The 56731-nt window shown below is 71.7% G+C and carries 51 protein-coding genes and 1 pseudogene; 28 read left to right on the forward strand and 24 right to left on the reverse strand.

The features are described 5' to 3' along the window. The first annotated feature begins 102 nt into the window (after positions 1-102). On the forward strand, positions 103-2910 hold the full coding sequence (locus tag LE548_RS13760; RefSeq protein WP_225097081.1) for a glycoside hydrolase family 3 protein: 2808 nt from the start codon (positions 103-105) through the stop codon (positions 2908-2910). Between the two features lie 280 nt (positions 2911-3190). Next, positions 3191-4174, forward strand: coding sequence for a LacI family DNA-binding transcriptional regulator (locus LE548_RS13765; protein ID WP_225097082.1), 984 nt, complete (start codon positions 3191-3193; stop codon positions 4172-4174). A gap of 332 nt (positions 4175-4506) precedes the next feature. Here the strand turns inward: LE548_RS13765 and LE548_RS13770 are convergent, their stop codons facing one another. Continuing rightward, positions 4507-4686 carry a hypothetical protein gene (locus LE548_RS13770; RefSeq protein ID WP_225097083.1) on the reverse strand — a complete coding sequence of 60 codons (180 nt, stop codon included), beginning with the start codon at positions 4684-4686 and terminating at the stop codon, positions 4507-4509. Positions 4687-4879: 193 nt separating this feature from the next. Here LE548_RS13770 and LE548_RS13775 point away from each other — a divergent pair, with 193 nt between their 5' ends. Further along, a complete protein-coding gene (locus LE548_RS13775) occupies positions 4880-5365 on the forward strand; it encodes a hypothetical protein (RefSeq protein ID WP_225097084.1) in 486 nt (161 codons plus the stop codon). Between the two features lie 296 nt (positions 5366-5661). Further along, positions 5662-7251 carry a S8 family serine peptidase gene (locus LE548_RS13780; RefSeq protein ID WP_225097085.1) on the forward strand — a complete coding sequence of 530 codons (1590 nt, stop codon included), beginning with the start codon at positions 5662-5664 and terminating at the stop codon, positions 7249-7251. A gap of 74 nt (positions 7252-7325) precedes the next feature. Here LE548_RS13780 and LE548_RS13785 read toward each other — a convergent pair whose 3' ends face one another. Next, positions 7326-7757: an ATP-binding protein gene (locus tag LE548_RS13785; protein ID WP_374116085.1), complete on the reverse strand. Its 432-nt coding sequence runs from the start codon at positions 7755-7757 to the stop codon at positions 7326-7328. Positions 7758-7846: 89 nt separating this feature from the next. Here LE548_RS13785 and LE548_RS46470 point away from each other — a divergent pair, with 89 nt between their 5' ends. Beyond that, positions 7847-7942 (forward strand): DUF397 domain-containing protein, encoded by a 96-nt coding sequence (locus LE548_RS46470; RefSeq protein WP_374116086.1) that lies wholly within the window; start codon positions 7847-7849, stop codon positions 7940-7942. 36 nt (positions 7943-7978) lie between these two features. On the opposite strand, the gene LE548_RS13795 is transcribed toward LE548_RS46470, so the two are convergent. Continuing rightward, positions 7979-8524 (reverse strand): DoxX family membrane protein, encoded by a 546-nt coding sequence (locus LE548_RS13795; protein WP_225097086.1) that lies wholly within the window; start codon positions 8522-8524, stop codon positions 7979-7981. A 127-nt stretch (positions 8525-8651) separates the two neighbouring features. Between LE548_RS13795 and LE548_RS13800 the strand changes: the two genes are divergently transcribed. The 3 genes from LE548_RS13800 (at position 8652) to LE548_RS13810 (ending at position 11455) form a co-directional block, all read left to right on the forward strand. Further along, complete coding sequence (locus LE548_RS13800; RefSeq protein ID WP_225097087.1) at positions 8652-8978, forward strand: nuclear transport factor 2 family protein; 327 nt, start codon at positions 8652-8654, stop codon at positions 8976-8978. Positions 8979-9047: 69 nt separating this feature from the next. Then, positions 9048-10034 carry an aldo/keto reductase gene (locus tag LE548_RS13805; RefSeq protein WP_225097088.1) on the forward strand — a complete coding sequence of 329 codons (987 nt, stop codon included), beginning with the start codon at positions 9048-9050 and terminating at the stop codon, positions 10032-10034. Positions 10035-10204: 170 nt separating this feature from the next. Continuing rightward, complete coding sequence (locus LE548_RS13810) at positions 10205-11455, forward strand: D-alanyl-D-alanine carboxypeptidase family protein (protein ID WP_225097089.1); 1251 nt, start codon at positions 10205-10207, stop codon at positions 11453-11455. Between the two features lie 226 nt (positions 11456-11681). Here the strand turns inward: LE548_RS13810 and LE548_RS13815 are convergent, their stop codons facing one another. Further along, positions 11682-12440, reverse strand: coding sequence for an SDR family oxidoreductase (locus LE548_RS13815; protein ID WP_225097090.1), 759 nt, complete (start codon positions 12438-12440; stop codon positions 11682-11684). Between the two features lie 56 nt (positions 12441-12496). Next, positions 12497-13537 carry a Gfo/Idh/MocA family protein gene (locus LE548_RS13820; protein ID WP_225097091.1) on the reverse strand — a complete coding sequence of 347 codons (1041 nt, stop codon included), beginning with the start codon at positions 13535-13537 and terminating at the stop codon, positions 12497-12499. Between the two features lie 106 nt (positions 13538-13643). Between LE548_RS13820 and LE548_RS13825 the strand changes: the two genes are divergently transcribed. The 5 genes from LE548_RS13825 (at position 13644) to LE548_RS13845 (ending at position 18623) form a co-directional block, all read left to right on the forward strand. Then, positions 13644-14957, forward strand: coding sequence for a multidrug effflux MFS transporter (locus LE548_RS13825; protein WP_225097092.1), 1314 nt, complete (start codon positions 13644-13646; stop codon positions 14955-14957). Next, on the forward strand, positions 14897-16078 hold the full coding sequence (locus tag LE548_RS13830; RefSeq protein WP_225097093.1) for a serine hydrolase: 1182 nt from the start codon (positions 14897-14899) through the stop codon (positions 16076-16078). Before LE548_RS13825 ends, LE548_RS13830 begins: the two co-directional genes overlap by 61 nt. Positions 16079-16152: 74 nt before the next feature. After that, on the forward strand, positions 16153-17148 hold the full coding sequence (locus tag LE548_RS13835) for a small ribosomal subunit Rsm22 family protein (RefSeq protein WP_225097094.1): 996 nt from the start codon (positions 16153-16155) through the stop codon (positions 17146-17148). A 27-nt stretch (positions 17149-17175) separates the two neighbouring features. Continuing rightward, positions 17176-17814: a TetR/AcrR family transcriptional regulator gene (locus tag LE548_RS13840; RefSeq protein ID WP_225097095.1), complete on the forward strand. Its 639-nt coding sequence runs from the start codon at positions 17176-17178 to the stop codon at positions 17812-17814. Positions 17815-17891: 77 nt separating this feature from the next. Beyond that, complete coding sequence (locus LE548_RS13845) at positions 17892-18623, forward strand: bifunctional DNA primase/polymerase (RefSeq protein WP_225097096.1); 732 nt, start codon at positions 17892-17894, stop codon at positions 18621-18623. Positions 18624-18778: 155 nt separating this feature from the next. On the opposite strand, the gene LE548_RS13850 is transcribed toward LE548_RS13845, so the two are convergent. Continuing rightward, positions 18779-19795: a hypothetical protein gene (locus LE548_RS13850; RefSeq protein WP_225097097.1), complete on the reverse strand. Its 1017-nt coding sequence runs from the start codon at positions 19793-19795 to the stop codon at positions 18779-18781. Next, a pseudogene (locus LE548_RS13855) lies at positions 19755-19862 on the reverse strand (iron transporter); the annotation flags it as partial. The gene LE548_RS13850 and the pseudogene LE548_RS13855, both read right to left, overlap by 41 nt. A 28-nt stretch (positions 19863-19890) precedes the next feature. Here LE548_RS13855 and LE548_RS13860 point away from each other — a divergent pair. Then, positions 19891-20790, forward strand: coding sequence for a hypothetical protein (locus LE548_RS13860; protein ID WP_225097098.1), 900 nt, complete (start codon positions 19891-19893; stop codon positions 20788-20790). Continuing rightward, positions 20783-21439 (forward strand): PhzF family phenazine biosynthesis protein, encoded by a 657-nt coding sequence (locus LE548_RS13865; protein WP_225097099.1) that lies wholly within the window; start codon positions 20783-20785, stop codon positions 21437-21439. Before LE548_RS13860 ends, LE548_RS13865 begins: the two co-directional genes overlap by 8 nt. A gap of 242 nt (positions 21440-21681) precedes the next feature. On the opposite strand, the gene LE548_RS13870 is transcribed toward LE548_RS13865, so the two are convergent. Together LE548_RS13870 and map are read right to left on the reverse strand one after the other, a co-directional pair. Further along, on the reverse strand, positions 21682-22329 hold the full coding sequence (locus LE548_RS13870) for a heme oxygenase (biliverdin-producing) (protein WP_225097100.1): 648 nt from the start codon (positions 22327-22329) through the stop codon (positions 21682-21684). Positions 22330-22418: 89 nt separating this feature from the next. Then, entirely contained in the window at positions 22419-23276 is an 858-nt protein-coding gene (map, locus tag LE548_RS13875; protein WP_225097101.1) for a type I methionyl aminopeptidase, read from the reverse strand. A gap of 58 nt (positions 23277-23334) precedes the next feature. Here map and LE548_RS13880 point away from each other — a divergent pair, with 58 nt between their 5' ends. Further along, positions 23335-23568 (forward strand): hypothetical protein, encoded by a 234-nt coding sequence (locus LE548_RS13880; protein WP_225097102.1) that lies wholly within the window; start codon positions 23335-23337, stop codon positions 23566-23568. Here LE548_RS13880 and LE548_RS13885 read toward each other — a convergent pair whose 3' ends face one another. Further along, positions 23569-24837, reverse strand: a complete 1269-nt coding sequence (locus tag LE548_RS13885) for an MFS transporter (protein ID WP_225097103.1) — start codon at positions 24835-24837, stop codon at positions 23569-23571. 696 nt (positions 24838-25533) lie between these two features. Beyond that, positions 25534-26130: a hypothetical protein gene (locus tag LE548_RS13890; protein WP_225097104.1), complete on the reverse strand. Its 597-nt coding sequence runs from the start codon at positions 26128-26130 to the stop codon at positions 25534-25536. Between the two features lie 110 nt (positions 26131-26240). On the opposite strand from LE548_RS13890, the gene npdG reads away from it, so the two are divergent. Both npdG and LE548_RS13900 read left to right on the forward strand, forming a co-directional pair. Continuing rightward, positions 26241-26945: an NADPH-dependent F420 reductase gene (npdG, locus tag LE548_RS13895; RefSeq protein WP_225097105.1), complete on the forward strand. Its 705-nt coding sequence runs from the start codon at positions 26241-26243 to the stop codon at positions 26943-26945. A 74-nt stretch (positions 26946-27019) separates the two neighbouring features. After that, positions 27020-27244 (forward strand): hypothetical protein, encoded by a 225-nt coding sequence (locus LE548_RS13900; protein ID WP_225097106.1) that lies wholly within the window; start codon positions 27020-27022, stop codon positions 27242-27244. On the opposite strand, the gene LE548_RS13905 is transcribed toward LE548_RS13900, so the two are convergent. Next, a complete protein-coding gene (locus tag LE548_RS13905) occupies positions 27234-28034 on the reverse strand; it encodes a site-2 protease family protein (protein WP_225097107.1) in 801 nt (266 codons plus the stop codon). The two genes, LE548_RS13900 and LE548_RS13905, sit on opposite strands and share 11 nt — an antisense overlap. Before the next feature lie 130 nt (positions 28035-28164). On the opposite strand from LE548_RS13905, the gene LE548_RS13910 reads away from it, so the two are divergent. Next, positions 28165-31428, forward strand: a complete 3264-nt coding sequence (locus LE548_RS13910; protein ID WP_225097108.1) for a BTAD domain-containing putative transcriptional regulator — start codon at positions 28165-28167, stop codon at positions 31426-31428. Positions 31429-31450: 22 nt separating this feature from the next. On the opposite strand, the gene LE548_RS13915 is transcribed toward LE548_RS13910, so the two are convergent. The 3 genes from LE548_RS13915 to panB all read right to left on the reverse strand — a co-directional run bounded on the left by LE548_RS13915 (position 31451) and on the right by panB (position 34430). After that, positions 31451-32275, reverse strand: coding sequence for an ABC transporter permease (locus LE548_RS13915; protein ID WP_225097109.1), 825 nt, complete (start codon positions 32273-32275; stop codon positions 31451-31453). Next, the gene (locus LE548_RS13920; protein WP_225097110.1) at positions 32272-33297 is read right to left on the reverse strand and encodes an ATP-binding cassette domain-containing protein; all 1026 of its coding nucleotides are present in this window, start codon (positions 33295-33297) and stop codon (positions 32272-32274) included. Before LE548_RS13920 ends, LE548_RS13915 begins: the two co-directional genes overlap by 4 nt. Positions 33298-33563: 266 nt before the next feature. Continuing rightward, a complete protein-coding gene (gene panB, locus LE548_RS13925; protein WP_225097111.1) occupies positions 33564-34430 on the reverse strand; it encodes a 3-methyl-2-oxobutanoate hydroxymethyltransferase in 867 nt (288 codons plus the stop codon). 200 nt (positions 34431-34630) lie between these two features. Here panB and LE548_RS13930 point away from each other — a divergent pair, with 200 nt between their 5' ends. The 4 genes from LE548_RS13930 to LE548_RS13945 all read left to right on the forward strand — a co-directional run bounded on the left by LE548_RS13930 (position 34631) and on the right by LE548_RS13945 (position 39537). Beyond that, entirely contained in the window at positions 34631-36217 is a 1587-nt protein-coding gene (locus tag LE548_RS13930; protein ID WP_225097112.1) for an MFS transporter, read from the forward strand. Between the two features lie 232 nt (positions 36218-36449). After that, entirely contained in the window at positions 36450-36986 is a 537-nt protein-coding gene (locus LE548_RS13935; RefSeq protein WP_263636089.1) for a TetR/AcrR family transcriptional regulator, read from the forward strand. A 187-nt stretch (positions 36987-37173) separates the two neighbouring features. Further along, positions 37174-38223, forward strand: a complete 1050-nt coding sequence (locus LE548_RS13940) for an endonuclease/exonuclease/phosphatase family protein (RefSeq protein WP_225097113.1) — start codon at positions 37174-37176, stop codon at positions 38221-38223. Positions 38224-38319: 96 nt separating this feature from the next. Continuing rightward, complete coding sequence (locus tag LE548_RS13945) at positions 38320-39537, forward strand: MFS transporter (RefSeq protein WP_225097114.1); 1218 nt, start codon at positions 38320-38322, stop codon at positions 39535-39537. 23 nt (positions 39538-39560) lie between these two features. Here the strand turns inward: LE548_RS13945 and LE548_RS13950 are convergent, their stop codons facing one another. The 5 genes from LE548_RS13950 to LE548_RS13970 all read right to left on the reverse strand — a co-directional run bounded on the left by LE548_RS13950 (position 39561) and on the right by LE548_RS13970 (position 44627). Next, entirely contained in the window at positions 39561-39998 is a 438-nt protein-coding gene (locus LE548_RS13950; protein ID WP_225097115.1) for a hypothetical protein, read from the reverse strand. A 211-nt stretch (positions 39999-40209) separates the two neighbouring features. Beyond that, on the reverse strand, positions 40210-40725 hold the full coding sequence (locus LE548_RS13955; protein WP_225097116.1) for a hypothetical protein: 516 nt from the start codon (positions 40723-40725) through the stop codon (positions 40210-40212). Between the two features lie 368 nt (positions 40726-41093). Then, entirely contained in the window at positions 41094-43031 is a 1938-nt protein-coding gene (locus tag LE548_RS13960; protein WP_225097117.1) for a protease pro-enzyme activation domain-containing protein, read from the reverse strand. Positions 43032-43290: 259 nt separating this feature from the next. Then, the gene (locus tag LE548_RS13965; protein WP_225097118.1) at positions 43291-43923 is read right to left on the reverse strand and encodes a DUF305 domain-containing protein; all 633 of its coding nucleotides are present in this window, start codon (positions 43921-43923) and stop codon (positions 43291-43293) included. Beyond that, positions 43923-44627, reverse strand: a complete 705-nt coding sequence (locus LE548_RS13970; RefSeq protein ID WP_225097119.1) for a DUF3105 domain-containing protein — start codon at positions 44625-44627, stop codon at positions 43923-43925. The genes LE548_RS13965 and LE548_RS13970 overlap by 1 nt, the downstream gene beginning before the upstream one ends. 155 nt (positions 44628-44782) lie before the next feature. On the opposite strand from LE548_RS13970, the gene LE548_RS13975 reads away from it, so the two are divergent. Next, positions 44783-45217: an Rrf2 family transcriptional regulator gene (locus LE548_RS13975; RefSeq protein WP_225097120.1), complete on the forward strand. Its 435-nt coding sequence runs from the start codon at positions 44783-44785 to the stop codon at positions 45215-45217. 14 nt (positions 45218-45231) lie between these two features. On the opposite strand, the gene LE548_RS13980 is transcribed toward LE548_RS13975, so the two are convergent. Further along, a complete protein-coding gene (locus LE548_RS13980; RefSeq protein ID WP_374116087.1) occupies positions 45232-46422 on the reverse strand; it encodes a globin domain-containing protein in 1191 nt (396 codons plus the stop codon). Between the two features lie 306 nt (positions 46423-46728). Here LE548_RS13980 and glnA point away from each other — a divergent pair, with 306 nt between their 5' ends. The 4 genes from glnA to LE548_RS14000 all read left to right on the forward strand — a co-directional run bounded on the left by glnA (position 46729) and on the right by LE548_RS14000 (position 52969). Continuing rightward, positions 46729-48090 carry a type I glutamate--ammonia ligase gene (glnA, locus tag LE548_RS13985; protein WP_225097121.1) on the forward strand — a complete coding sequence of 454 codons (1362 nt, stop codon included), beginning with the start codon at positions 46729-46731 and terminating at the stop codon, positions 48088-48090. Between the two features lie 357 nt (positions 48091-48447). Further along, entirely contained in the window at positions 48448-49275 is an 828-nt protein-coding gene (locus LE548_RS13990; RefSeq protein WP_225097122.1) for a xanthine dehydrogenase family protein subunit M, read from the forward strand. Next, complete coding sequence (locus LE548_RS13995; protein ID WP_225097123.1) at positions 49272-51998, forward strand: molybdopterin-dependent oxidoreductase; 2727 nt, start codon at positions 49272-49274, stop codon at positions 51996-51998. The genes LE548_RS13990 and LE548_RS13995 overlap by 4 nt, the downstream gene beginning before the upstream one ends. Beyond that, on the forward strand, positions 51995-52969 hold the full coding sequence (locus tag LE548_RS14000; protein ID WP_225097124.1) for an antibiotic biosynthesis monooxygenase: 975 nt from the start codon (positions 51995-51997) through the stop codon (positions 52967-52969). The genes LE548_RS13995 and LE548_RS14000 overlap by 4 nt, the downstream gene beginning before the upstream one ends. Positions 52970-52978: 9 nt before the next feature. On the opposite strand, the gene LE548_RS14005 is transcribed toward LE548_RS14000, so the two are convergent. From LE548_RS14005 to LE548_RS14015, 3 genes are read right to left on the reverse strand one after another with little or no spacing between them, the layout of a single operon-like run. Then, entirely contained in the window at positions 52979-53998 is a 1020-nt protein-coding gene (locus LE548_RS14005; protein WP_225097125.1) for a TolB-like translocation protein, read from the reverse strand. Next, positions 53995-55266 carry an MFS transporter gene (locus LE548_RS14010; protein ID WP_374116081.1) on the reverse strand — a complete coding sequence of 424 codons (1272 nt, stop codon included), beginning with the start codon at positions 55264-55266 and terminating at the stop codon, positions 53995-53997. The genes LE548_RS14005 and LE548_RS14010 overlap by 4 nt, the downstream gene beginning before the upstream one ends. Position 55267: 1 nt before the next feature. Then, positions 55268-56155, reverse strand: coding sequence for an alkaline phosphatase family protein (locus LE548_RS14015; protein ID WP_225097127.1), 888 nt, complete (start codon positions 56153-56155; stop codon positions 55268-55270). Between the last annotated feature and the right edge of the window lie 576 nt (positions 56156-56731).

Here is a 56731-nt window from a genome sequence, read left to right on the forward strand (position 1 = left end):
GCTTCGACTTCAGTTCCATCCCACGTGCTAGGGGTCAGCTGCGTGAGCCAACCATCCGTCTCCGCTGTCGAAAACTCTCCGTTCCAGGATCCGGCGCTGCTCTTGCGGACGCGTGTCGGCGACTTGCTCGAACGACTCACCCTCGACGAAAAGCTCGCGATGCTGCACCAGTACGCTCCCGCGGTGCCGCGTCTGGGCGTCGCGGCGTTCCGCACCGGGACCGAGGCGCTGCACGGTGTGGCCTGGCTGGGCGAGGCGACCGTCTTCCCGCAGGCGGTGGGGCTGGGCGCGACCTGGGACGAGGAACTGGTGCACCGGGTTGCCGAAGCCGTCTCGGTCGAGCTGCGCGCCTTCCACCACCACCGCCCGCCCGCCTCCGGCCCGGGCACCAACAGCCTGCAGGCGTGGGCCCCGGTGGTGAACCCGCTGCGCGACCCGCGCTGGGGCCGCAACGAAGAGGGTTACTCCGAAGACCCCGTGCACACCTCGCGGCTGGGCACCGCCTACTGCCAGGGCCTGGCCGGCGACCACCCGCACTACCTGCGCGTCGCCCCCGTCCTCAAGCACTTCCTCGCCTACAACAACGAGGACGACCGCTGCACCACTTCCTCCGGGCTGCGCCCGCGCGTACTGCACGAATACGACCTGGCCGCGTTCCGGCCCGTCGTCGCCTCCGGCGCGGCCACCGGCGCCATGGCCGCCTACAACCTGGTCAACGGCCGCCCGTGCCACGTCAGCCCGCTCATCGAGGACGAACTGCGGCGCTGGGCCGTCCCCACCGGCCACGAGCTGTTCGTGGTCAGCGACGCCGAAGCACCCTGCAACCTCGTCGACCCCCAGCACTACTTCGACGACCACCCCCAGGCCTACGCCGCAGCCCTCAAGGCCGGCATCGACAGCTTCACCGACCATGAACAGGACAGCGCTGCCGTCATCGGCTGGCTGCGCCAGGCCATCGAGCGATCCCTGATCGACGAGGACGACGTCGACCGCGCCGTACGGCGGCAACTCGAACTGCGTTTCCGGCTCGGCGAGTTCGACCAGCACCTCGATCCGTACGCCGACATCGGCCCCGACGTCATCGACCACCCCCGCCACCGCGAGCTGGCCCGGCTCGCCGCGACCGAGTCGGTGGTGCTGCTCAAGAACGACGGACTGCTGCCCCTGGACGCAGCCCGCACCCCGACGATCACCGTCATCGGCCCGCTGTCCGACACTCTGTGCGAGGACTGGTACAGCGGCACTCTGCCCTACCAGGTCACCGCCGCCGCAGGGCTGGAAGCAGCACTCGCCGATCAGGGCGGACACGTGGTCCGGGTCGAGGGCTGCGACCGCATCGCCCTGCGCTCGCGCACCACCGGCGAACTGCTCGGCAAGACCGCCTTCGACACCGTTGACTGGGGCGAAGGCGCACTGACACTGCGCGATGCCGACACCGGCCGCTACCTGAGCGTCAAGGACGACGGCCACCTGGAAGCCGACCAGCAACAGCTCAAGTCCTGGTTCATCCACGAAACGTTCCGCATGGAACCCGACCCTGCCGGCGGCCCCGACGCCGTGCTGCTGCGCAACGTCCTCACCGGCCGCTACGCCGCCATCGACCCCGCCGACGGCGCGGTGAGGATGACGGCCGAGACCCCGCAGACCGCCGAAACCTTCCACCGCGAACTGCTCCGCGACGGCATCGCCGAAGCACGGACCGCCGCCCAGAGCGCCGACGTCGCCGTCGTCGTCCTCGGCAACCACCCCCTGATCGGCGGCCGCGAGACCCAGGACCGGGCGAACATCGCACTGCCCGAAGGACAGCAGGAACTGCTGCGGGCGGTCGCCGCCGTCCGCCCCCAGACCGTGCTGGTCGTCATGAGCAGCTACCCCTACGCCCTGGACTGGGCCGACACCCACCTGCCCGCCGTACTGTGGACCTCACACGCGGGACAGGAGGCTGGCCACGGCCTGGCCGCTGTCCTGCTCGGCGAAACCGACCCCTCCGGGCGCCTGCCCCAGACCTGGTACCGGGGTGAGGACGAACTCCCCCACCCACTCGACTACGACATCGTCAAAGCCGGCTGGACCTACCAGTACCACCGCACCCCACCCCTCTACCCCTTCGGCCACGGTCTGTCCTACACCGACTTCACCTACCACGACCTGCGCCTGTCCGCAGCGTCCATCGACCCCGACGGCGCGGTCGACATCTCGGTCACCCTGACCGACACCGGCACCCGCCCCGGAAGCGAAGTCGTCCAGCTCTACGTCCGCGCGACGGACGCCCGCTATGAGGCGCCCCGGCTGCGGCTCGCCGACTTCGCCAAGGTCCGGCTCGCCCCGGGCGGAAGCCAGGAGGTCACCTTCCACCTGACCGCCGAACAGCTCGCCCACTGGGACGTCACCACCGGAGCCTTCACCACCGACCCGGGCACGTACGAGGTCCTCATCGCCCGGTCCGCCGAGGACGTCGTCCTCACCGCGCCCCTCACCGTCACCGGAACCGCTCCCGGACCACGGACAGTTGTCGATCACCGCACCAGGGCCGCCGACTTCGACGACTACGAGAACCTCACACTCGTCGACGCCACCCGCACCACCGGCGACGCGATCACCCCCAAGGACCCCACCAGCCCCGCCACCACCCTCTTCCGCTCCGCCGACCTGACCTCCGCGGTCCGCCTGGAAGCCGAGGTCGCGCGCGCGGACACCGGGCCGGGCGAGGCTCTCCTGGAACTCAGGGCCGACGAACGCCTCCTCGCGGCCCTCCCCGTGCCGATCACCGGCGGCCGCTACACGTGGACGACCGTCACCCAGGAGTTCCCCGCACCGCTGGACGGCGTGCACGACCTGCACCTCACCCTGCACGGGGACTTCCGGCTGGCCGCCTTCCGCCTCACCTCACCCCACGCAGTCGCGGACTGAGACCGGGCGGCCCGCCCCCTAGGGGGCGGGCCGCGTCGGGCTACCGCAGGAAAGTTTCGTCGCTTGCGGGCGGAGAGAGCTAATATGACGTGGGTGGGTGCCTGGTCCGGCTGTGCGGCAACCGCAAAGGTGCCGCACACGCACGGCAGGGCTGCTGGTCGCTCGGCCGGCCATGGGGGGCGGCGAGGACGCGAAGGATCGGAAGACGGCTTTGGCTGACGACGCAGCGGAACGACTGGCGGATGGTGGCGAACGCCCCGGGGGTGACTCCTCCCGGCCGGTGACGATCGCTTTCATCGCCGAGTCGGCGGGCGTATCGGTTCCGACCGTCTCGAAGGTGCTCAACGGCAAGTCGGGGGTGTCGCCCGGCACGCGTGCCCGCGTCGAGGAGCTGATCGACCGGTACGGCTACCGCAAGCTCTCGGGGGCCAACCGCAACAACGTGGTGGAGCTGGTGTTCCGCGAGCTGGAGAGCATGTGGGCCGTGGAGATCATCCGGGGCGTGGAGCGGGTGGCCAGCAAGCATCGCGTGGGGCTGATGGTCTCGCGCTTCGGCCTGCACGACTCACCCGCTCCATCCTGGGACGACACCGTGGCCCGCCGCCCGAACTGCGTGCTGTCGGTGGCGCAGCTCTCCGAGGCCGAGCGTGAGCAGCTCCAGGCGAAGGGCATTCCGTTCGTCGTCTTCGACCCGACCCGTGAACTGCCGGACGACGTCCCCTTCGTAGGCGCCACCAACTGGTCCGGCGGCCGGGCCGCGACCCGCCACCTGACCGAGCTGGGCCATCGCCGCATCGCGATGATCAGCGGACCGCAGGACGTGCTGTGCTGCGCCGCCCGGCTGGACGGCTACCGCTCGGCGCTGCAGGCCGCCGGTCTGCCGGCCGATCCGGACCTCGTGGTCCACGCCAAGCTCACCCGGGAGGACGGCTACGCCGCGGCACAGGACCTGCTGTCCCGGCCCGACCGCCCCACCGCGATCTTCGCCGCGAACGACCTCCTGGCGCTCGGGGTCTACCAGGCCGCGCGCGAAGCCGGCCTGCGCATCCCCGAGGACCTGAGCGTGGTCGGTTTCGACGACCTGCCGGCGGTCTCCTGGGTGGACCCGCCATTGACCACCGTCCACCAGCCGCTGACCGAGATGGCCATCGCGGCGACCGAACTCGCACTGACCCTCGGCCGCGGTGAGCAGGCACCCCAGACCGGGCTGGAGATCGCGACGACCCTCACCGTACGGGAGAGCACGGCGCCACCGAAGGACTGACGGCTCCACCGCCGGACCGTGTGCTCGCCTCTCCGGCGAGGGAGCCCGGCGGACCGGGTGCATCGACGGGAGCGGCAGGCGCGGGCGACAGCCTGGTGGCGACTGCACCAGCGGGACCGGATCAGTGCACCGGCGCCGCGGTCCGCAGGCCACCTTCCCCGCAGGCGACGACCGACCACGTCCCGGTGGACCATTTCAGCGATCCGCTGTGGGGTCAGGCCGAGCGGCACGCTCCTGAATCCGGACTCACCCGAGGCTGGGGCACCCGCTGCACCCGCTGCACCCGCTGCACACGCCGAGCGGCGGCTTTCTGATCTCATCGCCGGCACGGTTCAGCCGAACGGGTCGGGGACCACGAAGCTGCCGACGGCGGCAGCTGCGAACACGGACGGCTCCTCGGCTGCGGGCGATGCCGTACGGGACTGTACCCAGGGTCCTGGTAGCCCCCGCATCACCTGGCTCTGCTCTTCTCCGACATGGGCGCCCAGAAGGCCGTCGTCCACCACCTTCATCAGCGGTCGCCCTCCTGCCGATGCGCTCACGGTCCTCCAGCCGCTGGATCCGATCGGGGGGTTCCTCTCCAGTAGCGGCCCGTCCGATTGCGGTTACAACCTCGTGAACTTAGCTTCAGGACGTCGGTTTTGTTCCGATAAGGCCAACATCATTCCGTATGTTGACCTTCCCGTGGCATCGAACGGAGCATTCATGTCGGTGATGACCGGTATCCAGCCCCAGCAGCAGTTCGGCCAGCAGATCGGCGCCCCGCAGGGCCAGCTCGCACAGGTGGTCCAGCAGGCCATCCAGCAGGCGTGTCAGCAGGCGAGCCAGCAGATCGCGCAGCGCATGCAGCAGGCGCTGCAGCAGATCCAGCAGGTCCAGCAGCAGCTGCAGCAGCAGGGCCTGGCCCACCACGCGCACCCGTACCTCGCGGTCGCGCTGCACCACACGCTCCACCAGGGCGTTCGCAGCGCCGTGGAGCAGTCCGTGCAGCAGGCGCTGCCGACGGCGATCGTGACGCTGCTCCAGCAGAGCCAGCAGGGTGTCCAGGGCATGCAGGGCGTCCAGGGCATGCAGGGCCAGCAGCCGTGGGGCGGCGGGTACGGCCCGCAGTCGTACGGCCAGCCGTTCCCGCAGTACCAGCAGCCCGGCTTCGGCTTCGGTCCGATGGGTCAGCCCTTCGGCATCGGCTGACATCCGGCGGCGCGCGATGCGGTGTGCCCAGGACTCGTTCCTGGGCACACCGCATCACCGTGGAAGCGCGAGCCGCCCGGCACCGGATCAGGAGCAGTGGACGACGTAGGCATGCGGACGTGGTGAAGGTGGACGTAATGGTCAAGGAAAGGCCCGGGAACAAACCCCGAAACAACCGCGAGAGCGGATCAGGGGGATCGGGGGCCGGTGGGCCGGGACCCGAGGACAGGGAAGCACAACCACGCAAGGCGGGCGCACCGTCACCGATCACGGTGCAGCCGCGCCGGGGGCGGTACATGGTCACGCCGCTGCCGCAGCACCTGCTGCCACCGGGGTTGCCCGAAATGGGCATGGACGCGGTGTGCGACCGGTTGGAGCAGATGCCCGAGGTCACGGTGGTCCGCAGGCTCCGGCCGTCGGAGAAGCTGAAGGCCGCCGGACTGTATCCCTCCTGCCCGGACGTCGTGGTCGTCGAGGCGGCCGAGGACCAGGTCCCGGCGATGCGGTCACTGCACGTGCACATCGAGCCGGACCTGCCGCTGGCCGGGACCGGGCCCGCTTCCGTGCCCACGACGGGGATGCTGCCGCTGCGTGACCCGGGGCTGGTCATGCCCCTGGAAGAACCCGTGGAGATCGCGCTGCGTGTCTGCGGCCCGGACGGCGAACCGCTGGCCGGCGCAGGGGTGTTCCTGATCGGTGCGACCTGGCCGGCCCAGGGCATCACCGGGACCGACGGGACGGTCACCGTCACGCTCGCGACGGAGACGGCGGAGTCGATCGAGTCCCTGTACGTGCGGCCCGCGGGCGGTTACACGGACCGCTGGATCCCCCGCCCCGACCTCTCGGCAACCCAGGAGAACCTCGTCACTCTCGCCCCGCTCGCCCAGGTGTACCCGGAACTGGAGCAGCGCCAGCAGTACGGCTGGGGTCAGCAGGCGATGCGGCTGGACCGGCTGCCCCCCACCTTCCGCGCGTTCGGCATCAGGATCGCGGCCATCGGATCGGGTGTCAGTGCCGAACATCCCGATCTGAAGGAACGGGTGCGCTCGGGCGTCGACGTGGTGCGCGGCACGGACGGGGGCTGGGCGCACGACACGCTGGGCAACGGTACCCATGCGGCGGGCATCATCGCCGGAGCGGACACCGGCAAGGGCGTCATCGGCATCGCGGTCGACGCCGAGATCGACGTCTGCCAGGTGATGCCCGACGGGCATTTCAGTGACCTGATCGCCGCGCTGGACCACTGCATCGACCGCGAGGTCGACATCGCCCACATCGCGGTGGCGGCCCCGTACTCTTCGGCGCTCGTGTCACGAAAGCTCGCCGACGCCTACGGGGCGGGCATCGCCTGCGTCGCGCCGGCGGGCGACACCGGTGGGCCGGTCGCCTTCCCGGGCTCGCTGCCCACCGTGTTCGCGGTGGGCGCGCTGGGAGCCTTCGGCACCTACCCGCAGGACACCTCCCAAGCCACCCACGCGGGGCCGCAGTTGAGCCCAGAAGGACTGTTCGCCGCACCATTCAGCTGCTACGGCCCCGGAGTCGATGCGGTCGCACCCGGTGTTGCGGTCCTGTCCTGCGCGCCGGAGGGCGGGTACACGGCTCTCGACGGCACCGGCACGGCCTCGGCCCACGTCGCCGGGCTGGCTGCCCTCGTTCTCGCTCACCACGAGGACTTCCACGGCCAACTGCTGCCTCGCGGACCGGGCAGGGTGCAGCACCTGTTCGAGATCGTCGCCGCCAGCTGCCGCCCACTGGCCGCACATGGCACGCTGGAGGCGGCCCGCGTCGGCCGCGGCCTGCCCGACGCACTCGTCGCCCTCGGCCTGGCCCCCGGAATCCAACTCGCCCCGGCCCTGGCGCCCTACGCCCCGTCCATGGCCGGTTAACCCCCCTCACGGCCAAGTACACGGATCGGCATCCGCCCCGAGGGAGCGGGTGCCGATCGGCTTCGGCCGCGCCATCACCACTGTCTCCCGGCCGCCGGATCCGCGCGGACGGGCACGCTCGGCGAGTGTCTCGCATCCGCCGTCAGGGCGGTGGGAGACATGCCCAGACGGTCTTGCCGGACGGCGGGTACGGGGCGCTGCCCCAGTCGGTCGCCAGCGCGTCCACGAGGAGTCGCCAGCGCGTCCACGAGGAGGAGACCCCGACCGTATTCGGCAGTGAGGGCCGGTGTACGGGGCTGGAGCGGGCGGTCGTCTCGGGGGTCCGCCACCTCGATACGGAGCGTGTCAGGGGCGTCGACAGCGAGCGTGAGGCGGAAGCAGCGGCCTTTCACCCGTCCGTGGGTCACCGCGTTCGCCGCCAGCTCGACGACGACCAGGGCGGCGGACTCGCTTGCCGTGCAGGATGACGGCCACCCCCATTCCGTGAGTTGCTGCGTCGCGAGCAGACGGGCGAGGTGAGCGCCCCGGGGCGTGGCCCTGAGGAGCCGGGTGAACCGGGGGGTGGATTTTTGAGGCTGCGGTAACGCCCGGCACCATCCGCGTCCGTAACTCCAAGGCCCCGGCTCGCGCTCAACTGGCCTTCGGGGCCTCGGAGTGGACCGCCTTCGTGCGGCTCGCCGTCACCCGCTGACGGTCACGTCTGCGGAAGTACAGCCGACCCCCCCGGCTACTCCTCGAACAACGCCTCCTGCTCCCCCTCCGTCCTCGCCCGTACCCGGCAGTTCCGTGCGCCCACCACCAGGGCCGTGGCCGCTGCCGTGGCCCCGAGGGCTGCCGGGACCATCCAGCCGCGGTCGAAGATGTGGCCGAGGGCGTGGTCGAGGGAAAGGCGGCCGGGGCCGGTGACGGCGAGGCCGGCTGCCGCGAGGCCCAGGGTCGCCGCGTACTCGTAGCCACCCGACTGGGCGAAGAAGCCGCTCGGCACGTGGACCGCGGCCGCCCCCGCCATCGCGCCGGCCGCCGCCGCGCCCGCCGCCGGGGTCGCCAGGCCCAGCGCCAGCAGGGTGCCGCCGCCCGCCTCCGCGAGGCCCGCCGCCGTCGCGCTCGCCTTGCCCGGCGTGTAGCCGACGGACTCCATGAACTGGCCGGTGCCCTCCAGCCCGTGCCCGCCGAACCAGCCGAACAGCTTCTGCGCGCCATGCGCGGCGAGCACCCCGCCCGTGCCCAGCCGGAGCAGCAGCAGGCCCAGATCACGTCGGTCGAAACAGTTCACGGCGACTCCCGGCAGATGGGTGGACGGGTTCCTCCAGCCCGTCCACCGTCGCAGGTTTCACCCCGGTGGGCGCGTCGGGGAGGGCGTTCGGGTGGCGGGTCCGGGGGAGCGGTGTGAGCCTGGCGCCATGACGATCAAACCAGCCAAACTCAGCGATCCGGCCGTGCGGGCCTTCGTCAACGCCGTCAACTCCCACGACCGCGAGGGCTTCATGCGGCTCCTCGCCCCCGGCGCGACGATGTCCGACGACGGCTCCGACCGCGACCTCGCCGACTGGATCGAGCGGGAGATCTTCTCCTCCCACGGCCACATGGACGTCCAGAGCGAGTCCGACGGCGGCCGGCAACTGGTCGCCGACTACCGCAACGACACCTGGGGCGAGATGCGTACCGCATGGCGCTTCACCGTCGAGGAGGACGGGCGGATCTCCCGCTTCGACACCGGGCAGGCGTGAATCCCGCGTGAATCCGGGCCGCACCGGCCCTTGTCCTCGTGTGCGCTTCAACTCCTAGCGTCCTCGGGCATGGAGACCACGAGCAGGACACTGGGACGCAGCCACATCGAGGTCAGCGCGCTCGGCTTCGGTTGCTGGGCCATCGGCGGGGAGTGGCAGTCCGCGGACGGGCAGCCGCTCGGCTGGGGGAAGGTGGACGACGACGAGTCCGTACGTGCCGTTCACCGCGCCCTCGACCTCGGCGTCACCTTCTTCGACACCGCCGACTGCTACGGCACCGGGCACAGCGAACAGATCCTCGGCCGGGCACTCGGCAAGCGGCGGGACGACGTCATCGTCGCCACCAAGTGGGGCAACCTCTTCGACGAGCGCACCCGCACCGCCGACGGCCAGGACGACACCCCGGCCCACGCCCGCCGCGCGCTGACCGCCTCGCTGCGCCGGCTGGGCACGGAGCACATCGACCTCTACCAGTTCCACCTCTCCGACGCCGACCCGGAGCGAGCGGCCGAACTCCGGGACGCCTGCGAGGAGTTCGTGCGAGAGGGGCTCATCCGCGCCTACGCCTGGAGCACCGACGACCCCGCCCGCGCCGCCGTCTTCGCCGAGGGCGAGCACTGCGCGGCCGTCCAGCACGCGCTCAACGTGCTGCAGGACGCTCCCGGCATGCTGGCGCTGTGCGAGGAGCGGGGGCTCGCGAGCATCAACCGGAGCCCGCTGGCCATGGGGCTGCTGGCCGGGAAGCGGCGCGGCGCGCTCGCGGCCGGGGACATCCGGAGCAGGCCGCCGGCCTGGCTGCCGGGGTACGACGCGGACGGCTCCGGCGCCGACCAGGCATGGCTGGCCCGGATCGACGCCCTGCGGGACATCCTCACGAGCGACGGCCGCACCCTCGCCCAGGGCGCCCTGGCCTGGCTGTGGGCCCGCAGTCCGCGCACGGTCCCCATCCCCGGGTTCCGCTCGGTCGCCCAGGCCGAGGAGAACGCCGGTGCCCTCGCGAAGGGGCCGCTCACCGCCGGGCAGTTGAGCGAGGTCGAGCGCCTGCTCGGGCGCTGAGTGGCCCCCTCGCGGTCGGGTCCCCTCGCGGTCGGGTCCCCTCGCGGTCGGGTCCCTTCGGGGTCCAGGAAGGGCGCTGACTCATCGGATTTTCATAACGCGGCAAAATTCCCGGCCGTCCCGGTCCCGGCGCGCGGAAGCCGCAGCTGGGCCCGGTGTACGGTCCCGGAGTGCGTGAATGTTCCCGGATCAGCCGGCGTGCCGCCCTCGGTCTGACGGCCGCCGCCCTTCCCTTGTCCACGGCTGCGGCCGTTTCCCTCTCCACGGCCACCCCGGCCGCCGCGGGCGACCCCGCCGCCGTCGGGGGCGAGCGGTTGGCCGGTGCCGGCGTTCAGGTGCGCGGTGCCTCCGGACTGCCCGCGAAGCTCACCGCCCGCTCGTGGCTGATCGCCGACTGCGACAGCGGCGAGGTGCTCGCCTCGTTCAACGCGCACCGGCGGCTCGCGCCCGCGTCCACGCTGAAGATGCTGTTCGCGGACACCGTGCTGAAGAAGTTCGACCGCACCCAGCGGTACACGGTCAAGGACGCCGACCTCGCCGACATCCCGGCCGGCTCCAGCCTGGTCGGCATCAAGCCCGGCCTCACCTACACCGTCGAGCAGCTGTGGCAGGGCGTGTTCCTGCGCTCCGGCAACGACGCCGTGCACGTGCTGTCCCACATGAACGGCGGCGTAGCCAAGACGGTCGCCGAGATGCAGGCCAAGGCCGCGGACCTACAGGCGCTGGACACCCACGTGGTCAGCCCCGACGGCTTCGACCACCCGGGCCAGATCTCCTCGGCGTACGACCTCACGCTCTTCGCCCGGCACGGGCTGAAGGACGCCGACTTCCGCGGCTACTGCGGCACGAAGACCGCCGACTTTCCGGCGGGCGGCAAGAAGACCTTCCAGATCCAGAACACCGACCGCCTGCTGACCGGGGCATGGGGTCTGAAGACATACGACGGCCTGATCGGTGTCAAGAACGGCTACACCAGCAATGCCGGCAACACCTTCACCGGCGCCGCCACCCGGGGCGGACGCACCCTGCTGGTGACGGTCATGCACCCGGCCGAGGGCAGCAACGCCGTCTACGAGCAGACCGCCGCGCTGCTCGACTGGGGCTTCGGGCCCGGGCGTTCGGCACAGGCCGTGGGCACGCTGGTCGACCCGCTCAGCGAGGGCGGCGCCAAGGTGAGTCCGGCATCGGGGGGCAAGGGGGACCGGGCGGCGGCCGACGGCTCCGGCTCGTCCGGCGGCCCGTCGACCGGCCGGCTGGTGGAGGGCGCCGGTGGCACGGCGTTGCTGCTGGCGGCGGCGGGTTTCCTGGTGGTGAAGCGGAGACGCAGGGCGGTCGCGGCGGCGGCGATGGCCGAGGCGGCGGCGGAGACGGCCGAGCCGGCGGCGGAGCCGAACGAACCGGGCGGCCGGCACCGGCGCTGAACACCGAACAGTGCGGCGGCCGTTCCACCGACCGGCGTGTACCCCGCTTCCTGCGCGAGGTCCACCCCCAACTCCGGTCCGGTGGAACGGCCGCCGCCTTCCCCCCTCGGTATGGCTACGGAACCCCCGTGCTCCAAGTGTGAAGCTGTTGTGGAGGAAAGTTGAGCATATGTCCTCGACGGGCCGCAATACCGCGGATGTTCAAATTCCGCTTCCGTCAGGGGGTTCAGCCCCGCCCGATGTAGGGCATCGCCGTCGCCAGTACCGTCGCGAACTGCACGTTCGCCTCCAGCGGCAGCTCGGCCATGTGCCGCACGGTCCGCGCCACATCGGCCACATCCATCACCGGTTCCGGGGCTACCTCCCCGTTCGCCTGGAGTGCGCCCGTCTGCATCCGGGCCGTCATGTCCGTGGCCGCGTTGCCGATGTCGATCTGCCCGACCGCGATGCGGTACGGCCGCCCGTCCAGCGACAGCGACTTGGTCAGTCCGGTCAGCGCGTGCTTGGTCGCCGTGTAGGCCACCGAGTGCGGGCGGGGCGCGTGGGCCGAGATCGAGCCGTTGTTGATGATCCGTCCGCCCTGCGGATCCTGCTCCTTCATCTGCCGGTACGCCGCCTGTGCGCACAGGAACGCCCCGTTGAGGTTGGTGTCCACCACGTGCCGCCAGGCGTCGTAGGGGAGTTCCTCGACCGGGACCCCGCCGGGTCCGAAGGTCCCCGCGTTGTTGAACAGCAGGTCCACCCGCCCGAACCGCTCCACCGTGGCCGCGAACAGCGCCGTCACGTCCTCGGGCCGGGACACGTCGGCGCGTACGGCGAGCGCGGCGCCCCCCGGCACCAGCGCCGCCGTCTCCTCCAGCGTCCCGGCGCGCCGGCCGGCCAGTGCCACCGACCAGCCGGCGTTCAGCAGCTCCACGGCGACGGCCCGCCCGATGCCGGAGCCGGCGCCGGTCACCACCGCGATCTTCGATTCCCTGTCGGTCATGGCTCCGCAGCGTAGGCGGGAAGTCCGCCATGCGGAATACCATGTCCGCCATACGGTTATGCGGCCGCCGTCGCAGGTTCCCCCGCCGGTTCCCCCAGCGGCTCCTCGCCCGGATACCGCACCCCGATCCGCTCCCGCACCGCGTCCAGCGTCCGCATCACCGCGAGCGAGCCCTCCAGCGGCACCAGCGGCGACTCCTTCTCGCCCGCCCGCAGCGCCCGCATCACCTCGACCGCCTCGTGCCGCAGGCTGGTGCGCGGCCCGTCGGCCGGGTCGGCGGCGAACTCCTCGGGGTCACGGCCGTCGCGGTGCAGCACGAACCGGTCGGGGTGGAAGAAGCCCGACGGCACGTCGATCCGGCCGCGCGAGCCGGTCACCGACGCCGTGGCCGCCGTACCGCCGACGATCGAACAGTGCAGCGACGCCAGCGCCCCGCTCTCCCACGACAGCAGCGCGCCCGTCTGCAGGTCGACGCCCTCCGCCGAGAGCCGCGCGCTCGCCGTGACCGAGTCCGGCTCGCCCAGCAGCAGCTGCGCGAACGACACCGGGTACACGCCCAGGTCCAGCAGCGCGCCGCCGCCGAGCGCCGGGTCCCGCAGCCGGTGCGCCGACGGGAAGGGACCGGCCAGCCCGAAGTCGGCCTGCACGGTGCGGACCTCACCGATCGCCCCGTCGTCCACCAGCGCCTTCAGCCGCCGGACCAGCGGATTGCAGTACATCCACATCGCCTCCATCAGGAAGCGGTCGTGCTCCCGCGCCAGCGCGACGAGCTCCCGCGTCTCGCGCAGGTTCAGCGTGAACGGCTTCTCGCACAGCACGTTCCGCCCCGCCTCCAGACAGAGACCGGCGGCTGCCCGGTGCGCGGTGTGCGGGGTGGCGACGTACACGACATCGATGTCCGGGTCCGCCGCCAGCGACGCCCACTCGCCGTACGCCCGCGCGGCCCCGAACCGCTCGGCGAACGCCTCCGCCGACTCCGTGCTGCGCGAGGCCACCGCCGCGAGCTCCGCCTCCGGCAGATCGACCAGATCCGCCGCGAACGCCGCCGCGATCCCGCCCGTCGCCAGGATTCCCCAACGCACCCTCTGCTCCGCCATCCCGCGCCGACCTCGCTCATCCGTGCCTCGGCAGTGTGTACGAGCTGAGAGCATAGGGGCCGGTTCCGTACGACGCGGGGACGAGGGAAGGACAGGGGAGGGACGCATGACCGAGCGCACGACGGCACCGGAGGCGCACGGGGAGCACCAGCACCGGACCGCCGGCCCGGGCACCGCGCCGCCCGCCACCCGCCGCACCGGCCTGCTCGTCACCTTCGTCCTCGGCGGCCTCACCGCGACACCCCCGCTCGCGATGGACATGTACCTGCCCTCGCTGCCCGAGGTCACCCGGTCCCTGCACGCCCCCGCCGCCACCGTCCAGCTCACCCTCACCGCCTGCCTGGCCGGCATGGCCCTCGGGCAGCTGGTCGTCGGCCCCCTGAGCGACCGCTGGGGACGGCGCCGCCCGCTGCTCTCCGGCCTCGCCGTCTACGTCGTCGCGACCGCCCTGTGCGCCCTCGCGCCGAACGTCGAGACCCTCGTCGTCTTCCGTCTCGCCCAGGGCCTCGCGGGCGCGGCCGGCATCGTCATCGCCCGAGCCGTCGTACGCGACCTGTACGACGGCGACGCCATGGCCCGCTTCTTCTCCACCCTGATGCTGATCTCCGGGGCCGCGCCCATCGTGGCCCCGCTGATCGGCGGAGAGATCCTGCGGGTGACCGACTGGCGGGGTGTGTTCGTGCTCCTCACCGTGGTCGGCGCGCTGCTCGCCGCACTCGTCCGGCTGCGGCTGCCGGAGACGCTCGCGCCCGAGGAACGGCAGCGCGGGGGAGCGGCGGAGTCACTACGGGCCCTGCGCGCCCTCCTCGCCGACCCGCCCTTCACCGGCTACATGCTGGCCGGCGGCTTCGCCTTCGCCGCGCTGTTCGCCTACATAGCGGCGTCCCCCTTCGTCATCCAGGAGATCTACGGCGCCTCCCCGCAGACCTTCAGCCTGCTGTTCGGCCTCAACTCGGTCGGCCTGGTCGCCGCCGGGCAGCTCAACGGCAAGGTGCTGGTCGGCCGGGTCGCCCTGGAGAAGGTGCTGGCCTGCGGCCTGACGGTGATCGTGCTCGCCGCGACCGCCCTGCTGCTGATGTCGACGGGAGCCTTCGGAGACCTTGGGCTGGCCCCCACGGCCGCCGCCCTCTTCGTCCTGATGACGGCCATGGGCATCACCCTGCCCAACACCCAGTCCCTCGCCCTGCTGCGCACCCGGCACGCCGCCGGCTCCGCCTCCGCGCTCCTCGGCACCACCTCCTTCCTCGTCGGCGCGGTCGCCTCACCGCTCGTCGGCGTCGCCGGCGAACGCACCGCCGTACCCATGGCGCTCGTCCAACTGGCGGGAGCACTGGTCGCGGCGGCCTGCTTCGTGGGAATGTGCCGTCCCTGGAACACACGGGGGAACACCCGTGCGGGGTCGGAGGGAGACGAGCACTGAGCGCACCGAGACTGCGCGCCGACACACCGGAACGGGCCGGACTCGACCCGGCCGCCATCGCGCACCTGGTCGGCGAGCTGCACGCCCTCACCTCCGGCGACCGCCCCTGGGCGGCCGGCGCCGTCGTGCTCGCCGGCCGCGGACCCGTGATCGCCGTGGCCGAGGCCACCGGCTGGGCGGTGCGCTACGCCGCCTACGACCCCGGGACCGACACCGGTGTGGAGCTGCCGCCCGAGGCCCGGGTCCCGATGACCACGGACACCCCCTTCGACCTGGCCTCCCTCACCAAGCTGTTCACGTCCGTCGCGGCCGTGCAGCAGATCGAGCGCGGCACCCTCGGCATGGACGCCAAGGTCGGCGACTACCTGCCCGACTTCCACGCGGCGGCCGCCCACGGCATCACCGTCCGCCAGCTCCTCACCCACACCTCCGGACTGCGCCCCGAACTCCCGCTGTACGACTCCCCCTACGACGCGAGCCGGCTGTCCCGCTTGCGCGCCGAGGCCCCGACGACCGAGCCCGGCAGATACGTCTACTCCGACCTGAACATGCTCCTGCTCCAGTCCGTGCTGGAGCGGATCACCGGCCGCGGCCTCGGCGTCCTGATCGCGGACGGCATCACCCGCCCCCTCGGCATGACCGCGACCGCCTTCGGCCCCTGCCCCCGCGCGGCGGCCACCGAGGACCAGCGGCGGCCGTGGGCCAAGGCGGACCGCGGAATGCTGCGGGGCGTGGTCCACGACGAGAACGCGTGGGCGCTCGGCGGCGTCGCCGGACACGCGGGCCTGTTCTCCACCGCCGGCGACCTCGCGGTCTTCTGCCGCACCCTGCTCGCCGGCGGCTCCTACGGCCCCGCCCGCATCCTCGGCCCCGACTTCGTCGAACTGCTCCTGACCCCGCCCGGCCTGGGCTTCGCCGTGGACCAGCCCTGGTTCATGGGCGAACTGTCGGGCAAGGGCGCGGCGGGCCACACGGGCTTCACCGGCACCTCCCTGGTCCTGGACCCGGCGACGGACACGTTCCTGGTGCTGCTGGCGAACACGGTCCATCCGAGAAGACGCCCGCCGGACAGCGCGCCACGGGCGGCGCTCGCCACCTGGCTGGCAAGGGCGGTGATCTGAGCACCACCGTGATCCGAGCACCACCGTTGATCTGCGCACCACCGTTGATCTGCGCACCACCGTAGAATCACCGGGTGAACGACCCCGTGACCCCGGCCCACACCCTGCGCGCCGCCCTGGACGACGTCCTCGCCGGGCTCCCGCCCACCCAGGCCGCCGGAGCCGTGGAACGGCTGATCGCCAACTACCGGGGCGAGACCCCGACCCACGCGCCGATCCTCCGCGACCGCGCCGACGTCGCCGCCTACGCCGCCTACCGCATGCCCGCCACCTTCGAGGCCGTCCACGCGGCGCTGGCGGCGTTCGCGGCGGCCGCCCCCGACTGGACCCCCGGCAGCCATGTCGACGTCGGCGGTGGCACCGGAGCCGCGACCTGGGCCGTCACCGCGACCTGGCCCGGCGAGCGCGCCGTCACCGTGCTGGACTGGGCCGAGCCCGCCCTCGCCCTCGGCCGTGAGATCGCCGCCGCCAACCCCGCCCTGCGCGGCGCCCGCTGGCAGCGCGCCCGGATCGGCGCCGACCTCACCCTGGACGCCACCGACCTCGTCACCGTGTCGTACGTGCTCAACGAACTCGCCGAGCCCGACCGGGCCGCCCTCGTCGACGCCGCTGCCGCCGCCGCGCAGGCCGTGGTGATCGTGGAGGCCGGCACCCCGGCCGGCTACGCCCGCGTCATCGAGGCCCGCGACCGCCTGATCCGCGCCGGCCTGCACATCGTCGCGCCCTGCCCGCACAGCGCCGGCTGCCCCATCGAGCCCGGCAGGGACTGGTGCCACTTCTCCGCCCGGGTGAGCCGCTCCTCCCTGCACCGCCGGATCAAGGGCGGCACGCTGCCGTACGAGGACGAGAAGTTCTCGTACGTCGCCGCCACCCGCCTGCCCGCCGCCCCGGCCCCCGCCCGGGTCGTCCGCCGCCCCCAGATCCGCAAGGGCCAGGTGCTGCTCGACCTGTGCGAGACCGACGAACGGCTGGCACGGACGACGGTCACCAAGCGGCATGGCGATCTGTACAAGGCGGCACGGGACGCGGAGTGGGGGGACCGGTGGCCGCCCGGCGACGTGTCCGGGTGACCGTCCGGCCTTGTTAGCGTCTTGGCCATGGCCAAGAACCCCGCCCCCGACGCCACCCGGCGCAGCGAGAAGTCGCGCCGTGCGATCTACGACGCCGCCCTCGCCCTGGTCGGTGAGGTCGGGTACCCGAAGACCACGGTCGAGGGGATCGCCGCCCGCGCCGGCGTCGGCAAGCAGACGATCTACCGATGGTGGCCGTCCAAGGCCGCCGTCCTGCTGGAGGCGTTCCTCGACCTGGCCACGCGCACGGCCGAGGAAGCCGGGCAGGAGCCGTACGCCATCCCGGACACCGGCGACCTCGCCGCCGACCTCAAGGCGGTGCTGCGGGCCACGGTGGACGAACTCCTCGACCCCCGCTTCGACGTACCGGCCCGCGCCCTGACCGCCGAGGGCGTGGTCAACGAACCGCTCGGCCGCGAGTTCGTCACCAAGCTCCTCGAACCCCAGCTCCAGCTGTACGTCGACCGGCTGCGCTCCGCCCAGGACGCCGGAGCCGTACGGCCCGACGTCGATCCCCGCATCGCCCTGGAGCTGTTCGTCTCCCCGCTCGCCCAGCGCTGGCTGCAACGGACCGGACCGATCACGTACGCCTACACGGACACCCTGGTCGACTACGCCCTGCACGGAATCGGACGAATCGGACCCCAGACACCCCGAAGCAGATGAAGATGGGACGATAAGGCATGCTGTCCGCACACCACCGAGGCGACACCATCGCGGCGACCACCGAGGCGAGGGGATAGATGAGCGCGACGTTCGGCGGCCCATCCGGCCGGCAGGGCAGACTCTCCCAGTGGCTGCGGGGACGCCGCCCGAAGGAGGCCGCCGGCACCGACGGCCGTGAGGCCCTGCTGCTCGCCGCCGCCGCCGCGGGCCTGCCGCTCGCCCCCGCCGCGCACCCCGCCCCCGGCTACGGCTGTTCCTGCGACCGCGTCGGCTGTCCCACCCCGGCCCGGCACCCGGTGTCGTTCGCCTGGCAGACGCAGTCCACCACCGACCGCGCCCAGATCGAGCGCTGGGCCCGGCACCAGCCGCAGGCCAACTTCATCACCGCCACCGGGATGACCCACGACGTCCTCGACGTGCCCCTGGAGGCCGGCCGGGAGGCCCTGGAGCGGCTGCTCGGCGCCGGTGTCGAGGTCGGCCCGGTCGCCGAGAGCGGCGACGGCCGCATGCTGTTCTTCACCCTCACCCGCGGCACCCCCGAGGACGAGGACGAGTGGTGGCCCTGCGAGCTGGACTGCCACCCCGAGACCATGGACGAGCACCCCGGCCTGCGCTGGCACTGCCGGGGCTCCTACGTGCTCGTACCGCCCGCCCGGCTGCCCGGCGACGACGACCGGCAGGTGCGCTGGGTGCGCGGCCCGGAGCAGCCGCTGCCGGACCCGCTCAGCCTCCTGGAAGTCCTCACCGACGCCTGCGCCCGCCACGCCGGCACCGAACACCACGCGGCCGCCTGGCCGTCGCGGCACTAGGCGCTCCGCGGGAACGGCCGCGACGGGCCGTCGATCGGCTGCCGCTCCGTCGTGGCTGGTGGCTCCCCCACGTTCTCGGCTTCGCTCGAACCCGGGGGGACCCCATCGCGGCGAAGCCGCTGTCGAGCACAGCCCCGCGCCCCTTCGGGGCGCTTCTACTCGCCCTGCGCCGACGTCAGTCCCGGCACCCGGCCCAGCATGGACACCGCGCCGCTGCCCGCCGGGTCCAGGGCGACCTCGTTGGACATGAACTCCAGCGTCAGGGACTGCTTCACCTCGCCCTGGGTCAGGGCCTGCACGTCCTTGTTCTGGGCCGGCATCGTGGTGCCCGCGGCGACGGTCCGCTTCTCGTAGTGGTGCGTGGTGAAGAACACCAGCGCCCCGCCGCCCGCCGTCCGCAGCGCCAGCGGCTGGTAGTCGCCGCCGGTCAGCGGCTTGTCGATGAACTGGGTGACCAGACCCGGCTTGCGGGCCCGCTGGGCGCGGTTCGCGCGCTCGACGCTCGTGTACGAGCCGTCGGCGAAGGTGTTCCCGCCCTTCTGAAGGTACGACACATAGTCCGCGCTCAGCTTGCCGGGCGCCACGGCGAGCTGAGCCGAGTTCGCCGGCACGGCCTCGGCCCAGCCGTCCTTGTCGGTCGTGAACCGCGGTACGGAGCCCGGCGCGACGAGCGTCAGATACGCCACCTGCCACGGCTCGCCGAGCCCGTTACGCGTGAACACCACCAGCCAGCGCGCGTTGCCCGCCTTGTTGCCCCGGGCGTCGGCGAGGAACCAGCGCGGCCAGCCCGCCTTCTTGGGGATGGTGATCCGCACGTCCGTCAGCTTCAGCGGCACGTGATCGGGGTTGCCCGACGGGCTGTTGGTGTGCCCGGCCTTGAGCCGGGCGGCGTCGATGTCGCCGAACGGGCCGGTGACGTAGGGCGCGTCCAGGGAGCTGTCGAAGGCCTTGTCGGCCTTGTTGTACGCGGTCGTGAACGCGGTGACCGCCGTGGCGGCCTCGGCACGGGTGGCGGCGGGGAGCACCTCCCGCTCCCCGTGCACCACCACGCACCCGCTCGTCATCAGCGCCAAAGCGGTCAGCGAGGCCGCCATGAGTCCGCTCCGGCGTGCCGTCACGACCGCGTCACGGTCACGCCTGCGGAGCCTGCGCGGGCTGCGATCCCTGCTCATCGGGTCCCTTCACCTTCCCCTTCCCGGAGGCGAACCCTACCGGGGTGAAGAACACCGCGGGTGCCGGGTCCGAGGTTCGTGGGACGCTGGCCGGCATGGGGAACGCGCGCAGGGAGCTGCTGGGGGCCGGCCGGCTGGTGCTGGACATCAGGGACCGGCCGGAGCCGCCGTCGCTCCGCTTCGAGACGGCGGACGACGGCAGGATGCTGCTGCTACGGCAGTCCGGGCGCCCGCTGCTGCTCGGCCGCTCGTTCGCCGACGGCGCCCCGTGCTGCCCCGAGCTGCATCTGCACCGCCTCGACGGCTACCGCTCGCCCCTGCCGCCCCTGTCGGCGGTGCAGCAGCGGTCGTCGTCCCTCAACTGGCCGCATCAGTACGCCCGTTGGCTGGAGGAGGCGACCGGGACACCGCTGCGCGACGGCCGCTGGGAGCTGGCCCTGCGCACCGGATTCCCACCCGGCATCTGGGAGGAGGACCTGGTGCGGGAGTGGCCGGGCGGCGAACTCGGGTTGTACTGCGGCGGCGGCTGGCACGGTGTCGTTCCCCTGCGCTCGCTCTCGCCACCGGACTCCGGCCGGGTCAAGGCGCAGCGCAGACTCGTCCGCGAGGGCACGGTCGCCCCTGTCCTGCTGTGGTGGGTGACCTTCCTCGACGGCTGGCTCCTCCTGGACGGCCACGACCGGACGGTGGCGGCGCTGGCGGAGGGGCGCAGGCCGGACTGTGTGGTGCTGACCCGGCTGCCCGCGGCCGGCGAGCAGTGGCGCGGGGCCGAGAAGATCGAGGAGGCGTACGAGCACCACATGAAGCGGCTCGCCGCCCTTCCCCCGGGGCCGGGGACCGAACGGCAGCGGGACCGCCTGGAGCGGGCCCACGGTGACACGCTCGCCGAGCTGCCGTACGCCTCCGTGTCCACCGGCACCCACCCCCTGCCCGGCGGTGCCCCCGCCTGGCGCGCGCTCGCCCGTGCCGCGATGTTTCAATTCCCCGGTGACTGACTACGACGTACTCCGCGTCTTCTGCGGACCGAACGGCGGCTACGGCAACGAACTCGGTGTCGTCCGCGACGGCTCGGTGCTGCCCGAGCGCGGCGACCGGCAGGAGCTGGCGGCCAAACTCGGCTTCAGCGAGACCGTGTTCGTGGACGACCCCGAGCGCGGCGTCATCGACATCTACACCCCCACCCTGCGGCTGCCCTTCGCCGGTCACCCCTGCGTCGGCACCGCCTGGCTGCTCGACGTGCCCGAACTGGTCACCCCCGCCGGAGTCGTCGGAGTCCGGCTGGACGGCGAGTTCAGCTGGATCGAGGCGCGGGCGGAGTGGGCGCCGCCGCGCACCCTGCGGCAGTACGCCACCGCCGCCGAGGTCGACGCCCTTGACGTGCCCCCGCCCGGCGCGTGGATCTACGCCTGGGCCTGGGAGGACGAGGCGGCCGGCCGGATCCGCGCCCGCGCCTTCCCCGGCCGCGACGACGGCATCGACGAGGACGAGGCCACCGGCGCCGCCGCACTCCTGCTCACCGACCAGCTGGGCCGCGCCCTGAACATCACCCAGGGCAAGGGCTCCCAGATCCTCACCGCCCCCCAGCCGCACGGCTGGGTGGAGATCGGCGGACGGGTGTACCTGGAACGCCAGCCGGAGCGCTAGGCCCCGTCGTCAAACTCCCTCCCCCAGCCTTCGGCCGGGAGGTGCCCCCAGCCCCGCGGCGCCATGCACGCTCCCCCAGAGGGGGTACCCCCACTCGTCGCACCGGGCCCTGACCCACGTACGTCCAGTACGAGGGCCAGGGCCCGGCACGCCGATAGCACGCACCTACAGCGACATCAGCTGCTCCGCAGCGGGCGCGAGGCCCGCCCTCCGGGCGGACGGCGGGAGTTTGACGACAGGACCTAGGCGCTCAGCGGAAACTCCTCGCCCAGCGCCCTGAACATCGCCGTGTTCAGGGCGAACGCCCGCTTGCACTCGGCGACCATCCGCTGCTTCTCCAGGTCGTCCACGGCTATCGCGTCCAGCAGTTCGCGGTAACTCCGCTTGAACGCGGCCGGGTTGGAGAGTCCCTCGAAGACGTAGAACCGAACCCCGTCGCCCTTCCTCGCGAAGCCCCACGTCCGCTCCGCCCGGTCCCGGATGATCTGGCCGCCGGACAGGTCGCCCAGATAGCGGGTGTAGTGGTGGGCGACGTAGCCGCCCGGCCAGCGCTCGGCGCACGCGCGGACCCGGTCCGCGTACGCCCGGGTCGCCGGCAGGGCGCTCAGCCCCGCCCGCCAGCCGGCGCCCCGCAGATGCGCCAGGTCCCGCTCCAGCGCCGGGAGGCGCAGCAGCTCCGGCCGGATGAAGGGGCCGGCCACCGGATCGGCCGCCAGCCGCCCGGCACCGCTCTCCAGTGCCTCGTACACGAACCACAGCTGCTCGGTGTAGCGCGCGTACGCCGCCACGCCCAGCCGGCCGCCGAGCAGATCGGTCATGAACGTCGAGGTCTCCGCCTCGGTGTGCTGCTCGTGGGACGCGGTACGGATGAGGGCCGAGAACGAGTTCATGAAGCCACCGCCCAACGTTGCCGACAGGCTGTCGGTAAAATTCTACAAGAGAGAGCCCGCCCTCCGCAGAGGACGGGCTCACGCAGCGCTCACGGCAGGGTCAGGATGTCCGCGCCCGTGTCCGTGACCACCAGCGTGTGTTCGAACTGGGCCGTCCGCTTGCGGTCCTTCGTCACGACCGTCCAGCCGTCGTCCCACACGTCGTACTCGTACGTGCCGAGCGTCAGCATCGGCTCGATCGTGAACGTCATGCCGGGCTGCATGACCGTCGTCGCGTGCGGGCTGTCGTAGTGCGGGATGATCAGCCCGGAGTGGAAGGAGGAGCTGATCCCGTGGCCGGTGAAGTCCCGCACCACCCCGTAGCCGAAGCGCTTGGCGTACGACTCGATGACCCGGCCGATGATGTTGATCTGCCGGCCCGGCCTGACCGCCTTGATCGCGCGGTTCAGGGCCTCGCGGGTGCGCTCCACCAGCAGCCGGCTCTCCTCGTCGACGTCCCCGACCAGGTACGTGGCGTTGTTGTCGCCGTGCACCCCGCCGATGTACGCCGTCACGTCCAGGTTGACGATGTCGCCGTCGTTCAGGACCGTCGAGTCCGGGATGCCGTGGCAGATGACCTCGTTGACCGACGTGCACAGGGACTTGGGGAAGCCTCGGTAGCCCAGCGTGGACGGGTAGGCGCCGTGGTCGCACATGTAGTCGTGCGCGACCTTGTCCAGCTGGTCCGTGGTGACCCCGGGTGCGATGATCTTCGCGGCCTCCTCCATCGCCTGCGCGGCGATACGGCCGGCGATCCGCATCGCCTCGACGGTCTCGGGGCTCTGCACCTCCGGTCCGGTGTACGGCGCCGGCGCGGGCTTGCCGACGTACTCGGGCCGGCGGATGTTTCCGGGCACCGAGCGGGTGGGGGACAGCTCCCCTGGGACGAGCAGCGACTGGCCAGACATGCCAGCGAGTCTATCGAGCGGATATGGGGGAGCATGTCGTTGGCGAGAGGAGCTGGTCATGGCCCTGTTCAAGAAGCGCACCGTCGGCAAGCCGGGTGAGTGGTACTACTGCCTGGAGCACAAGAAGGTCGAGGAGGGGCCGGAGTGCCCGGCCAAGGACCGCTTCGGGCCGTACGCCTCCCGGCAGGAGGCCGAGCACGCGATGGAGACCGCCGCCGAGCGCAACCTCCAGTGGGAGAACGACCCTCGCTGGCACGACGCGTCCGCGCGGGGCAGCGCCGACGACGAGTGATCACGCGTGTACGGCCGTGTGCCGCTCGCGCATGCGGACCGCGTGCTCGTTGGTCCGGGCGTCGTACGTCATGAGGCCCGGCAGGCAGAGCGTGAGCAGGCCGACGGCGCCCGCGCAGGCCAGGCCGCCGGCGACGACCGAGGTCCGCAGGCCCGCCCAGGCGGCGAGGCCGCCCGCCCGGACCTGGCCGAGCTGGGGGCCGACCGAGTACGACAGCAGCTCGATCCCGGCGAGCCGGCCGCGCAGCTCGTCGGGGATCGTCTGGTTCCACATGGCGGCCCGGAAGATCCCGGAGACCATGTCGAAGCCGCCGCCGACGGTCAGGAAGAGCAGCACCAGCCACACGTTCCCGCACAGCCCGGCCGCCGCGACCGCCAGGCCCCAGCCCGTGGCCGCCAGCACCACCATCAGCCCGTGCCGGTGCACCCGGGACGCCCAGCCGCTGGTCAGGCTCACCAGGAGGGAGCCGGCCGGGACGGACGCGTACATCAGGCCGAGCGCCCAGTCGGCGTGCAGTTCGTCCGCGAGGAACGGCAGCACGGCGAGCGGCATGGCCAGGGACATCGCCGCGAGGTCCACGACGTAGGTGCCGAGGAGCTCCTTGCGGCTCCACGCGTACCGGGCGCCCTCCAGGACCGCCGTCAGCGACGGCTTCGACGCCTCGTGGGCGGCGGGGGAGGGGGCGATCCGCACGATGTACGCCAGCGAGACCGCGAAGGTCAGCGCGTCGGCCGCGTAGGCCCAGCCGAGGCCCGCGTAGGCGACGACCACGCCCGCGAGCGCCGGGCCGGCGACTCCGCCGACGGTCCAGCGCAGGGAGTTCAGCGAGGCCGCGGCGGGCAGGTCGGCGTGGGCGACGATCCGGGGCCACAGCGAGTCCAGCGCCGGGCGCTGGATGGAGCCCAGGGCGGAGGAGAGCGCGGCGATGGCGTACAGCGGCCAGAGCGCGGGGTGCGGGAGCAGGGCGTTGACCAGCAGAACGGCACTCAGCAGGCCCTGACCGGCCTCCGTCCACACGATGAGCTTCCGCTTGTCCAGCGCGTCGGCGAGGGCACCGCCGTAGAGCCCGCACACGATGAGCGGCAACAGCTCCACGGCCCCGATCGCGCCCACCGCCGCCGTCGACCCCGTCAGGTCCTTCAGCTGGACGGGCACCGCCACGAAGGTCAGAAAACTGCCGAAGTTGCTGATCAGCCCTGATGTCCACAGCCGCCGGAAGTCCGCGGAGGCTTTCCAGGGGGCGAGGTCGGGAAGGAGTGCTCGGGCCACTGAGGCATGCTCGACGGGCGAGCGGCCTGGGGCAACCGCTTTTCCGCCCACGCGGCCGCCCGTCCCGGTCGTCCGGGAGGGCGCCGGAGGGGCCAGGGGGTGTCGTTCGGATCATCCCGGCGTCGCGGGCCCTGGCACGCACTCCCCCAGAGGGGGCACCCCCAGCGGCGTTGTCGTCGGTCGCCGACTCCCCCACGCTCGAACGGGGCTCGAACGGGGCTCGCGCGGGGAGGACCCCCACGCGTCGCCCGCCGCGGCAGCGGCTGATGTCACGGCCTCCTCCGCCGTGCAGCTGCACGCACCAGACCCCGCTCGGGTCGGCCACAAGGCACCGCTCGGCACGGCCAAGCTGATCCCAACGACACCCACTCGGCAGCGGTGGGGCGGGGCTCGACGGAGCGGCCTGGTGCGGTGGCCCGTTGTCGTCGCGCCCGCCCGCCCGCGCCGTCTCGGGCCGTTCGGTCAAGCCTCGGCCGGGCCGGCGGGCGGACGCAGTTCGGCCGAGCCGGGTGGGCGGGCGTGTCACCAAGGGGCCGGGGGCGGTGCCGTCAGGGCTTCCGCGAGGCGGGACAAGCGGTCACGGAAGCCCCGCCGAGCCCTCGGCGAGCCGCCGTTCTCGCCCGCCGCCGCACCCGCCCGCCCGCGCCGTCTCGGGCCGTTCGGTCAAGCCTCGGCCGGGCCGGGTGGGCGGGCGTGTCACCAAGGGGCCGGGGGCGGTGCCGTCAGGGCTTCCGCGAGGCGGGACAAGCGGTCACGGAAGCCCCGCCGAGCCCTCGGCGAGCCGCCGTTCTCGCCCGCCGCCGCGCCGACCAGGTGCTGGACCGTGTCCAGGTCCAACTCCGCCCCCTCCGGCACCGCCAGCGACTCATGGGCCATCGCGGCCAGCTCGCCCTCGTCCGCGCCCAGCGCCAGCACCGTCACCCCGGCCCGCCGGGCCGCGTGCACGTGTTCCAGCAGCGGCGCGGGCTCCTCGGGCGCCACGACCAGCAGCGTCTCACCGCGCCGTGCCGCCTCGATCCGGCCCGGTCCGACGGCCAGGTGGGGCGGGTCCGAGGGGCGCACCCGGTGCCGTACGAGCGTCGGCGCCAGCTCCGGCGTACCCGACCACGCGGCCTCGTCCACCAGATGCGCCGCCAGGTGCCACGGCTCGTACTCCGGCGTGCCCACCAGCAGCAGCCCGCCCCCGTGCGCCACCACCGATCCGCGCAGCACCCCCGCGAACCTCCGGGTGGCCCCCAGCCACTCCGTCCCGGCGAGCACTTCGCGCAGCAACGCGACCCGTACGGCGTCCATGCGCCCGCATCCTGCCGCAACCGGCCACCTATGACGCCCGGTTCACCCGGAATTCGCCCGCCCCGGGGACATGACATCCATCAGTTCGTCCGGGACGTAGAGTCGGGCCCATGACCTCTACGACCTCTTCCGACAAGGCCCCCGCCAAGGACCCCTGGGACCTGCCCGACGTGTCCGGGTACGTCGTCGGCGTCCTCGGCGGGACCGGCCCGCAGGGCAAGGGCCTCGCCTACCGCCTCGCCCGGGCCGGCCAGAAGGTGATCATCGGCTCCCGGTCCGCCGAGCGGGCGCAGGCCGCCGCCGGGGAACTCGGGCACGGCGTCGAGGGCGCCGACAACGCCGAGACCGCGCGCCGCAGCGACATCGTGATCGTCGCCGTACCGTGGGACGGCCACGGTGACACGCTGACGGCCCTGCGCGAGGACCTGTCCGGCAAGCTCGTCGTCGACTGCGTCAACCCGCTCGGCTTCGACAAGAAGGGCGCCTACGCCCTCAAGCCCGAGGAGGGCAGCGCCGCCGAGCAGGCCGCTGCCCTGCTGCCGGACTCCCGGGTCACCGCCGCCTTCCACCACCTGTCCGCCGTCCTGCTCCAGGACCCCGAGATCGACGAGATCGACACCGATGTCATGGTGCTCGGCGAGCAGCGGGCCGACGTGGAGATCGTGCAGGCCCTCGCCGGGCGCATCCCCGGCATGCGCGGCATCTTCGCCGGGCGGCTGCGCAACGCCCACCAGGTCGAGTCGCTCGTCGCGAACCTGATCTCCGTCAACCGCCGCTACAAGGCACACGCCGGGCTCCGCCTCACCGACGTGTGAGCGGATGGGGGACACTGGTGGGCGCCAGCAGTGTCCCCCACAGCACTCGAACACAACACCCGAAAGCGACTCCGATGCCCCTCTCGCCCCCACCCGCCCAGACCCGGCGGCTCGCCCTCTACGCCCTGGTCGTCTGCGCCCTCGCCGTGGCCGCCGCCGTCGTCTCCTTCGTCCAGGGCAGCTGGCTGGGGATCGTCTGGGTGCTGCTGGCGGGCCTGTCGTCCAACATGGCCTGGTACTACACCAAGCGTGGCCGGCAGGCGCGGGCCGCCGGGCAGGGCGAGTCCGTCACGGGCTGACCGCGCAGATCTCCGGGGTGCCGCGCCAGAAGCGGTACAGCTCCTGGCCGCAGTAGCTGGAGTAGTCGTCGACGCCGAGGGCGCGCAGGATCGCGTCGACCGCGTCGAAGAACACGTGGTTGACCGACGGCACCCACAGCAGCGCGAACACGAACAGCAGCCCGAACGGCGCGAACGGCGCCACCTGCCGCTTCACCTGGTACGACAGCCACGGCTCGATGACGCCGTAGCCGTCCAGGCCCGGCACCGGCAGGAAGTTCAGGATCGCCGCCGTCACCTGGAGCAGACCCAGGAACGCCAGCGCGAACCGGAAGTCCGCGGGCACCCCGTCCAGCGCGTGCAGGCAGAACGGGGCGGTGCACACGGCCGCGAACAGCACGTTCGTCAGCGGGCCCGCCGCCGAGATCAGGCTGTGCCTCCAGCGGCCCCGGATCCGGTCGCGCTCGATGAACACCGCGCCGCCGGGCAGGCCGATCCCGCCCATGATCAGGAAGAGCACCGGGAGCAGGATGCTCAGCTGCGCGTGCGTGTACTTCAGCGGGTTCAGCGTGAGATAGCCCTTGGCGCCCACCGTGATGTCCCCGCCGTGCAGGGCCGTGCGCGCGTGCGCGTACTCGTGCAGACACAGTGAGACGACCCAGGCCGCCGTCACGAACAGGAAGATCGCCACGCCCCGCTGCGTCGCGAACCCGGTCCAGGTGGCCCATCCGGTCACCGCCGTCACGGCCAGGATCCCGAGGAACACGGGACTGACGGCGTGGTCGCCGCGGCGGGTGGTGGCGGTGGTCATGGGCAGGGCTCCTGCTGGTGTCTCGGGTGGGCCGGGGTCGACCGTACCGGTGATGTGAGGGGAACGTCCCGCGGACGGCCAGAGGTTCCGTCCGAAACCCAGGAGCGGCGCCCGGCCGTCCCCGGGGACAATGGACCCCGTGCGCTTTTCGCTTCTCGGCTCCACCCAGGCACTCCGCTCCGACGGTACGCCCGTCCCGGTCGGCGGGGCGCGGTTGCGTGCCCTGCTGAGTGTGCTGGCGCTCCGGGCCGGGCGGGCCGTGCCCGTGGGCGTGCTCGTGGACGAGGTGTGGGGTGCCGACCCGCCCGCCGACGCCGCCGGGGCGCTCCAGGCGCTGGTCGGCCGGCTGCGCCGTACCCTCGGCGCGGACGCCGTCGCCTCCACCGACGGCGGCTACCGGCTCACCGCCACGCCCGACGACGTCGACCTCACCCGGTTCGACCGGCTGACCGGCGAGGGCCTCGCGGCCCTCGCCGACGGCGACCCGGCCAAGGCCGCCGCCGTCCTGGACGACGCGCTCGCCCTGTGGCACGGCCCCGCCCTCGCCGACCTGCCCGATCACTCCGCCGAGGCGGCCCGCTGGGAGACCCGCCGGCTGGACGCGCTGCGCGCCCGGCACACGGCAGCCCTCGCCCTCGGCCACGCCGAGCAGGCGCTGCCCGAGCTGACCGCGCTGTGCGACGAGCACCCGCTGGACGAACCGCTCCAGGCACTGCGGCTGCGCGCCCTGCGCGACACCGGCCGCCCCGCCCAGGCGCTCGCCGCCCACGAGGACGTACGACGCCTCCTCGCGGACCGGCTCGGCACCGACCCCGGACCCGAACTGCGCGCCCTGCACGCCGAGTTGCTGACCACCGAAGCCCCGGAGCCCCGGAAACCGGAGCCCCGGCCCGCCGTGGGCAACCTGCCCGCCCGGCTCACCTCCTTCGTGGGCCGGGAAGCCGACATCGAGGCCATCGGCGCCGATCTCGCGCGGGCCCGGCTGGTCACCCTGCTCGGGCCGGGCGGCGCCGGCAAGACCCGGCTGTCCCTGGAGGCCGCCGAGGCGGTACGGCACACCGTCCGGGACGGGGTGTGGCTGGCCGAGCTGGCCCCCGTGGACGACCCCGAGGCCGTACCGCAGGCCGTCGTCACCGCCATCGGCGCCCGCGAGACCGTGCTGCACGGCGCCGGCGTCGAAGGCATGCGCGCGGTCGCCGACCGGCACGACGAACCCCTGGAGCGGCTCCTGGAGCACTGCGCCCGGCGCCGGATGCTGATCATCCTCGACAACTGCGAGCACGTCGTGGAGGCCGCGGCCGAACTGGTGGACCGGTTGCTGTCCCGCTGCCCGGGGCTGGTCGTCCTCGCCACCAGCCGTGAACCCCTCGGTGTGCCGGGTGAGCTGCTGCGGCCGGTGGAGCCGCTGCCGGAGCCGGTCGCGCTGCGGCTGCTGGCCGAGCGGGGCGCGGCGGCCCGGCCCGGGTTCCGTACCGAGGACGATCCGGAAGGCTGCGCCGAGATCTGCCGGCGGCTCGACGGGCTGCCCCTCGCGATCGAGCTGGCCGCGGCCCGGCTGCGCATGCTCACCCCCGGGCAGATAGCGGCCCGGCTGGACGACCGCTTCCGGCTGCTCACCTCCGGCAGCCGTACCGTCCTGCCCCGCCAGCAGACCCTGCGGGCCGTCGTGGACTGGTCCTGGGATCTGCTGGACTCGGACGAACGAGATGTCCTCGCCCGGCTGTCGGTGTTCGCGGGCGGCTGCGACCTGGCCGCCGCCGAGGCCGTCTGCGGCCCGTTCGCCCTCGACGCGCTCGGCTCGCTGGTCGACAAGTCCCTTGTCGTGGCCGTCCCTTCGAGCGACGGGGAGATGCGCTACCGGCTGCTGGAGACCGTCGCCGAGTACGCCGCCGAACGGCTCGCCGAGACCGGGCGCCGTGGCGAGGCCGAGCGCGCTCACCTGACGTACTACCGCGAACTCGCCCGCGCCACCGACCCGTTGCTACGCGGCCCCGAACAGCGCACCGCCATCGACCGGTTCCAGCTGGAGTACGAGAACCTGCGCACCGCCCTGCGGCACGCCGTGACCCTCGGCGACGAGCAGGAGGCGCTGTGCCTGGTGCTGTCCCTGCTGTGGTTCTGGCAGATGCGCGACCAACGCATCGAGACCCGCAACTGGTGCCGGGAGGTCATGGCGCTCGGCCCCGACCCGTTCGCCGAGCCCGTCCGCCCGGCCCGCCCGGTGTGGCAGCGCTGCCAGGACGCCCCGCCCCCGTACACCGGCGAGGTCCTCGCCGAGGCCCGGCGCGGTGTCCATCTGGCCCATCTCGCCTGCATGGAGACCGAGTTGGAGGCCTGGCAGACGCCCGAGGCGCAGGCCAAGCTGCGGGTCGTCACCGAGGTGTACGAGCCCGGCCTGCCGCAGACCTGCCGGACCCCGGGCATACTGTGGTTCTTCGCCGAGATAATGACCGCCGGCATGGACCGGCTGCGCACGATCAGCGACGCCACCGTGGAGACCTGCCGGAACACCCCCGGCTTCGAGTGGGAGCTGGCCTGCGCTCTCCAGTTGCGCGCCGGTCTGCTCGCCAACCGCACGGCCTGGGCGGGCGACGCCTCCCGCGACGCCGACGAGGCGCTGGAGATCTACCGCCGCCTCGGTGACGCGTGGGGCACCGCCGAGGCGCTGTCCGCGCGCGGCGAGGCCCATGAGCGCAAGGGCGCCTACGCGGCCGCCGCCGCCGACTACCAGGCCGCCATCGAGCACGCCGAACGCCTCGGCGCCCGCGCCCAGATGGCCATCCTGCGTGCCCGGTTCGGCAGCGTGCTCATGGAGCGGGGCGAGCTGGAGCGCGGCGAGCAGATGCTCCGCGACGTCATCGCCAGTCAGGACGGCGCCCTCAACGAGGCGATGCCCGCCGCCCGGCTCTTCCTCGCCTGCTGGCTCGGCGTGTACGGCCGTACCGATGAGGCGCGCGAGCAACTCCGGCTGCTGCGCGAGGAGTTCACGATCGCGCACTTTGTGGTCTTCGACACGATGATCCTCGTCCAGGAGGCCTGGCTGGACGCCCTCGACCGGCTGTCGGAGCAGGCCCTGGACCGGATCCGGGAGGCGCTGCGGCTGTCCCAGGACCCGCTGTCCGAGGCCATCAGCCCGCACCTGCCCTCCGTCTGCCTCGCCGTCGCCGCGATGGCCCTGGCCGAGCGCGGCGAGGCGGGTGCCGCGGCCGGGGCCCGCTGTATGGGCGCCGCCGACGCCCTGATGCCGCCCGGTCACATCCGCTCCGGCATGGAGCGACGGGCGTACGACCTGACCGAGGCCCGGATCCGCGAGCGGCTCGACGCGGCCGGGTACGCGGCCGCGTACGCCGAGGGCGGTGGCCTCTCCCTCGCGGAGGTCACCGCCCTGCTGTGACGTGCGTGCCGGGGCGTGAACGTCAGCTCTTCGTACGGAACTTGTGGATGGCGATCGGTCCCATGACCGCCGTGATCGCCACCGACCAGCCCACGGTCACCCACAGATCGTGGGCCACCGGGCCGCCGATCATCAGCCCGCGGGCCGCGTCCGCGAGCGTGGACAGCGGGTTGTAGTCGGTGAAGTGCCGCAGCCAGCCGGGCATCGAGTTCGTCGGCGCGAAGATCGAGGAGCCGAACTGCAACGGGAACAGCACGAGGAAGCCCACGCCCTGCACCGACTGCGCGTTCTTCAGCATCACACCGAGGGTGAGGAACACCCACATGATCGAGGAGGCGAACAGCGCGGACAGGCCCACGGTCGCGAACAGTCCGGCCCAGTGGTGGATGTGGAAGCCCACCAGGGCGGCGACGACCATCAGGATGACCGTGGCGAACAGCATCCGCCCCAGCTCCACGGCGATCTTCGCGAACAGCACCGAGCCGCGTCCGATCGGCAGGGTGCGGAACCGGTCCATCACGCCGCTGTTGAAGTCCTGGCTGAACCCGGTGCCGACCCCCTGGGACAGGGTCATGCTCATCATCGCCAGCATGCCGGGGATGACGTACTGCACGTACTGGTCCTGGCCGCCGCCCAGCGCCTGGCCGATCGAGCCGCCGAAGACGTACACGAACAGCAGCGTGAAGACGATCGGCATGAACAGCGCGTCGAACATCGACTCCGGGTCCTGGCGGATCCAGAGCAGATTGCGGCGGATGAGCGCGCCGGTGTGCCGCAGATGCCCGCGCAGCGGGATCCGCACGTCGGCGTCGGTGGTGACGGGGATCGTCATGGTCGTGGCACTCATACGGCGACCTCCTCGCGGGCGTCGGCGGGCGTGGTCTGCTGCGGGGTGCCGGCACGGTGGCCGGTGAGGGACAGGAACACCTCGTCCAGGCTGGGCAGTTCGGTGGTGATGGAGGAGATCGTGATGCCGCGCGCGGTGACCGCGCCGACCACGGCGGTCAGCTGCTCGTCGCTGAGGACCGGCACCAGCAGCGAGCTGGTCTCGGGGTCCACGGTGGTGGTGGCGAGCCCGGTGATACCGAGCTCGTCCAGCATGGCGGCGAGCGGCCGCAGCTCGGCCGGGTCGAGGGGCCGCACGCGCAGCGTACGACCGCCGACCTTGGCCTTCAGCTCCTCGATCCCGCCGCCCGCGATGACCTTGCCCCGGTCCACCACGGTCAGCTCGGAGGCCAGCTGTTCGGCCTCCTCCATGTACTGGGTGGTGAGCAGCACGGTGACGCCGTCGCCGACCATGGCCTTGACCTCGTCCCACACCTCGTTGCGGGTGCGGGGGTCCAGCCCGGTGGTCGGCTCGTCGAGGTAGAGGACGGCCGGCCGGCCGATCATGGACGCGGCGAGGTCCAGCCGCCGTCGCATACCGCCGGAGTACGTGCTCGCCGGCCGCTTGGCCGCCTCGGTGAGGGAGAACCGCTCCAGCAGCTCGTCGGCCCGTGCGCGGGCGTCCTTGCGGGGGAGGTCGAGCAGCCGCCCGATCATGTACAGGTTCTCCCAGCCGGGCAGCTTCTCGTCGACGGAGGCGTACTGCCCGGTGAGCCCTATGACCCGGCGCAGCTGCCGGGGCTGCCGTACGACGTCGTAGCCGGCCACGGTGGCCCGGCCGGCGTCGGGGGTGATCAGGGTGGACAGGATCCGTACGAGGGTGGTCTTGCCGGCGCCGTTCGGCCCGAGCACGCCCATCACGGTGCCCTCGCGCACATCCAGGTCGACACCGTCCAGCGCCTTGGTCTCGCCGTAGTGCTTGACCAGCCCCCGCACCGTCACTGCACGGCTCTCGCCGACGGGGTTGTCATCGATTCGTGTCATGACGGAGACGGTGCCAGCGTCTGCCGACAAACCACCGACATCCCACCGACAGCCACCGACAATCCACCGACAAGCTGCCGACGACCACCGACAGACCTCTGACGGCACCCTCTCTGCCGACCGAGTCGGGTGGCGGGTGGGCATAGGCCGGGGGTCTGGGGGCGGAGCCCCCAGGATGACCAGCCCACCACAAGGGGGCAGCCCCGCTGACGGGGGAAGATCAGCGGGGCTGCCGGGGTGTTTCCGCAGTGGCTCAGTGGCAACGCCTAGTGGACGGAGTGCTCCTCCAGCGGGAACGTTCCGCCGACGACGTCCTCCGCGAACTCCTTCACCGCGCTCGACATGACCTCACGCAGATCGGCGTACTTCTTGACGAACTTCGGGACCCGCCCGGAGGTCAGCCCCAGCATGTCCGTCCAGACCAGGACCTGCGCGTCCGTCTCGGGCCCGGCGCCGATACCGACCGTCGGGATGTGCAGCACCCGCGTCACCTCGGCCGCCAGCTCCGCCGGAACCAGCTCCAGCACGACGGCGAACGCACCCGCGTCCTGCACCGCCTTGGCGTCCCGCAGCAGCTGCTGCGCCGCCTCCTCGCCGCGCCCCTGCACGCGGTAGCCCATCGCGTTCACGGACTGCGGGGTCAGCCCGATGTGCGCCATCACCGGGATGCCGGACTCCACCAGCAGCCGGATCTGCTCGTGCGAGCGCTCGCCGCCCTCCAGCTTGACCGCGCCGACCCCGGCCTCCTTCACCAGCCGGGTCGCCGAGCGCAGCGCCTGCACCGGGCCCTCCTGGTACGAGCCGAAGGGGAGGTCGCCCACGATCAGGGCGCGCTGCGTGCCGCGCACGACGGCGGCGGACAGCATGGTCATCTCGTCCAGCGTGACGGGTACGGTCGTCTCGTACCCGAGGTGGCAGTTGCCCGCCGAGTCGCCGACCAGGATCACCGGGATCCCGGCCTCGTCGAAGACGGACGCGGTCATCGCGTCGTAGGCGGTGAGCATGGGCCACTTCTCGCCGCGTTCCTTGGCGAGGGCGATGTCGCGCACAGTGATACGGCGTGTGCCCTTGCCCCCGTACAGCGCCTTGCTGCCGTCGGTGGGCCTCGTCTGGGCAGCCGAAAGCTGCGTCATTGCAACGGCTCCTTCAGTCATCTCGTGGCGCCCTTACGGCGTCCCCGGATCGTCTCCATGGTGGCACTTCGTGCCGGGCACGGCCAGGGGGACCCCCTGTGATCCCGTCGAGAACGGCTTCAGGTCCCGCTACGTAAGGCCTTGGTAAAGAAGATAGATACGAGACCGTTCCGTATCGAAATGCTCGTAGCCTCGAACACATGACAAGTCCCGTCCCTGCCTCCCGGATACCGGAAGCGGTGCACCGGCGCCGGTGGGCGATCCTCGGTGTGCTGATGCTGAGCCTGCTCATCGTGGTGCTCGACAACTCGATCCTGAACGTCGCGATCAAGACCATCTCCAGCCCGGCGCCCACCGGCCTCGGCGCCAGTCAGGGCCAGATCGAGTGGGCGATCAACGCCTACACCCTCGTCTTCGCCGGCCTGCTCTTCACCGCCGGCCTCGTCGGCGACCGCCTCGGCCGCAAGAAGGTGCTGATCAGCGGCATCGCCGTGTTCGGCATCGGCTCCGCCCTGGCCGCCGAGTCCGGCTCCCCGGGCCAGCTGATCGCCTTCCGTGCCCTGATGGCCCTCGGCGCCGCCTTCGTCATGCCCTCCACCCTCGCCGTGCTGATGAACGTCTTCGAGCGCGAGGAGCAGCCCAAGGCCATCGGCATCTGGGCCGGCGGCGTCGGCCTCGCCATCGCCGTCGGGCCGATCACCGGCGGCGCCCTGCTCGACCACTTCTGGTGGGGCTCGGTCTTCTTCGTGAACGTGCCGATCGTGATCGTCGCGCTGATCCTGATGACCTGGCTGGTGCCCGACTCCCGCGACCCGAAGCCCGGCCGCCTCGATCCGGTCGGCGTGCTCCTGTCCGTCGTCGGTCTCGTCCTGCTGGTCTACGGCGTCATCAAGGGCGGCGAGCTGGCCGACTTCACGGACACGAAGGTGCTGGCGACCATCGGCGCCGGTCTCGCCGTCCTCGTCGCCTTCGTCGTCTTCGAGAAGCGCAGCGACCACCCGTCCCTGGACGTCACCTACTTCAAGAACAAGATCTTCTCGGCCGCCATGGGCGCCATCGCGCTCTCGTTCTTCGCGCTCATGGGCGTCACGTTCTTCGGCGTCTTCTACACCCAGAGCGTGCGCGGCTACTCGCCGCTGGAGTCCGGCGTGCTGCTGCTGCCGCTCGCCGCCGCGCAGCTGATCTTCGCGCCGCGCGCCCGGCTGCTCGTCGCGCGGTTCGGCAACCGGGCCACCACCACGGCCGGCATGGTGCTGATCGCCGCGACGCTCGCCGCGTTCGCCGGCTTCGAGGCCGACACGCCCATCTGGCTGCTGGAGGTCGTGTTCTTCCTCATGGGCACCGGTATGGCGCACATCATGACGCCGACCTCGGTCGTCATCATGCAGGCCCTGCCCCGCGAGAAGGCCGGCTCCGCCTCCGCGCTGAGCAACACCTTCCGCCAGGTCGGCGGCGCCCTCGGCATCGCCGTGCTCGGCTCGGTGCTCGCCGCGTCGTACCGGAGCGGGGTCGAGGACAAGCTCGGCCTGCTGCCGCCCGCCCTGCGCGACAAGGCCGGTGAGTCCATCGAGGCCACCCTCGGCATCGCCGGCAAGCTCGGCCCGCGGGGCCAGGCCCTGGTCGCCCCCGCCGACCACGCATTCCTGCACGCCATGCACGTCACCGCCCTGTGCGGTGCGGGCATCGCGCTGATCGGCGCCGTGGTGACCGCCCTGTTCCTGCCGGGCCGGCCGACGGCGGGTCAGGAGGACCGGAAGGAGCCGGAGTTGGTCGCGGTCGGAGACTGACCCGGACCAGCGGTCGTCCAGCGGTCGTCGAGGGGGGAAGGAGGGGTGCTGCGGCACAATCGCCGCAGCACAGTGAGAGGACGGAAACGACGTGACCCCTGCCGACACCGGCACCGACACCGGCACCGACTCCAGCATCGACACCGGCGTCGGCGGCCGGACGCGACCCTGCGGTGCCGTGCGGGGCAGGCCCCGCAGCGAGGCCGTGGAACGCGCCATCCTCGAAGGCGTGATGAAGCTCCTGGAGGACGGCGTCCCCCTCGCCGAGCTCTCCATCGAGCGCGTCGCACGCACGGCCGGCGTCGGCAAGGCCACCATCTACCGCCGCTGGAGCGGCAAGGAGGAGCTGTTCGTCGACGTCGTACGCGCCGCCGAACCCCCCGACCCCGAACTCCCCGGCACCAGCCTGCGCGACGACCTCGTCGTCCTGCTGGAGTCCCTGCGCGTGCGCGGCCTCGCCAGCCGCTCCTCCGCGATCCTGCACAACGTGTACGCCCAGATGAAATCCAGCCCCAAGGTCTGGGCGGCGTACCACGCCGGCGTCATCGCCCCCCGCCGCGACCTCGTCATCGAGGTGCTGCGCCGGGGGCGGGACAGCGGCGAACTCCGGCCGGACATCGATCTGGAACTGGCCAACGACCTGTTCGTCGGCCCCATGCTCGTCCGCAGCATCCTGCGCCCCGACGGCGAGCTGCCCGAGGGCCTCGCGGAGGAGATCGTCGACACGGTCCTCACCTGCCTACGACCCGTCAGCTCGACAGCCTCGTAGCATCCATGTGCGGGTTTCGTCACAGACCTCAGGGGTCGCACCGCTGAACGGAACTCGCGGCCCCGCGCCGTTCGTCCTCGACTTCCGTACGGCCGTCATGGGACGGCGGGAACGGAGCCGATCATCCCCTAGGGTCGACAGCGGCACGGGGGGACGACGGTGCACGGCAGGCAGTGAGGCAGACGGTATGGCGCAGCAGGCGTACGTTTCGGAGACGACGGGCGACGGCAAGGGGCCGAAGCGACCGGGATCCCGGCTCCGACGCCTGGCACAGCGCCTGTTCTCCGGCTGGCGCGGCGACCCGCGCATCTGGCGCCGGGGCATCGTCCTGGCGGTCCTCGCCCTCCTCCTGGCCCTGGTGATGCTGCTGCACTCGCGCATCCCCAACCAGGTGGGCAACCTCGGCAGCCTCACGGAGACCTTCCTGCCCTGGCTGGGCCTGACCGTCCCGCTGCTGCTGCTCTGCGCCCTGATCCGGAAGTCGGCGACCGCGCTCCTCGCGATCCTCCTGCCGGTGATCGTGTGGCTGAACCTCTTCGGGGGCCTGCTCTTCGACCGCACGGGAACGGGCGGCGACCTGATGGTGGCGACCCACAACGTCAACGCCGACAACCCCGACCCGTCGGCGACCGCCCGCGCGGTCGCCTCCTCCGGCGCCGACGTGCTCGCCCTGGAGGAGATCCCGAACCCCGCCGTCCCCGTCTACGAGCAGGCGCTCGCGCCGACGTACCGGTACCACGCGGTCGTCGGCACGGTCGGGCTGTGGAGCAGGTACCCGATGAGCGACGTGCACGCCGTCGACATCAAGCTCGGCTGGGAGCGGGCGATGCGCGCCACCGTGGCGACCCCCAAGGGTCCGATCGCGGTGTACGTCGCGCACATGCCCTCGGTCCGGGTGAAGATGGCGGCGGGTTTCACCGCCCGCCAGCGGGACAAGAGCGCCGATGCGCTGGGCGAGGCGATCGCCGCCGAGCCGCTGAAGCGCGTGGTCCTGCTCGGTGATCTGAACGGTACGATGAACGACCGTTCACTCAACGAGATCACCTCCCAGATGCGCTCCACGCAGGGCGCGGCGGGCAGCGGCTTCGGGTTCAGCTGGCCGGCGTCGTTCCCGATGGCACGGATCGACCAGATCATGGTCAAGGGCGTCGAGCCCAGGAGCTCCTGGACCCTGCCGCGCACCGGCAGCGACCACCTCCCGGTGGCGGCCCGTGTGCAGCTGGACACGTCGTCGTAACCCCCTGGAATACTGGGCCTGAGAGGCTTTGTTCCGTAGCTGAACATAAGCTGTGACGGAACTCCGCTCTCTTACTTCGAAAGGCACAGGCCCTTCATGCCCCTGGCCCTGCTCGCTCTGGCCGTCGGCGCTTTCGGTATCGGTACCACCGAGTTCGTGATGATGGGCCTGCTGCCCGACGTCGCGGACGACCTGCACATCTCCATCCCCACGGCCGGTCACCTGGTCTCGGCGTACGCGCTGGGCGTGGTGATCGGCGCCCCCCTGCTGGCCGCCGTGACGGCGCGGATGTCCCGCCGCACGGTCCTGATCGGCCTGATGGGGCTGTTCGTCGCGGGCAACGCCCTGTCGGCGTTCGCCCCCGGCAACGACTCCCTGCTGGCCGCCCGCTTCCTCAGCGGCCTGCCGCACGGCGCCTTCTTCGGTGTGGGCGCGGTCGTCGCCACGTCGATGGTGCCGCCGGAGCGCAAGGCCCGCTCCGTGTCGCTGATGTTCCTCGGCCTGACCGTCGCCAACATCGCGGGCGTGCCGGTGGCGACCCTGATGGGCCAGCACCTGGGCTGGCGGGCGACCTTCCTCGGCGTGAGCGTGATCGGCCTGGCGGCGATCGCGTCGCTGGCACTGCTGATCCCGCACGACAGGACGCACGCCGGGTCGGCGGGCGGCCTGCGCGGCGAACTGGCCGCGCTGAGGTCCCTGCCGGTCTGGCTCGCGCTCGGTACGACGGTGGCGGGCTTCGGCGCGCTCTTCGCGGCCTACAGCTACGTCACCCCGATGCTGACGGAGTCGGCGGGTTACGCGGAGGGCAGCGTGACCCTGCTCCTGGCCCTGTTCGGCGTGGGCGCGACGGCGGGCAACCTGCTGGGCGGCCGGCTCGCGGACCACTCGCTGCGGGGCACGCTGTTCGGCGGCCTGGCCTCACTGGGTGCCGTGCTGCTGCTGTTCCCGGTGCTGATGCGGGCGGAGTGGAGCGCGGCGCTGGCGGTGACCCTGCTCGGTATGGCGGCGTTCATCACGGGTTCGCCGCTCCAGCTGATGGTCATGGAGAAGGCGTCGGCGGCCCCCTCCCTGGCCTCCTCCGCCAACCAGGCGGCCTTCAACCTGGCCAACGCCGGCGGCGCCTGGATCGGCGGCCTGGCCCTCGCGGCGGGCTTCGGCGCCACGTCGCCCGCCCTGGCCGGCGCGGCCCTGGCGGTGCTGGGGCTGGGCGTGGCGGGGGTGGCGTACGCGGTGGACCGGCGGCGGGCGACTCCGTCGGTGGGGCGCGTCGTCACGTCGCACGTGCCGGAGGACCTGGCGGCGCTGCACCGCTGACCCCACGGTCAGCGGTGCAGTGGTCAGCCGTAGCAGGCGGCCAGCGCGGCCGGCCGGAATCTGTGGCTGAAGTCCAGCGGGATGTCCAGGGCCAGGAAGTTCTTGCCGTTTCCCGTCCTGGCCCGCAGGCGGATCCGGTGCTGGGCCACCGGCACCGTCTCGGGAAGCTGGAGGTTCCATGCCTGCCGCCACGGGCCGGCGGGCGGTCTGGGGTCGCCCGACAGTCTCGCGCCCAGGCCCGCCAGCAGATCGGGCAGCCGGTAGCTTCTGTCCAGCATCTTCACCGGGCCGAACTTCATGACCACACTGCAGGTGACCCGGGTCAGGTCGACGGTCTCCTTGAGATGACCGTCGATCTCCCAGCGGACCTGGCGCCCTAGCCACGGCAGTGCGGGGGTCAACCTGATGTCACGGATGTCCAGGACGTAGGTCTCGTCGCTCGCGTCCTCCACCAGGCGCATGGCTCACCTCGCTCACCCTGCGGTGTGTCGTCTCGGTGTCTCGGACAACCCCGGCGCGGCCGGTGCGCGCGCCCACGGGAGGCGCTGGGCGCCTCGTGTTCGGCCCAGGGCCGGGGTGTGCGCGGCGCGGGGTTGCCTGACAATGACGGGGACAGGAGCCCCGGCCCGATTCCGGCGGGCCGGGGCTCCACATGATGCAGTCGGTTCTGGATTAGGCCTCGTGGCCCTTGACCACGCGGAAGCTGGCCAGCACGCCGTCCTCGACCTTGACGCCCTCGGGGGGGCACGCGTGCACGCCGAAGCTGGAGCTGTGGGGGCCGACGGTGGCGATGGGGGCGCCGTTGTCGCAGACCGCTCCGCGGAAGACCTCGACGGTCTTGTGGCTGTCGTTGCGGATGTTCAGGGTCTTGGCACCCAGGCCGCTGACGACGGTGATGCAGCCACCCGGGTGGGGGGAGTACGAGCGCTCGTTGATCTCGATCCGGCCCTCGTGCCGGCGGCCCCGGCCCTCCTCTCCCCGGCCCTCGTTGCCCCGGCCCTCGTTGCCCTTGCCCCAGTTCTCGTTGCCGTTGCCGGAGTCGCCGCCCTGCGGCGCGGCGACGGCCGCCGCCGGAGCCGCCTGAGGAACCGGAGCGGAAGCAGCCGAGGCGTACGTGATGCCGGTCGCGGCAAGAGCTGCGGCGGCCCCGACGGCGGCGGTCACCATGGTGGATCGTGCGAGCTTCATGTCGCTTCTCCTGTCTCGTATCTCCGAGGTGCCGGCCCGTCAGCCGGCTCGGGAACGAACATACCCATCGCGGTCATATCAGTCATACCGGAAAGTCGACGTGAGGGCCGATCAGGGTATTTGTGACCTCGGGTGCCGCCTCTCCGGGGCGCTGACGCCCGTCTCAACTGACCAAGAAAAAAGAACGATTGACGTACTTTTACGCCGTCGGAGTGATCTTCTGACGTCCGCTCACCGCAGATCGGCACGGCGTGTCGCTGCGGATGTGACGCGGTGCGTCGTGTTAGGCGGGCGCGTAAAAACAAAAAGGGGGGCGTGAGGTCCACCAGGACCCCACGCCCCCCGCTCCTCAGCGGAGCGTCAGTGCGTCAGTGCTTCGCGTACGACTGCACGTAGCCGTTCGCGGGCGTGCCCACGCCCGTCACGTCGTCGTAGCCCTTCACCGCGGACAGGGAGCTGTCCTTGCCGAGGCTGCGGGCCGAGTACAGCAGGCCGCCGGAGGCGTCCAGGCCGTTGGCGAAGTCCACGCGGGCGACCGCCAGGCCGGAGCCCGTCGGGTTGTCCGTGACGTCGTGGAAGACGCCCTTCTTGTAGTCGGCGTAGATCGTCGGGTTGGCGAAGCCGATCGCCTTGCCGCCGCGGGCCTCCTGGGCCAGGGCCTGGATGGCCGCGATGGTCGGCGCGGCCAGCGACGTGCCGCCGATGCGGTACTCGCTGTACTGCTGCGAGCCGTCCGGGAAGGTCTGCGTCTGGCCGACCAGGAAGCCGGTGTTCGGGTCGGCGATGGCCGCGATGTCCGGGACGACACGGTTGCCGGAGGCGTTGTTCGCCTGCGACAGCGCGTCCGGGACGACGCCCTTCTGGTAGTACGGCTCGGCGACCGTCTTGCTGGTGCCGCCGCCCGCGCCCGAGGTGAACGCGCCGGGGAAGTTCGTCCAGCTCTTGCCGTCCGCCGCCAGGGTCGCCTTCTCGGTGCCCCAGCCGGTCTCCCACAGGTACTTGTCGCCCTTGCCGACCGCCAGGGACGTACCGCCGACCGCGGTCACCCAGGCCGAGTTGGCCGGGGTGTCGACCTGCTTCGTACCGGTGTTGGCGACCTCGTCACCGTTGTCGCCGGAGGAGAAGTAGAAGCCGATGCCCTGCACCGCGCCCAGCTGGAAGACCTGGTCGTAGGCCGCGGCCAGGTCCGGAGTCTGGCTGGACTCCACGTCGCCCCAGGAGTTGGAGACGATGTCGGCCAGGTGGTTGTCCACGACCTTGCTGAGCGAGTCGAGCAGGTCGTCGTCGTAGCAGGAGGCGGCGCCCACGTAGGTGACGTCCGCGTCCGGCGCGACCGCGTGCACGGCCTCGACGTCGAGGGTCTCCTCGCCGTACCAGCCGGCGGCCTTGCACTCCTTGGTCCTGGTCCAGTTGTTCGGCAGGACCTGGTGCAGCTGGCTGGTCTTCCAGGCCGCGTCACCGTTCTTCAGCGCGTACGTGCCGGCGTCGAAGGCGATGGTCGGCGAGGCGTAGGCGTCGGTGATGGCGACGCGGACACCCTTGCCGGTGTACTTGCCGGCGCCGTACGCCGCGCGCAGCTGCTTGCCGGTGTAGCCCTTGATCGCGTACGGGATCTTGCCGCCGTACGCGTCCGGCAGCGTGGTCGCGATGTTCGAGCCGAAGTACGTCGAGAACGGGCCCGAGTTCCTGAACACGGCGTCCGGCGCCGGCAGCTGGTCGTCGTGGTTCGCCTTGTGCGGGGCGTTGTCCAGGCCGGTGACGGTCAGGACGGCACCCCGCAGGGCGGCCGGGACGGAGGCCGTCTGCGCCGGGGCGCGGTAAGTCGCCGAGCCCTTGGCGTAGTTGTGCAGCTTGGTGCCGAACGCCTTCTCGGCGGCGGCGACGTCACCGGAGACGGCGACGTAGTGCTGGGTGACCGAGGTGACCTTCAGTCCGGCCGACGTCAGCCAGGACTTGACGGCGTCCACCTGGGCCTTGGTGGCCCCGAAGCGGGCCTGCGCGGTCTTCGCGCTCAGGTACTTGCCGTAGTGCGGCGAGCTCGGGTCGGACACCGCCTTGGCGTAGGCGGCGAGGCCCGCCGCGTCCCGCCCGGCCAGGTAGACCCGGGCGTTCACCGCGGCGCTGTCCGCGGTGGCTCCCTTGTCCGCCTTGGCCGTGGCCCACAGCGGCTTGGTGCCGTTCAGTGCCTGACGAGCAGGGCTGTCCGCGGCGTGTGCCGCGGGTATGCCCAGCGCCAGCGCGCCGGCGACCATGGGCAGTGTCGCTGCCATGCTCACGGCGCGCAGCTTGGCGCGGTTGGATCTCATAGAACCCCCTGCGATGCGGTTCGCATGCATGTAGTGGTCGATTCGTCATGCGGTCCGCGTGCCGGCCCGCGGCGGTTCGGCCGACCGTATGGATCACACGATGGGGGTTACTTTGTCCGATGAACCGTTCATGTCAGGGGAACGGAAAGGTCAAGAGAAGCTCAAGTAACCGTCAGGTAGGGCGATTTGGGCCTATTTATCCTTACGGCTGAGTAACGGAACAGATCGTCCACTGTTCACGAACGCGCTTTCACTCCGTTCACGAACGTGGCTTCGCTCCCCGCTCCTTGAGCATCCCGGCCATCACCTGGAGCTCCGACTGCTGCGCGTCGACCATGCCCTGCGCGAGCCGCTTCTCCACCGCGACGGTGCACTTGGCCACACACCCCTCGGCCATGTGGATACCGCCCTTGTGATGGTCCGTCATCAACTGGAGGTAGAAGACCTCGGCCTGCTTGCCGCTGAGCGACTGGAGCTTCTTCAGCTCCGTGTTCGTCGCCATGCCCGGCATCAGCGAGCCGTCCCCGCGCTCGGGCATGTCGCCCATGCCCATCCAGGCCATCGGCGGCTTCGCCGACACCTTCGGCAGCCCCCACAGATCCAGCCAGCCCAGCAGCATGCCGCGCTGGTTGGCCTGCGTCTGCGCGATGTCGTACGCGAGCCGCCGCACGTCCGGGTCCGTCGTGCGGTCGCGCACGATGTACGACATCTCGACGGCCTGCTGGTGGTGCACGGCCATGTCCCGGGCGAACCCGGCGTCGGCCGACTCCGCCGCCGGTGTCTTCGCGTCCGGTCCGCCGGAGTCCTCGGCCACCGCGTAGGTGACCGCGCCGGCGGCGACGAGCACCGCCGCCGCCGTGCCCGCCACCCAGCCGACGCGCCGCCGGCCCACTACATCGCCCCGCTGGTGCAGGCGGCGCCCGGCTCCGGGGTCTGCGGGCCCTCGACGTAGGCGGTGAAGAACTTGTCCACCTCGGGGTCGCTCGCGCTCTTCACCGCCACCTGGCGGCCCCAGGCCGACAGCATCAGCGGCGCGGCCTGGTTCTCGTACGGGCTCATCATCGAGTACGGCGTCTTCTTCACCTTCGCCGCGAGCAGGTCCACGTCGGCCTTGCTCGCCTTGCTGGTGTACGTCACCCAGACCGCGCCGTGCTCCAGCGAGTGCACGGCGTTCTCGTCCTGGAGCGGCTTGGTGTAGACGGTACCGTCACAGGTCGCCCAGACCGGGTTGTGGTTCCCGCCGACCGGGGGGTGCATCGGGTACGACACCCTGGTCGTCACATGCGTGCGCGACAGCGTGCCGGACCAGGTCTGCACACCGTCCTTGCCGGTGGTGAAGTGCCCGGAGTCCCCGGCGGGGCCACCGCCCTTGGAGCCGCCGTCGGAGCCGCTCTTGGAGTCGCTCGCGGTGAGCGACTTCTTGTCCGACTGGGAGTTCACGAGGACCACACCACCGACGACGAGACCGGTGACGACCACCACGGAGGCGCCGATGGTGAGCGCCCGGTTGCGGCGCTCACGGGCACGCTCGGCGCGCCGCATCTCGTCGATGCGCGCCTTGCGCGCCGCGCTGCTGCTGTTCTTCGCGGAACCCATGAGGCTTGTGTCCTTCTGAGGGAGAGGGGACGGGCGGGGTGGGTGGGGCCCGCTGATCGTAATCGGCAACCGCTGCCGCGCCGTAGGAACGGACAGCAAACAGACAGGCAAAGGGATAATTTGAACCCGGGATGCGTATTACCTACGCTCGCGGTATGCGGCTCCTTCGCTCCACCGACCTGGCCCTGCGGATGCTGATGCGCCTCGCCGTCGCCGCCGACGCCACGCCCACCACCCGCCAGGTGGCGGCGGACATGGACGTGCCTTACACCCACGCCGCCAAGGTCGTCGCCGAGCTCCAGCACCTGGGCCTGGTCGACGCCCGGCGCGGCCGGGGCGGCGGCCTCACGCTCACCGAGGCGGGCCGTACGGCGTCGGTGGGGGCGGTGGTGCGGGTTTTCGAGGGCGACGGTGACGTGGTCGACTGCGAGGGGGCCACGCCGTGCCCGCTGCGGTCCGGCTGCCGTCTGAGGGGGGCGCTGCGGCGGGCCCAGGAGGCGTTCTTCGCCAGCCTGGACCCGATCACGATCGGGGAGATCGTCGCCGAGCCGACGGGGCCGTTGCTCCTGGGGATCTCCCGGCGCGACTGAGCGGGTGAACCCGGTCAGCCGCGCGCCAGCCACAGGTCCGGGCCGAACACCTCGTAGTGGATGTCCGCCGGGGTCACGCCCTTCTCGATCAGCTGGGTGCGGACCGCGCGCATGAAGGGCAGGGGGCCGCACAGGTACGCGCGCGTGCCCGTCGGTACGGCGATGCCGGTGAGGTCGACCAGGCCGGTGCGGGTGCCGGGCTCCGCGTCGCGCTCGTAGAAGAAGTGGACGGAGGAGTCCGGGAGCTTCTCGGCACAGGCCTCGTGGTCGGTGCGCAGGGCGTGGTCGGCGGGGGAGCGGTCGCCGTGGACCACCGTGACCGGGGCGCTGTGGCCGTCGGTGGCCAGGGCGGCGAGCATCGCGACCATCGGGGTCACGCCGATGCCGGCGGAGGCGAGCAGGAGCGGCCGGCCGGCGATGTCGCCGAGGACGAGGTCGCCGTACGGCTCGGACAGGTCCAGGACGTCGCCGACGCGCACGCGCGCGTGGAGGTGGTTCGAGACCTCGCCCGCGGGCGTGGTGCCGTCGCCGCTCACGCGCTTGACGCTGAACTGGCGCACCGACTCGCCGGGGGCGCCGGACAGGCTGTACTGCCGTATCTGGCGGGCGCCGTCGGCCAGCTCGACCTGGACGGAGACGTACTGGCCGGCGCGGAAGCCGCGCACCGGGCCGCCGTCGGCCGGGCGCAGCCGGAAGGTGACGACGTCCGCCGTCTCCTCGATGCGCTCCACGACCTCCCACGACCGCCGGACCGTCGTGCCGCTCTCCTCGTACAGCCGCTTCTCGACGGCGATGAGGGCGTTCGCCATCAGCCAGTAGACCTCGGTCCAGGCGGCGGCCACCTCGGGGGTGACGGCCTCGCCGAGGACCTCGGCGATGGCGGCGAAGAGGTGCTCGTGCACCACCGGGTAGTGCTCGGGGGCCACGCCCAGGGAGGCGTGCTTGTGCGCGATGCGGCTGAGCATGGCGTCGGGCCGGGTGTCCGGGTGCTCCAGCAGATGCGTCGCGAAGGCGGCGATGGAGCCGGCGAGAGCCTGCTTCTGGGCGCCGGAGGCCTGGTTGCCGCGGTTGAAGAGGTCCCGCAGGAGGTCGGGGTGGGCGGCGAAGAGGCGGGCGTAGAAGCGCTCGGTGATCTCGCCGATCGCCCCGCCGACGGCGGGCAGAGTGGCGCGGACGGTGGCGGCTGACTGCTCGGACAGCATCAGGAATCTCCTCCTGGCTCGACTGATTCGGACCGTATGAAAACTTGCATCTGAGATGCAAATTAACGAGCCGTGGTGTCGCTCACTCCGCGATGCGAACCGGCCATTACGGATGTCGGTGCGAGCAGGCAAGATGGGCGACAGAGCGGTACACCTGCCGTACGAGAGGCGTTCAGGCGGGGGACGCTCGGGCGATCAAGGTCCGCAACGCGTTCGAAACGGTGTTGTGGTGTGATGCTCAGGTGCCCGACCGCCTCCCGTGGGACACGGGGACAGGCGGCCTGACCAGCAAGGATGGGGAAGCGGAAGATGGACAAGCAGCAGGAGTTCGTGCTCCGGACGTTGGAGGAGCGCGACATCCGGTTCGTACGCCTGTGGTTCACGGACGTGCTGGGCTTCCTCAAGTCCGTCGCCGTGGCCCCCGCCGAGCTGGAGCAGGCCTTCGACGAGGGCATCGGCTTCGACGGCTCGGCCATCGAGGGCTTCGCCCGGGTCTACGAGTCCGACATGATCGCCAAGCCGGACCCGTCCACCTTCCAGGTCCTGCCCTGGCGTGCGGAGGCCCCCGGCACCGCCCGCATGTTCTGCGACATCCTCATGCCGGACGGCTCCCCGTCCTTCGCGGACCCGCGCTACGTCCTCAAGCGTGCCCTGGCCCGCACCTCCGACCTGGGCTTCACCTTCTACACCCACCCGGAGATCGAGTTCTTCCTGCTGAAGGACCGCCCGATGGACGGCAGCCGCCCGACCCCGGCGGACAACTCGGGTTACTTCGACCACACCCCGACCAACGTCGGCATGGACTTCCGCCGCCAGGCGATCACCATGCTGGAGTCGATGGGCATCTCGGTGGAGTTCTCCCACCACGAGGGCGCCCCGGGCCAGCAGGAGATCGACCTGCGCTACGCCGACGCACTGTCGACGGCCGACAACATCATGACGTTCCGCCTGGTCATGAAGCAGGTGGCGCTGGAGCAGGGCGTGCAGGCGACCTTCATGCCGAAGCCCTTCTCCGAGCACCCCGGCAGCGGCATGCACACCCACCTCTCCCTCTTCGAGGGCGACCGGAACGCGTTCTACGAGTCGGGCGCCGAGTACCAGCTCTCCAAGGTCGGCCGCTCCTTCATCGCGGGCCTGCTCAAGCACGCGGCGGAGATCTCCGCGGTCACCAACCAGTGGGTGAACTCCTACAAGCGCATCTGGGGCGGCTCCGAGCGCACGGCGGGCGCCGGCGGCGAGGCCCCGTCGTACATCTGCTGGGGCCACAACAACCGATCGGCCCTCGTCCGCGTCCCCATGTACAAGCCCGGCAAGACCGGCTCCGCGCGCGTGGAGGTCCGCTCCCTGGACTCGGGCGCGAACCCCTACCTGGCCTACGCCGTCCTGCTGGCCGCCGGCCTGAAGGGCATCGAGGAGGGCTACGAGCTCCCGCCCGGCGCCGAGGACGACGTCTGGGCCCTCTCCGACGCCGAGCGCCGCGCGATGGGCATCGAGCCCCTGCCCCAGAACCTGGGCGAGGCCCTCACCCTGATGGAACGCAGCGACCTGGTCGCCGAGACCCTCGGCGAGCACGTCTTCGACTTCTTCCTGCGCAACAAGCGGCAGGAGTGGGAGGAGTACCGCAGCGAGGTCACGGCCTTCGAGCTGCGGAAGAACCTGCCGGTGCTGTAGGGCCCCCGCCGGGGCGCCGTCAGGCACTCGATCTGCGGGAGCTGCTGGAACGCGCTGGCCAGCAGCTCCGCCGGCCGGGCCGAGCGCGGCCGTCGGTCTTCTCGACCACGCTGTTCCGGGTGGCGGGGTCCGTCCCGCGGGCTTCGTCCCCCGGGCCGCCCTCGGGGCGCTGCGATAGGCTGTGACAAAAGTGTCTGGCCCCGCCGGTCCCGCCCCCGAACGGTCCGGCCGTGGTGGCCTCCGTCCCCCCGGAATCCGGCGAGGGAATCGGCTGGATGTCCGTGAGCGGGAAATCAGCTCATACAGCGCCACGGGGCAGTCGTCTTCCGTAGGCCGGTTCTCCGCAGGTCGGTTCTCATGGACCTCAACACCATCACCGAAGTAGTCCGGCGGCCGTCCGAACGGCCCGGCACGGACTGGCACGAGGGGGACGCCTGGCTCGCCGGGGGGACGTGGCTCTATTCCGTGGAGCAGCCTGACCTGAGCCGGCTGATCGACCTGACGGCGCTGCCCTGGGAGCCCCTCGTCCAGCGCGACGAGGGCCTGGAGATCAGCGCCACCTGCACCATCCGCGACCTGTACGCCCGCACCTGGCCCGCGGAATGGACGGCGGGAATCCTCTTCCACGCAGCCTGCGAGGCGTTCCTGTCCTCGTTCAAGGTCTGGAACGCGGCGACCGTCGGCGGCAACATCTGCATGTCCCTGCCCGCCGGCCCGATGATCACGCTGAGCGTGGCGCTGGAGGCGCAGTACGAACTGTGGGCTCCCGACGGCTCCGAGCGCTTCGTCGACGCCCTCGATTTCGTCACGGGCGACCACCGCAACATCCTCAGGCCCGGCGAGATACTGCGGCGCATCACCATTCCGGCGCACGCGCTGCGGAAACGCACCGCGCACCGCCGCTTCAGCCTGACCCGGCTCGGCCGCTCGACGGTGTTCCTCGTCGGCACCCAACGACGGGGCAGGGACGACCTGTTGCTCACCATCACCGCCGGCACCACCCGGCCCGTCCGCATCGCCTTCGCCTCCCTGCCCGATGCCCGGACCCTGAGGCAGAGCATCGACGCCGTACCGGCCGACGTCTGGTTCGCCGATCCCAACGGGACCCCCGACCACCGCCGCCATCTGACACACCACTTCGCCGAAGAGATCCGCCGCGAACTCAATGCTGGGGACCTGCCATGACCTGCCGCGTGAACGGCCGGACATTCGACCGGGAACCGGCCCCCGGCCAGTGCCTGCGCACCTTCCTGCGCGAACTCGGCCACTTCGGCGTCAAGAAGGGGTGCGACGCGGGCGACTGCGGCGCCTGCACGGTATGGCTGGACGGCGAACCCGTACACAGCTGCATCACCCCCGCGTTCCGCGCGAGCGGCCGGGAGGTGACCACCATCGAGGGCCTCGGACGACCCGGCGCCCCGCATCCCATGCAGCGGCAGTTCGAGGACGCCCCGGGATTCCAGTGCGGCTTCTGCACCGCCGGGATGATCATGACGTCGGCGACGTTCACCGAGGAACAGAAGGCGGATCTGCCCCGGGCGTTGAAGGGCAACCTCTGCCGCTGCACCGGCTACCGGGCCATCGAGGACGCCGTGAAGGGCGTCCGCGCGGTGGAGACGGCCGCACCCGGCAAGGCCGTCGGGACGAGCGTCGGCGCGCCCGCGGGCCACGACGTGGTCACCGGCCACGCGGAGTTCACGATGGACACGCACATCGACGGCCTGCTGCACCTCAAGGTGCTGCACTCACCCCACGCGCACGCCCGGATCCTCTCGGTCGACAAGAGCGCCGCACTCGCGGTGCCCGGCGTGCACCGGGTCTACACCTGGCAGGACGTACCCCGCAAACGCTTCACCACGGCGATCCACACCGACCACCTGGTCGACCCGGACGACACCTTCGTCCTCGACGACATCGTCCGCTTCGCCGGCCAGCGGGTGGCCGCGGTCCTGGCCGACACGGTCGGGGCGGCGGAGGAGGGCTGCCGACGCCTGGCCGTCGAGTACGAGGTGCTGCCGGCGGTGTTCGACCCCGAGGAGGCGATGGCCGACGGCGCCCCCCAACTGCACGGCGCGCACGACCCGTTCATCCGCGACCCCGTCCGCAACATCCTGCTCGAACTCCACTCCCACATCGGCGACGTCGACACGGGATTCGCCCAGGCCGACGTGATCCACGAGGGCACGTACTTCTCCCCGCGGGTGCAGCACGCACATCTGGAGACCCATGGCTCGATCGCCTGGATGGAGGACGGCCGGCTGAACGTCCGCACCAGTTCGCAGTCGCCGTCGATCGCCAAGGTCAAACTGGAGTACCTGTTCGCGCTGCGCCCGGACCAGATCCGGGTGTTCTGCAAGCGCGTAGGCGGCGCGTTCGGCGGCAAACAGGAGGTGCTCACGGAGGACCTGGTCGCGCTCGCCACCCTGGACACCGGGCGGCCCACCTGCTTCGAGTACACCCGCGAGGAGGAGTTCACCACGGCCTCGCCGCGGCACCCGATGACCCTGACGGTCAAACTCGGCGCGAAGGCGGACGGCACACTCACCGCCTTCCAGGTGCGCAACGTCTCCAACACGGGCGCCTACGGCAACCACGGCGGCGAAACGCTGTACGCGGGCGGCGCCGCCGTCATGATCTACCGCTGCCCCAACAAGAGGTACGACGCCTACTCCGTCTACACGAACACCGTGCCGAGCGGCGCCCTGCGCGGCTACGGGATGACCCAGCCGGCGTTCGCGGTCGAGTCGGCGATGGACGAACTGGCCCGCGCCCTGCACCTCGACCCGCTCGAACTGCGCCGGCGCAACATCGTGCGGCCGGGCGAGCCCCTGGTCGCCCTGCACGACGGCCCCGACGACGTGGTCTTCACCGAGGACGGCCTCGCGAAGTGCATCGATCTGGTGGGCGACGCCCTGACCCGCACGGCCGACCAGCCGCCGCCCGGCCCCGAGTGGCTCCTCGGGACCGGCGTGGCGAGCTCCCTGCACGAGACCGCACCCCCGACCGAGCACCTCTCCGAGGCCTGGGTCACGCTCGGTGACGACCTCGTCTACGAACTGGCCGTCGGCACGCCCGAGTTCGGGGAGGGCACCTCCACGGCCCATGTCCAGATCGCGGCCAGCCAGCTGCGCACGACACCGTCGCGGATCCGCCTGGTGCAGTCCGACACCGACCGCAACGGATTCGACACCGGTGCCTTCGCGAGCGCGGGCCTCTCCGTGGCCGGCAACGCCGTCCTGCGCGCGGCCGGTGCCGTACGCGACCGCATCCTGGAGTTCGCCGCGGCGCACACCGGCGTGCACGTCGTGCTGTGCTCCATGGACGACGACGGAGTCGTCTGCGGGGACCGGCGGGTGTCACTGGCCGAGCTCGTCGCGGTGGCCCGGGCCCGTGGCATCCGGTTCACCGCCGCCCGCAAGGCCTACGGCTCGCCCCGGAGCGTCACCTCCAACACCCAGGGGTTCCGGGTCGCCGTGCACCGGGTGACGGGTGAGATACGCATCCTGTACAGCGTGCAGGCGGCCGACGTCGGCGTGGTCATCAACCCCGCGCAGGTCCGGGGACAGGTGGAGGGCGGTGTCGCCCAGGGGATCGGCTTCGCGCTGACCGAGAACCACCACCTCGACGACAACGGCGTCATGACCAACCCCAGCCTGCGCAACTACCGCATCCCCACCTACGCGGACGTCCCCCGCACCGAGGTCCTCCTGGCCGGCTCGGCGGACTCGGTGGGGCCCCTGCACGCGAAGGGCATGGCGGAGTGCTGCATCAACCCGGTCGCCCCCGCACTGGCGAACGCGGTCCATGACGCCACCGGCGTCCGCTACCGTGCGCTGCCGCTGACTCCGGAACGGATCTACGGCCGACTCCAGGCACAGCAGTCGGTGTCGGCAGGTCGAACACCATGAACACCGAAAAGAACGTGGCCGCCGCGGCCACGGCGATCATCGGCCAGAAGGTCCTGCCCGGGAGGGAACAGGAATTCGCCTCCTGGCAGCAGGACCTCAACACCGCGGCCTCCTACTACCCGGGCTTCCTCGGCGCCGAGACCTCCCCGCCGACACCGCTGCAACCCGACTGGGTGGTCGTGTACCGCTTCGACTCCGTGGCGCATCTCCAGACGTGGATCAACAGCGCGACCCGGCAGACGTATCTCGACGCCGGCGCCCAGTACTTCGACGGTCCGGCGACCCAGCAGGTGGTCAGCAGCGGCACCCGGACACTCGACCCCCTCGTGACCGTGGTGGTCACTCACCGCGTCGCTCCGAAGCATGTCGACGACTTCCTCGACTGGCAGCACCACATGATGGAGGAGGAGAGCAAGTTCGAAGGGTTCCGCGGGACCGAGCTCTTCCGCCCCATCGAGGGCCTCCAGGAGGAATGGACCACCCTGTACCGCTACGACAGCGCCGAGCACCTCGACGCCTGGCTGACGTCGCCCCAACGGCAGAAGGTCCTGGCCGAGGGCGAGAAGTTCAACGACTTCAGACTGCGCACGATCGACAACTCGTTCGGCAGCTGGTTCGCCTTCGAGGGCGACGGCAAGGAGACACCGCCGCCGCCCTCCGGGACGAAGACCTCGCTCGCCGTCTGGGTCGGCCTCTACCCGACCGTCGTACTCCTGACGCTCGCCCTGTTCCCGCTGCACCTGCCGCTCTGGATCGGCCTGCTGGTGGGCAACCTGCTGTCGAGCTTCCTCATGAGCTTCCTCACGATGCCCTACTACGTGAACCCGCTGCTCGGCCGTTGGCTGCGCCCGCCCCCGGCCGCGGCGGCGGTCAGAACCAACGTCCGTGGCCTGGGTGTCGTGGCGGTGGCGATGGCCTTCTGGGCCGCCGTCTTCTATCTGGTCACGGTCAGATTCTGGACGCTGCCCTGACCGGCCGGCTCAGCCCGGGAACGCGGCGGACAGCGCGGCGGAGGCGATCCGGCGCGGCACGCCGGAGCCGTCCGCGGGAACGGTGTACAGGTCGGCGCCGTAGTCGCCCGCCAGCGCGTACACGACCGTACGTCCGTCCCGCCAGACCACCTGATCGTCCACGCTCCTCCTCTCGGCCAGCGCAGTCTCCCGCATGGTCCGCAGATCGAGGACGTACAGATGCCAGGGGGCGTCCTTGGGCAGCCCCTTGACGCGCTTCTTGTAGGCGATCCGCGTCCCGTCGGGGGAGAGGGACGGGCACTCGACGTTGGCGTGCAGGGTGGTGAGCGTACGCGCCCGCAGGTCACCCCGCACCAGATAGGTACTTCCACCCGTCGCAAGCGTCGCGTAGAACGTCCGATCGTCGGCCGCGAAGGTGACGCCCCAGAAGTTGACGTCCGCCGCATGGTACGGATGCCCGTCCTTCACGACGCGGAAGTCCTCCAGCGACGGAATCAGCTCCCCACTGCGGGTGTCCACGATGGCCGCACGCGTCGAGAAGTTGGTACCGGCATAGCTGTCACCCCCCACGAACGCGGTCCAGGCGGCGAAGTGACCCGTCGGTGAGACCCGGGCACGCGACGGAATGCCCGGGACGTCGTACCGCCGCACGGTCCGCAGCCGGGAGTCCAGAACGAGCGACCGATACGTGTCCGAGACCGGCCCGTGCACGGCTTGCAGACACACCCCCGTCCCGGAAGCGGCGTAGAAACGCAGGCACTTGACCCCGGAGGCGGTACGGGCGCCCGACGGATCACCGGCCGGAACGCTGACGACCTCGTCCCGATGCGGGCCCCAGGCCATGTTCCGGAAGAGGACCTGTCCGCGCCCGCTCAGCGTCACCGTACCCGGCGTGACCCGCGGGCCCCCCGCCTGCACGTGATCGCGGCGATCGGCGCGGGCCGAGGCGTGCAGGACGGACGCGAGCCCGATCGCCGCGAGCACGGCGACGGCAGAGACAAATATCAGGACGCGGCTGCGGGTGGTCATGCGGCGACGGCACCTTTCGCATTCTTCGGTCGAAGCGTGACAGAGAAGAGCGCACAGCCGACCAGCGCCACGGCCGCCCCGCTCAGCGCCGCCCGGTCGCCCCACACGGTCCAGGCGGCGCCGAAGAGCAGCGAGCAGGCGAACCGGGCCATCGCCTGCCCGGTCTGCACCAGGGCCAGCCCCGAGGAGCGCAACGCCTCCGGCACCCCGTCCGAGGCCGCCGCCATCAGCACCCCGTCCGTGGCCGCGTAGAAAGCGCCGTGCAGAGCGAGGACGACGTACGGCAGCCCGCCCCCGTGCCACGACGTGAGAAGGAGCGCGTACGCGACGAGCAGCGCCCCATGACCGGCCAGAAACACGGCCCACCGCCCCACCCGGTCCGCGAGCCGCCCGAGCGGGACGGCGAGCAGCAGGAAGGAGGCGGCCGTACCGAGCGGCAGCAGGGCGAACCACCGATCCGGCACCCCCAGCCGCCGCTGGAGCAGCAGATACACGAACGAGTCACTCACCGTGGCGAGCCCCAGCAGCAGCGCACACACGGTGATCCGGCGCAGATCACGACGCCCGAGCAGCCGTACGGCGGCCGACAGAGTAGGCCGCTCGCCCGCCGGAACCCTCTCACCACGCCCGCCGGGCACGAACAGAACGAGCACCAGCACACCCACCACAGCCACACAGAAACTGACGGTGAACACGGCGTCGTACCCGTCCACAGTGGCCCGGAGAATCAGGAACGCGACCAACGGCCCGAGCAGTGCACCGGCGGTGTCCATGGCCCGATGCACCCCGAAGGCCCGCCCCCGGCCCTCAGCCGTACTGGACAACGAGATGAGGGCATCGCGCGGAGCGGTCCGCAGCCCCTTCCCCGTCCGGTCGGCCGCGAGCACCAGCCCGATCGGCGTCAGCGCGTGAGCGACGAGCAGCAACGGCTTGCACACGGCCGAGACGGCATATCCGAACCCGGCGACCCACTTGTGCCGCCCGCCACCACGATCCGCCAGGTGCCCGCCCACGAGCCGTACGAGCGCCGAGAAACCGTTGTAGACACCGTCGAGCAGCCCGAAGCCCAGGGGTGACAGACCGAGCCCGGTGACGAGATACAACGGCAGTACGGCGGTGACCATCTCGGACGAGACGTCGGTGATGAGACTGACCGCTCCCAGGGCGAAGACGGCGGGAGCGACCGCGGCACGGCGCCGCCCGGTCACCGACCGGACAGCACCGTCCGCGGACGCCGCCACAGTCGCGCGGCTGTCCGCTACGTACACGTCAGGACGCCCAGATGCCGGAGATGTCCTGAGCGGAGGAGGCGTTGCCGGCGTGCGTGCTCAGCCCCTCCAGGTCCTCCAGGGTGCGCAGCAGGTCGTAGTGGTTGTACGTCGTGGAGCTGGACGACCCGGCGGCAACCGGCTGCCCGTACAGCACGGTGGGGATCCGGTTGCCGCTCAGCCGGTTGTCCTCGTCGAAGGTGACGACGAGCAGACTGTTGTGGCTCTTGGCCCACGTGGCGTAGGCGCCCAGGTTGTTCTTCAGCCAGGTGTCACCGGTGGACACCGAGCAGTCGTGCATGTCGCTGCACAAGTTGGGGGTCACGAAGGACATCTGGGGCAGCGTCGAGTAGTCCGTCGGGAACTGGTCGAATGTCATGGCGCTGTCTGTCGGCACGTTGCTGAACCCGAACCAGGGGTTGTGCTTCTGGGCGTAGTCGCCGCTGCTGCACGAGGTGTCGCCCTGGCTGGGCAGATCCTCGTTGTAGCTGGCCCAGGTCTTGCCCGCGGCGATCACCTCGGACGCCAGGTTGTCCGCCGAGGAGAAGCCGGGCGTGACACAGCTGTCGTCCGTGATGCCCTGCGTGTCGCCGGAGAACAGGGCGTAGTAGTTCGGCTGGCTCGGGTGGGTCTCGGCGTACGACTGCGTCAGGTTGGCGCCTCCCGACTTCAGTGAGTTGATGTACGGCGCGCTGGAGGAACCGATGACCTGGCTGTACGCATGGTTCTCGAAGACCACGACGACCACGTGGTCCGGGCTCGGCACGGCGCCAGCGGCGTGCGCGGACTCGCCACCGAGTCCGGCCCACAGCCCGACGGCAGCCGCGGCGAAGGCGGTTGCCGACGCCACGACGGTACGGGCACGGCGGTACACGGAACTGCCGGACACTTCAACCTCCGGGTGGGGGGATGAGCGGGGTTGGCGGTGCGGACAGAGCATGCACACGCCAACATTCCCGCACCCCACGTAAGCCAACCTCACGAGTGAAGACCGGATGAACGCCGGGTACGCCGACGGAACGCCCCACCGGCCGGGCCGCGCGCGACGGGGCTGCGCATGGGGGAGGGGCCGGGGCACGGCGAGATGGGACGTACGGACGGGGCCGTTGACCGTGGACGGCGGGGCGGCGGGACGCAGCGGGCCGGACCGCGACCACCGGCGGCCGGGTACGGCGGGACCGGACGACGGGCCGGACCGGATGACGGGCCGGACCCCGCACCACGGGCGGCCGGACACGGCGGGACGGGACCACGGAACCGGGCCGGGGTTGGTCGCGTACGGCGGGGAGGGGACGTGGCGGGTGGTGTCCGCCCGCAGCGGCCGGCGTGAACGCGCCCGGCCCCTCGGCCAACAGCCCGCCGGACCGAGGACGGACACCACCCGGCGCGGCACCGACTCACCCACCCCCCGTAGGCGCGACACCAGCCCCCACCCACCCGCACAGGCCGCCGCAGGCACCCGCCA

This window comes from Streptomyces sp. CoH27, assembly GCF_020181035.1.
Lineage (GTDB): Bacteria > Actinomycetota > Actinomycetes > Streptomycetales > Streptomycetaceae > Streptomyces > Streptomyces camelliae.

Excerpts from the sequence above, each read along its gene's own strand:
- LE548_RS13770 (WP_225097083.1), bottom strand. The coding sequence starts at position 4,686 with ATGAAGGTGGTGGACGACGGCCTTCTGGGCGCCCATGTCGGAGAAGAG.
- LE548_RS13775 (WP_225097084.1), top strand. The coding sequence starts at position 4,880 with ATGTCGGTGATGACCGGTATCCAGCCCCAGCAGCAGTTCGGCCAGCAG.
- LE548_RS13780 (WP_225097085.1), top strand. The coding sequence starts at position 5,662 with ATGGTCACGCCGCTGCCGCAGCACCTGCTGCCACCGGGGTTGCCCGAA.
- LE548_RS13800 (WP_225097087.1), top strand. The coding sequence starts at position 8,652 with ATGACGATCAAACCAGCCAAACTCAGCGATCCGGCCGTGCGGGCCTTC.
- LE548_RS13805 (WP_225097088.1), top strand. The coding sequence starts at position 9,048 with ATGGAGACCACGAGCAGGACACTGGGACGCAGCCACATCGAGGTCAGC.
- LE548_RS13815 (WP_225097090.1), bottom strand. The coding sequence starts at position 12,440 with ATGACCGACAGGGAATCGAAGATCGCGGTGGTGACCGGCGCCGGCTCC.
- LE548_RS13820 (WP_225097091.1), bottom strand. The coding sequence starts at position 13,537 with ATGGCGGAGCAGAGGGTGCGTTGGGGAATCCTGGCGACGGGCGGGATC.
- LE548_RS13825 (WP_225097092.1), top strand. The coding sequence starts at position 13,644 with ATGACCGAGCGCACGACGGCACCGGAGGCGCACGGGGAGCACCAGCAC.
- LE548_RS13840 (WP_225097095.1), top strand. The coding sequence starts at position 17,176 with ATGGCCAAGAACCCCGCCCCCGACGCCACCCGGCGCAGCGAGAAGTCG.
- LE548_RS13845 (WP_225097096.1), top strand. The coding sequence starts at position 17,892 with ATGAGCGCGACGTTCGGCGGCCCATCCGGCCGGCAGGGCAGACTCTCC.
- LE548_RS13850 (WP_225097097.1), bottom strand. The coding sequence starts at position 19,795 with ATGAGCAGGGATCGCAGCCCGCGCAGGCTCCGCAGGCGTGACCGTGAC.
- LE548_RS13860 (WP_225097098.1), top strand. The coding sequence starts at position 19,891 with ATGGGGAACGCGCGCAGGGAGCTGCTGGGGGCCGGCCGGCTGGTGCTG.
- LE548_RS13870 (WP_225097100.1), bottom strand. The coding sequence starts at position 22,329 with ATGAACTCGTTCTCGGCCCTCATCCGTACCGCGTCCCACGAGCAGCAC.
- map (WP_225097101.1), bottom strand. The coding sequence starts at position 23,276 with ATGTCTGGCCAGTCGCTGCTCGTCCCAGGGGAGCTGTCCCCCACCCGC.
- LE548_RS13880 (WP_225097102.1), top strand. The coding sequence starts at position 23,335 with ATGGCCCTGTTCAAGAAGCGCACCGTCGGCAAGCCGGGTGAGTGGTAC.
- LE548_RS13890 (WP_225097104.1), bottom strand. The coding sequence starts at position 26,130 with ATGGACGCCGTACGGGTCGCGTTGCTGCGCGAAGTGCTCGCCGGGACG.
- npdG (WP_225097105.1), top strand. The coding sequence starts at position 26,241 with ATGACCTCTACGACCTCTTCCGACAAGGCCCCCGCCAAGGACCCCTGG.
- LE548_RS13900 (WP_225097106.1), top strand. The coding sequence starts at position 27,020 with ATGCCCCTCTCGCCCCCACCCGCCCAGACCCGGCGGCTCGCCCTCTAC.
- LE548_RS13905 (WP_225097107.1), bottom strand. The coding sequence starts at position 28,034 with ATGACCACCGCCACCACCCGCCGCGGCGACCACGCCGTCAGTCCCGTG.
- LE548_RS13910 (WP_225097108.1), top strand. The coding sequence starts at position 28,165 with ATGGACCCCGTGCGCTTTTCGCTTCTCGGCTCCACCCAGGCACTCCGC.
- LE548_RS13915 (WP_225097109.1), bottom strand. The coding sequence starts at position 32,275 with ATGAGTGCCACGACCATGACGATCCCCGTCACCACCGACGCCGACGTG.
- LE548_RS13920 (WP_225097110.1), bottom strand. The coding sequence starts at position 33,297 with ATGACACGAATCGATGACAACCCCGTCGGCGAGAGCCGTGCAGTGACG.
- panB (WP_225097111.1), bottom strand. The coding sequence starts at position 34,430 with ATGACGCAGCTTTCGGCTGCCCAGACGAGGCCCACCGACGGCAGCAAG.
- LE548_RS13930 (WP_225097112.1), top strand. The coding sequence starts at position 34,631 with ATGACAAGTCCCGTCCCTGCCTCCCGGATACCGGAAGCGGTGCACCGG.
- LE548_RS13935 (WP_263636089.1), top strand. The coding sequence starts at position 36,450 with ATGAAGCTCCTGGAGGACGGCGTCCCCCTCGCCGAGCTCTCCATCGAG.
- LE548_RS13940 (WP_225097113.1), top strand. The coding sequence starts at position 37,174 with ATGGCGCAGCAGGCGTACGTTTCGGAGACGACGGGCGACGGCAAGGGG.
- LE548_RS13945 (WP_225097114.1), top strand. The coding sequence starts at position 38,320 with ATGCCCCTGGCCCTGCTCGCTCTGGCCGTCGGCGCTTTCGGTATCGGT.
- LE548_RS13950 (WP_225097115.1), bottom strand. The coding sequence starts at position 39,998 with ATGCGCCTGGTGGAGGACGCGAGCGACGAGACCTACGTCCTGGACATC.
- LE548_RS13955 (WP_225097116.1), bottom strand. The coding sequence starts at position 40,725 with ATGAAGCTCGCACGATCCACCATGGTGACCGCCGCCGTCGGGGCCGCC.
- LE548_RS13960 (WP_225097117.1), bottom strand. The coding sequence starts at position 43,031 with ATGAGATCCAACCGCGCCAAGCTGCGCGCCGTGAGCATGGCAGCGACA.
- LE548_RS13970 (WP_225097119.1), bottom strand. The coding sequence starts at position 44,627 with ATGGGTTCCGCGAAGAACAGCAGCAGCGCGGCGCGCAAGGCGCGCATC.
- LE548_RS13975 (WP_225097120.1), top strand. The coding sequence starts at position 44,783 with ATGCGGCTCCTTCGCTCCACCGACCTGGCCCTGCGGATGCTGATGCGC.
- glnA (WP_225097121.1), top strand. The coding sequence starts at position 46,729 with ATGGACAAGCAGCAGGAGTTCGTGCTCCGGACGTTGGAGGAGCGCGAC.
- LE548_RS13990 (WP_225097122.1), top strand. The coding sequence starts at position 48,448 with ATGGACCTCAACACCATCACCGAAGTAGTCCGGCGGCCGTCCGAACGG.
- LE548_RS13995 (WP_225097123.1), top strand. The coding sequence starts at position 49,272 with ATGACCTGCCGCGTGAACGGCCGGACATTCGACCGGGAACCGGCCCCC.
- LE548_RS14000 (WP_225097124.1), top strand. The coding sequence starts at position 51,995 with ATGAACACCGAAAAGAACGTGGCCGCCGCGGCCACGGCGATCATCGGC.
- LE548_RS14005 (WP_225097125.1), bottom strand. The coding sequence starts at position 53,998 with ATGACCACCCGCAGCCGCGTCCTGATATTTGTCTCTGCCGTCGCCGTG.